This is a genomic window from Mucilaginibacter sp. dw_454, from assembly GCF_018449775.1.
Classification (GTDB): Bacteria; Bacteroidota; Bacteroidia; order Sphingobacteriales; family Sphingobacteriaceae; genus Mucilaginibacter.
In genome coordinates this window covers 864,182-921,852 of sequence record NZ_JAAVVB010000001.1, presented here as the reverse complement: position 1 = coordinate 921,852, position 57,671 = coordinate 864,182, and the positions used below count along the sequence as shown (strand labels likewise).

At 43.0% G+C, this 57,671-nt stretch carries 52 protein-coding genes, 2 tRNA genes and 1 riboswitch (2 of these 55 running past the window's edge); of the genes, 35 read left to right on the top strand and 19 right to left on the bottom strand.

What is annotated here, in order from left to right; genetic code table 11:
- The 4 genes from HB679_RS04180 to HB679_RS04165 form a co-directional block, all read right to left on the bottom strand.
- A protein-coding gene (locus HB679_RS04180) for a DUF6282 family protein (RefSeq protein WP_214070675.1) crosses the window boundary here: on the bottom strand, positions 1-313 show its 5' end (the start). It extends 623 nt beyond the left edge of the window; the window shows 313 of its 936 coding nt (coding positions 1-313); it begins with the start codon at positions 311-313; the stop codon falls past the left edge of the window.
- A 1-nt stretch (position 314) separates the two neighbouring features.
- Entirely contained in the window at positions 315-2,579 is a 2,265-nt protein-coding gene (locus HB679_RS04175; RefSeq protein ID WP_214070674.1) for a GH92 family glycosyl hydrolase, read from the bottom strand.
- A 118-nt stretch (positions 2,580-2,697) separates the two neighbouring features.
- Positions 2,698-3,849: an alpha/beta hydrolase gene (locus tag HB679_RS04170; RefSeq protein WP_214070673.1), complete on the bottom strand. Its 1,152-nt coding sequence runs from the start codon at positions 3,847-3,849 to the stop codon at positions 2,698-2,700.
- Positions 3,850-3,939: 90 nt separating this feature from the next.
- Complete coding sequence (locus HB679_RS04165) at positions 3,940-4,971, bottom strand: basic secretory protein-like protein (RefSeq protein ID WP_214070672.1); 1,032 nt, start codon at positions 4,969-4,971, stop codon at positions 3,940-3,942.
- A gap of 187 nt (positions 4,972-5,158) precedes the next feature.
- Here HB679_RS04165 and HB679_RS04160 point away from each other — a divergent pair, with 187 nt between their 5' ends.
- From HB679_RS04160 to HB679_RS04150, 3 genes are read left to right on the top strand one after another with little or no spacing between them, the layout of a single operon-like run.
- A complete protein-coding gene (locus tag HB679_RS04160; RefSeq protein ID WP_214070671.1) occupies positions 5,159-5,998 on the top strand; it encodes a polysaccharide deacetylase family protein in 840 nt (279 codons plus the stop codon).
- 16 nt (positions 5,999-6,014) lie between these two features.
- Entirely contained in the window at positions 6,015-7,334 is a 1,320-nt protein-coding gene (locus tag HB679_RS04155; RefSeq protein ID WP_214070670.1) for an alkaline phosphatase family protein, read from the top strand.
- Entirely contained in the window at positions 7,318-9,090 is a 1,773-nt protein-coding gene (locus tag HB679_RS04150) for a cytochrome c peroxidase (RefSeq protein WP_214070669.1), read from the top strand. Before HB679_RS04155 ends, HB679_RS04150 begins: the two co-directional genes overlap by 17 nt.
- Here the strand turns inward: HB679_RS04150 and arr are convergent.
- The 4 genes from arr to HB679_RS04130 all read right to left on the bottom strand — a co-directional run bounded on the left by arr (position 9,087) and on the right by HB679_RS04130 (position 12,870).
- Positions 9,087-9,515 carry an NAD(+)--rifampin ADP-ribosyltransferase gene (gene arr / locus HB679_RS04145; protein WP_214070668.1) on the bottom strand — a complete coding sequence of 143 codons (429 nt, stop codon included), beginning with the start codon at positions 9,513-9,515 and terminating at the stop codon, positions 9,087-9,089. The genes HB679_RS04150 and arr overlap by 4 nt on opposite strands.
- A gap of 179 nt (positions 9,516-9,694) precedes the next feature.
- On the bottom strand, positions 9,695-10,147 hold the full coding sequence (locus tag HB679_RS04140; protein WP_214070667.1) for a VOC family protein: 453 nt from the start codon (positions 10,145-10,147) through the stop codon (positions 9,695-9,697).
- A 161-nt stretch (positions 10,148-10,308) separates the two neighbouring features.
- Positions 10,309-12,495 (bottom strand): TonB-dependent receptor, encoded by a 2,187-nt coding sequence (locus HB679_RS04135; RefSeq protein WP_214070666.1) that lies wholly within the window; start codon positions 12,493-12,495, stop codon positions 10,309-10,311.
- 57 nt (positions 12,496-12,552) lie between these two features.
- Positions 12,553-12,870, bottom strand: a complete 318-nt coding sequence (locus tag HB679_RS04130; RefSeq protein WP_214070665.1) for a DUF6660 family protein — start codon at positions 12,868-12,870, stop codon at positions 12,553-12,555.
- A gap of 335 nt (positions 12,871-13,205) precedes the next feature.
- Between HB679_RS04130 and HB679_RS04125 the strand changes: the two genes are divergently transcribed.
- Positions 13,206-13,979: an AraC family transcriptional regulator gene (locus tag HB679_RS04125; protein WP_214070664.1), complete on the top strand. Its 774-nt coding sequence runs from the start codon at positions 13,206-13,208 to the stop codon at positions 13,977-13,979.
- A gap of 43 nt (positions 13,980-14,022) precedes the next feature.
- Positions 14,023-15,570 carry a serine hydrolase gene (locus tag HB679_RS04120; RefSeq protein ID WP_214070663.1) on the top strand — a complete coding sequence of 516 codons (1,548 nt, stop codon included), beginning with the start codon at positions 14,023-14,025 and terminating at the stop codon, positions 15,568-15,570.
- A 340-nt stretch (positions 15,571-15,910) separates the two neighbouring features.
- Here HB679_RS04120 and HB679_RS04115 read toward each other — a convergent pair.
- Together HB679_RS04115 and hscB are read right to left on the bottom strand one after the other, a co-directional pair.
- A tRNA-Leu gene (locus HB679_RS04115) sits at positions 15,911-15,990 on the bottom strand.
- 28 nt (positions 15,991-16,018) lie between these two features.
- Positions 16,019-16,546, bottom strand: coding sequence for a Fe-S protein assembly co-chaperone HscB (hscB, locus tag HB679_RS04110; RefSeq protein WP_214070662.1), 528 nt, complete (start codon positions 16,544-16,546; stop codon positions 16,019-16,021).
- Positions 16,547-16,569: 23 nt separating this feature from the next.
- Here hscB and kdsA point away from each other — a divergent pair, with 23 nt between their 5' ends.
- The 3 genes from kdsA (at position 16,570) to HB679_RS04095 (ending at position 18,646) form a co-directional block, all read left to right on the top strand.
- On the top strand, positions 16,570-17,391 hold the full coding sequence (kdsA, locus tag HB679_RS04105; protein WP_346345130.1) for a 3-deoxy-8-phosphooctulonate synthase: 822 nt from the start codon (positions 16,570-16,572) through the stop codon (positions 17,389-17,391).
- A gap of 130 nt (positions 17,392-17,521) precedes the next feature.
- Entirely contained in the window at positions 17,522-18,451 is a 930-nt protein-coding gene (locus HB679_RS04100) for a KpsF/GutQ family sugar-phosphate isomerase (RefSeq protein WP_214070660.1), read from the top strand.
- A gap of 113 nt (positions 18,452-18,564) precedes the next feature.
- Positions 18,565-18,646: transfer RNA gene (locus HB679_RS04095), tRNA-Leu, on the top strand.
- A 55-nt stretch (positions 18,647-18,701) separates the two neighbouring features.
- Here the strand turns inward: HB679_RS04095 and HB679_RS04090 are convergent.
- Entirely contained in the window at positions 18,702-20,144 is a 1,443-nt protein-coding gene (locus tag HB679_RS04090; RefSeq protein ID WP_214070659.1) for a sialate O-acetylesterase, read from the bottom strand.
- Between the two features lie 163 nt (positions 20,145-20,307).
- On the opposite strand from HB679_RS04090, the gene HB679_RS04085 reads away from it, so the two are divergent.
- Positions 20,308-20,472 (top strand): hypothetical protein, encoded by a 165-nt coding sequence (locus HB679_RS04085; RefSeq protein WP_214070658.1) that lies wholly within the window; start codon positions 20,308-20,310, stop codon positions 20,470-20,472.
- Positions 20,473-20,475: 3 nt separating this feature from the next.
- The gene (locus tag HB679_RS04080) at positions 20,476-20,955 is read left to right on the top strand and encodes a hypothetical protein (protein ID WP_214070657.1); all 480 of its coding nucleotides are present in this window, start codon (positions 20,476-20,478) and stop codon (positions 20,953-20,955) included.
- A 110-nt stretch (positions 20,956-21,065) separates the two neighbouring features.
- On the opposite strand, the gene efp is transcribed toward HB679_RS04080, so the two are convergent.
- Both efp and HB679_RS04070 read right to left on the bottom strand, forming a co-directional pair.
- Complete coding sequence (gene efp, locus HB679_RS04075) at positions 21,066-21,626, bottom strand: elongation factor P (RefSeq protein ID WP_214070656.1); 561 nt, start codon at positions 21,624-21,626, stop codon at positions 21,066-21,068.
- 68 nt (positions 21,627-21,694) lie between these two features.
- Positions 21,695-22,111, bottom strand: a complete 417-nt coding sequence (locus tag HB679_RS04070) for a nuclear transport factor 2 family protein (protein WP_214070655.1) — start codon at positions 22,109-22,111, stop codon at positions 21,695-21,697.
- Between the two features lie 193 nt (positions 22,112-22,304).
- On the opposite strand from HB679_RS04070, the gene HB679_RS04065 reads away from it, so the two are divergent.
- The gene (locus tag HB679_RS04065) at positions 22,305-23,606 is read left to right on the top strand and encodes an esterase-like activity of phytase family protein (protein ID WP_214070654.1); all 1,302 of its coding nucleotides are present in this window, start codon (positions 22,305-22,307) and stop codon (positions 23,604-23,606) included.
- 66 nt (positions 23,607-23,672) lie between these two features.
- Here HB679_RS04065 and HB679_RS04060 read toward each other — a convergent pair whose 3' ends face one another.
- On the bottom strand, positions 23,673-24,011 hold the full coding sequence (locus HB679_RS04060) for a cupin domain-containing protein (protein ID WP_214070653.1): 339 nt from the start codon (positions 24,009-24,011) through the stop codon (positions 23,673-23,675).
- 111 nt (positions 24,012-24,122) lie between these two features.
- On the opposite strand from HB679_RS04060, the gene HB679_RS04055 reads away from it, so the two are divergent.
- The 9 genes from HB679_RS04055 to HB679_RS04015 all read left to right on the top strand — a co-directional run bounded on the left by HB679_RS04055 (position 24,123) and on the right by HB679_RS04015 (position 35,287).
- Entirely contained in the window at positions 24,123-25,109 is a 987-nt protein-coding gene (locus HB679_RS04055) for an aldo/keto reductase (protein ID WP_214070652.1), read from the top strand.
- Positions 25,110-25,234: 125 nt separating this feature from the next.
- A complete protein-coding gene (locus tag HB679_RS04050) occupies positions 25,235-27,067 on the top strand; it encodes an ABC transporter ATP-binding protein (RefSeq protein WP_214070651.1) in 1,833 nt (610 codons plus the stop codon).
- An 81-nt stretch (positions 27,068-27,148) separates the two neighbouring features.
- A complete protein-coding gene (locus HB679_RS04045) occupies positions 27,149-28,036 on the top strand; it encodes a TIM barrel protein (protein WP_214071246.1) in 888 nt (295 codons plus the stop codon).
- A 106-nt stretch (positions 28,037-28,142) separates the two neighbouring features.
- On the top strand, positions 28,143-29,417 hold the full coding sequence (locus HB679_RS04040; protein WP_214070650.1) for an MFS transporter: 1,275 nt from the start codon (positions 28,143-28,145) through the stop codon (positions 29,415-29,417).
- 140 nt (positions 29,418-29,557) lie between these two features.
- Positions 29,558-30,892, top strand: coding sequence for an MFS transporter (locus HB679_RS04035; RefSeq protein WP_214070649.1), 1,335 nt, complete (start codon positions 29,558-29,560; stop codon positions 30,890-30,892).
- Positions 30,893-31,011: 119 nt separating this feature from the next.
- Entirely contained in the window at positions 31,012-32,361 is a 1,350-nt protein-coding gene (locus tag HB679_RS04030; RefSeq protein WP_214070648.1) for a S41 family peptidase, read from the top strand.
- A 228-nt stretch (positions 32,362-32,589) separates the two neighbouring features.
- Positions 32,590-33,891, top strand: coding sequence for an MFS transporter (locus HB679_RS04025; RefSeq protein WP_214070647.1), 1,302 nt, complete (start codon positions 32,590-32,592; stop codon positions 33,889-33,891).
- A 12-nt stretch (positions 33,892-33,903) separates the two neighbouring features.
- Positions 33,904-34,632, top strand: a complete 729-nt coding sequence (locus HB679_RS04020) for a (Fe-S)-binding protein (RefSeq protein ID WP_214070646.1) — start codon at positions 33,904-33,906, stop codon at positions 34,630-34,632.
- 79 nt (positions 34,633-34,711) lie between these two features.
- The gene (locus HB679_RS04015) at positions 34,712-35,287 is read left to right on the top strand and encodes a DUF4468 domain-containing protein (protein WP_214070645.1); all 576 of its coding nucleotides are present in this window, start codon (positions 34,712-34,714) and stop codon (positions 35,285-35,287) included.
- A gap of 245 nt (positions 35,288-35,532) precedes the next feature.
- Here the strand turns inward: HB679_RS04015 and HB679_RS04010 are convergent, their stop codons facing one another.
- Positions 35,533-37,770, bottom strand: a complete 2,238-nt coding sequence (locus HB679_RS04010; RefSeq protein WP_214070644.1) for a sugar-binding domain-containing protein — start codon at positions 37,768-37,770, stop codon at positions 35,533-35,535.
- A 128-nt stretch (positions 37,771-37,898) separates the two neighbouring features.
- Between HB679_RS04010 and HB679_RS04005 the strand changes: the two genes are divergently transcribed.
- The 7 genes from HB679_RS04005 (at position 37,899) to HB679_RS03975 (ending at position 46,349) form a co-directional block, all read left to right on the top strand.
- Positions 37,899-38,126: a hypothetical protein gene (locus HB679_RS04005; RefSeq protein ID WP_214070643.1), complete on the top strand. Its 228-nt coding sequence runs from the start codon at positions 37,899-37,901 to the stop codon at positions 38,124-38,126.
- A 117-nt stretch (positions 38,127-38,243) separates the two neighbouring features.
- Positions 38,244-40,169, top strand: coding sequence for a threonine--tRNA ligase (gene thrS / locus HB679_RS04000; protein WP_214070642.1), 1,926 nt, complete (start codon positions 38,244-38,246; stop codon positions 40,167-40,169).
- Position 40,170: 1 nt separating this feature from the next.
- Positions 40,171-40,737 carry a translation initiation factor IF-3 gene (gene infC / locus HB679_RS03995; protein WP_214070641.1) on the top strand — a complete coding sequence of 189 codons (567 nt, stop codon included), beginning with the start codon at positions 40,171-40,173 and terminating at the stop codon, positions 40,735-40,737.
- A gap of 105 nt (positions 40,738-40,842) precedes the next feature.
- Entirely contained in the window at positions 40,843-41,043 is a 201-nt protein-coding gene (gene rpmI / locus HB679_RS03990) for a 50S ribosomal protein L35 (RefSeq protein ID WP_214070640.1), read from the top strand.
- Positions 41,044-41,114: 71 nt separating this feature from the next.
- A complete protein-coding gene (gene rplT / locus HB679_RS03985; protein ID WP_214070639.1) occupies positions 41,115-41,459 on the top strand; it encodes a 50S ribosomal protein L20 in 345 nt (114 codons plus the stop codon).
- Between the two features lie 537 nt (positions 41,460-41,996).
- Positions 41,997-45,035: an amidohydrolase family protein gene (locus HB679_RS03980; RefSeq protein WP_214070638.1), complete on the top strand. Its 3,039-nt coding sequence runs from the start codon at positions 41,997-41,999 to the stop codon at positions 45,033-45,035.
- 12 nt (positions 45,036-45,047) lie between these two features.
- Complete coding sequence (locus tag HB679_RS03975) at positions 45,048-46,349, top strand: amidohydrolase family protein (RefSeq protein WP_214070637.1); 1,302 nt, start codon at positions 45,048-45,050, stop codon at positions 46,347-46,349.
- A gap of 72 nt (positions 46,350-46,421) precedes the next feature.
- Here HB679_RS03975 and HB679_RS03970 read toward each other — a convergent pair whose 3' ends face one another.
- Positions 46,422-47,192: an SRPBCC family protein gene (locus HB679_RS03970; RefSeq protein WP_214070636.1), complete on the bottom strand. Its 771-nt coding sequence runs from the start codon at positions 47,190-47,192 to the stop codon at positions 46,422-46,424.
- A 104-nt stretch (positions 47,193-47,296) separates the two neighbouring features.
- Positions 47,297-47,502, top strand: a riboswitch (cobalamin riboswitch).
- A gap of 106 nt (positions 47,503-47,608) precedes the next feature.
- Here HB679_RS03970 and HB679_RS03965 point away from each other — a divergent pair.
- The 4 genes from HB679_RS03965 to HB679_RS03950 all read left to right on the top strand — a co-directional run bounded on the left by HB679_RS03965 (position 47,609) and on the right by HB679_RS03950 (position 52,092).
- Positions 47,609-49,630 carry a TonB-dependent receptor gene (locus HB679_RS03965; RefSeq protein WP_214070635.1) on the top strand — a complete coding sequence of 674 codons (2,022 nt, stop codon included), beginning with the start codon at positions 47,609-47,611 and terminating at the stop codon, positions 49,628-49,630.
- A gap of 14 nt (positions 49,631-49,644) precedes the next feature.
- A complete protein-coding gene (locus HB679_RS03960; RefSeq protein ID WP_214070634.1) occupies positions 49,645-50,721 on the top strand; it encodes a YncE family protein in 1,077 nt (358 codons plus the stop codon).
- Between the two features lie 37 nt (positions 50,722-50,758).
- Positions 50,759-51,340, top strand: a complete 582-nt coding sequence (locus tag HB679_RS03955) for a DUF6580 family putative transport protein (RefSeq protein WP_214070633.1) — start codon at positions 50,759-50,761, stop codon at positions 51,338-51,340.
- Positions 51,341-51,405: 65 nt separating this feature from the next.
- Entirely contained in the window at positions 51,406-52,092 is a 687-nt protein-coding gene (locus HB679_RS03950; protein ID WP_214070632.1) for an NAD-dependent deacylase, read from the top strand.
- Between the two features lie 661 nt (positions 52,093-52,753).
- Here HB679_RS03950 and HB679_RS03945 read toward each other — a convergent pair.
- The 3 genes from HB679_RS03945 to HB679_RS03935 form a co-directional block, all read right to left on the bottom strand.
- Positions 52,754-53,974: a PQQ-dependent sugar dehydrogenase gene (locus HB679_RS03945; protein ID WP_214070631.1), complete on the bottom strand. Its 1,221-nt coding sequence runs from the start codon at positions 53,972-53,974 to the stop codon at positions 52,754-52,756.
- Positions 53,975-55,222: a PQQ-dependent sugar dehydrogenase gene (locus tag HB679_RS03940; protein ID WP_214070630.1), complete on the bottom strand. Its 1,248-nt coding sequence runs from the start codon at positions 55,220-55,222 to the stop codon at positions 53,975-53,977.
- Positions 55,223-55,440: 218 nt separating this feature from the next.
- Positions 55,441-55,689 (bottom strand): hypothetical protein, encoded by a 249-nt coding sequence (locus tag HB679_RS03935; RefSeq protein ID WP_214070629.1) that lies wholly within the window; start codon positions 55,687-55,689, stop codon positions 55,441-55,443.
- Positions 55,690-55,844: 155 nt separating this feature from the next.
- Between HB679_RS03935 and HB679_RS03930 the strand changes: the two genes are divergently transcribed.
- The 4 genes from HB679_RS03930 to HB679_RS03915 all read left to right on the top strand — a co-directional run.
- On the top strand, positions 55,845-56,327 hold the full coding sequence (locus HB679_RS03930) for a GAF domain-containing protein (RefSeq protein WP_214070628.1): 483 nt from the start codon (positions 55,845-55,847) through the stop codon (positions 56,325-56,327).
- Positions 56,320-56,970 carry an alpha/beta hydrolase gene (locus tag HB679_RS03925; RefSeq protein WP_214070627.1) on the top strand — a complete coding sequence of 217 codons (651 nt, stop codon included), beginning with the start codon at positions 56,320-56,322 and terminating at the stop codon, positions 56,968-56,970. The genes HB679_RS03930 and HB679_RS03925 overlap by 8 nt, the downstream gene beginning before the upstream one ends.
- On the top strand, positions 56,967-57,569 hold the full coding sequence (locus tag HB679_RS03920; RefSeq protein WP_214070626.1) for a DNA-3-methyladenine glycosylase: 603 nt from the start codon (positions 56,967-56,969) through the stop codon (positions 57,567-57,569). Before HB679_RS03925 ends, HB679_RS03920 begins: the two co-directional genes overlap by 4 nt.
- Before the next feature lie 90 nt (positions 57,570-57,659).
- Positions 57,660-57,671: the start of a histone deacetylase gene (locus HB679_RS03915; RefSeq protein WP_214070625.1), read on the top strand. The gene runs 891 nt beyond the window's last position; only the first 12 of its 903 coding nucleotides appear in the window; its start codon is at positions 57,660-57,662; its stop codon lies off the right edge, out of view.

Genomic DNA, 57,671 nt, shown 5'->3' with positions numbered 1-57,671 from the left:
CACCAACAGACCGGTTAAGTGCTATACCACCAAATACCTCTATACCGCCAACCTCTTTCATTGCCGTTTCGGCTCTGTCGGCAGTCATGGTGTAATGATTTTTGAGGACTATGCCGCGCATGCCTTCTTTTTTTGCCAATCGCACCAAATCTAAATCACTGATCGATCTTGCCGAAACATCGGGGCCGGCATGGCAATGAAAATCGATAGTACCTGCCAAAGGATTAGTATCTATAGACCGCTTGCTTTGTGCCCAGCTTATTTGGGTAATTAACAAACATCCGGCAAATATTAATCCCTTTATTTTAAGCATTTTATTTCGTTAAGGAGAATGGTTTGTCGTCTTTACCAGTGCCCCTGGTTTTGTTAGGCTTATCGCTCATTTCCAGTTTTAACTCGCCACCATTTGTTAACTCATCATAAGTGATGTAATTTTTGGTGAAGTCTTTACCATTTAAAGTAGCCGACTGTATATAAACATGATCCTTGTCATTAGCCGCAGCGTCTATAACAAATTTCTTTCCGTTCTCCAGATTCAACGTGATCTTTTTAAACATCGGGCTGCCTAAGGCATACTGATTGGTACCCGGGGTTACGCTGTACATACCTATAGCACTTAACACGTACCATGACGATGTTTGGCCTTGATCTTCATCACCGGGATAACCGTTTTCTGTAGCGTTGTATAACCTGTACATCGCGTCACGGGCGTGGTACTGGCCCTTCCATGGTTCGCCGGCGTAATCATATAAATAGATCATGTGTTGAATAGGCTGGTTACCCTGCGCGTACTGACCCATGTTAGCTACTACCATTTCGGTCATCTCGTGGATCATGCCGTGATAGGTGCCGGTGTTTACCGTAGTTGGCTCGCTGAAAACAGAGTCAAGCTTAGCGTTAAAATTATGATTACCGCCCATCATGTTAATTAAATCCTGTGTATCCTGGAAAACCGACCAGGTGTAATGCCATGAGTTGCCTTCAGTAAAAGGGCCGCCCCATTCAAACGGATCGAATTTGGGTTTCCACTGGCCATCGCTGTCTTTGCCTTCCATAAAGTGGGTAGCCGGGTTGTAAACATTCCGGTAGTTACGCATCTGGCGAGAGAAAATATCCATGTAAGGTTTATTATCCGTCATTTTGGCCAGTTGATAAGCACACCAATCATCATAAGCATATTCTAAAGTTTTAGCTGTTGCTTCGCGATATTTTGGATAAGGAACATAACCTAATTCATAATACTCTTTCCAGCCTTCGCGGCCGTTTGCCGGCCCCCAAGGGCCTTTGTTGGTAGCTTCATGATAATAAGCTTCTAATGCCACTTTAGGATCGAATGTATGAAGACCTTTTGCCCAGGCATCGGCCAATAAAGAAATACCGTGGTTACCCACCATGCTGCCGGCCTCGCTAGGGAATGACCATGAAGGCAACCAGCCACATTGCTTGTAAGCGTCTAACAGCGCCTGCATATAACGGCCCTGCTGTTCAGGTTGCACCAAGGTATTCAGCGGAAACTGCGCCCTGAAAGTATCCCAAAAACCAGTATCGGTAAACATATAACCGGGATGTACCGTACCATCATACGGGCTAAAGTAAACCGGTTTGCCCGCAGCGTCAAGCTCATAAAACTTACGAGAAAATAAGCTTGCACGGAAAAAGCAAGAATAGAATGTTTCTCTATCGGCCTGAGTACCGCCTTCAACAGTAATTTTACCTAGGGATTTATTCCAAACCGCTGCGGCGTTAGCTTTGGTTTGTTCTAAGGTTTTATCGGCACCTAACTCGCGTTTCAGGTTTAGTTGGGCTTGTTCAAGACTGATGTATGACGATGCTGTTTTAACCTGCACTTTGACACCATTTTTAAACTGAACATAAGCGCCTTTTCCTAAACCTTCAGCCTCTGTCGAATCGGCATGAGTAGTATTGGTTTTGTTATCCCAGGTTCCGTAAGCTTTAATCGGCTGATCAAACTGCATCACGAAATAACTTTTCCAGCCTTTTTTAAAACCTTCGCCGTTATTTACCCAACCAGTTATCGTATTTGCTTTCGCATCAATTTTAACACCACTTAGCCGGGTATAACCATCTAAAACTAAAAAGCTTTTCTGGCCGCCTGGATAACTGAATCTTAAATGCGCACCACGCTCGGTTGGTGCTATTTCCGTGGCGATCTTATTGTCAAACTGCACTTTATAGTAGTTTGGCTTCGCGATCTCATTAGCGTGGCTGAATTTAGCTTCGCGTTTATTTTCATCAACCACTAATTCGCTCATCGGCATTACAGAAAACACGGCGTAATCTCTCGTCCATGAGCTACACTGGTGTGCCTGCTGGAAACCACGGATATGATCTTTTAAATATTGATATTTCCAGCCATCACCATTCTTTCCGGTTTGCGGTGTCCAGGTATGCATACCGAAAGGCAGGGCAGTGGTAGGGTAAGTGTTACCGTGTGTTTGTCTGAAATCAGAATTGGTGCCCTGTAAGGTATTTACGTAATGTACCAGATCAGGCTGTTGCTGTGCAAACGCTGCGTTAATTAACAGGAATGGGGTAAAAAGTAAATGTTTAAATTTCATTGTATAATTGGTTCAATGTTCTGGTTATAGGGGGTGTTAATACGCCTCAATTATAGGAAATAAAAGAAACTTTCGGTTTAGTATAGCGCTATTGTAATAACTTACTTACGTAGCAAACTTAGCTGCCTGATACCTGCCCGTTTTTCACGACGAGTTTGCCACTAAAAATTAAGCCCTTATCTAACCGGGCTGAAATCGATTGTTTGATGATATCCGCATTGCGCGACACTCTTTTATTGAATACCTGTTTGCCATTTACAGAAACAGACACCTTTTTATCAAGATTTACCAGATCATCATTTAAATAAATATACAATACCTCGTCCTGATCGTCAATAATATTGATATCATTACCAGACACAGCTACCCGTACTTTCTGACCTTGTTTTGCTTTCGCGATATCGGTACCCAACCAATAAAATTGATCTCGTAAAATATCATCCTGGATCCAGATAACATCTTTAGGTAAAGGGTTTCTTTTGAAAGAGGCCAGCCATGGCACAGCAATGGTGTCTTTACGATTCATCCAATGCGGTAAATCAGGGTAAACATGTAGGCGGTGTGTAAAGCTGCCAGGATAGACCTTCTGTAGACTGTCCAGTCGGGCGCCCCATTGGGCTACTAATTCATTACGATGATAAGCGGCATCCTTTCCACCAACAAAAGCATCGAACGGAATGTTTTTCAAGTTCAAAATCTGCGCGTCGCCGGGATGGCCAGCCATCATCGCTGCTGCACCCCAATAATCCGCCAGGCGGGGGGCTAACTGAAAAACACCATCGCCACCGGCAGAGTAACCCATTACATAAATCTTATCCGGATTCACATCGTCCATTACAATCTCGCTTTTTATCAGTTCGGAAAACAATTCGTCAATAGGATAATCATGCCACATGTTCCAGGCATCAACAGGTGCACGAGGCACAAAATAAACACCTTCTTTCAGTTTATATAACCGCTTCTGATTCTCCCATTGTTGGTCGTTCTCTTTAGTGGTTGTGCCGCCACCGCCATGCAGCGAAATGTACAGACTACGGCCATCGGCAGGTTTGTCGCCAAAGATCTGCGTAGTAAACTTCATGGTGAAGTTTTTATACTGGATCTGTTTGGCAGCCCATTCCGCATCGGCCTTTGTTTTTTGTTGAGCCATTTGGGTTTGTAGTTCGGTAGCGGCAAATTGTGCTGCTTCTTTCTTGCTCAGATTAGTTTGGGCTGATGTGGCTAATCCGCTTAATAAGATAATGGCGATGAGGGTAGTAGTTTTAATCATCAGGAATATTTTAATAGCTAAATTATAGAATAAATAACAAAGCCCAATACAGCGTACCGGGCTTTGTTATTATATGTAATGTTTCAAATCTTAAAGACTCTTGCTGCTATAAACCAGGTTAAGGTCTGGATTAGCCGAATAATCAGCCCAAAGCTGATCAAGTGTTTTACCTGACAGTGTAGCCCAGGTATCGGCGGTATAGGTATGATTTCTTAATTCTTTATCAATCTGAATGATCATACCCGGTTTAACTTTCTGGTCAATCCATTCAAAGAAACGGGCGGTAATGCGGTAGCTTTGCTCGTAACCTTTGTCTTTTGCTTTAAAAGCCGGCAGGTACCATTTTGAACCTACATTATCAACGCCGTATTTATAACGGATATAATCGGCAATACCCTCTGTTAGCCAAACCGGGCCTGAACCATAGCCATAACCTTGTACTATGTGCATACCTTCGTGCGTAACGATATCAACATCATACGGAAACTTGTCCATGTATTTAGTAGCAAATAAAATACGGTTACCGCTGGTTTCGGCTACACCTTTATAAGCGGTGTCAGTAACAAAGATTACATCGTGCGTTGCTTTGTCATTAAACAGGCCAACCAATTTCGGGTAAACTTCAAAGTAGGTACTGATTAGGTTTTTCTGGATGGTAGGGTTAAATTTTTCATTTAAATTGACGAACACCAAAGAATAGCCGTCTTTTTTTATCGTATCAACAGATACCCAGTTTTTTTGCAATGCATCTTGCAATGACTGTTGGAAATTTTGCAGATTCTGTTTCTTTTTCAACCATTTGCCGTTTGCTACAATTTCGCCGGGTACAGCTTTTAATGTAAAGTCTTTTGCGGTATCTATGATGCGCATAGTTACTTCGCGCTTAGTGCGGTAACCATCGGCATTAGCAAAGCCTGGATATACGGCTCTGAAAGCAACACCTAACTTCGTGGTATCTATTTTAGTTTTTGCAGCGTCATTAACGGTCAAAGTAAATGGATGGGGTTGACCGCGTCTGCGTTGAGGATTTTGCCCTTTCGTGGCCGGCGCCGGCGTAGTTTGAGCAACAGCTGCTGTCGAAAGCAATACAAAAAAAGTAAGGTTGGTAATTTGTTTAATCATGTCAAAAATGAGTTGTTTGGCATAAATATAGATTAAGTTAAAATATCGTCATGTAAAAATAAAGCTACAGTTAAGTGTTGTATAGACAATTTTGTGTTCACAGTACACCATTTATCAAAATCGCGTCTAGTTTTATGTCGATCTATTCGCCGTACATGGCAATAAATTTTAGTTTTGTAATAGCAGTATGGTAAAAAGCAGCAAAGGCATCGGTTTATTTTTATGGTGGATGGTGTGCGTGTTGGCAACGTTGACCACCCGGGCACAGGAAGTGCATTGGCCTAAAAACCGTAAAGCTGCTATTGTGCTAACCTATGACGATGCGCTACGATCGCAACTTAAAAACGCGATACCCCAACTAGAGCATGCCGGTTTAAAAGCTACTTTTTTTTTAACAAGTGATATAGATAGTACAACTATTCCAAGTTGGCGCAAGTTGGCAAAGGAAGGTTATGAACTAGGTAACCATACTTTATATCATCCCTGCCTGGCTATCGAAGATAATCCTGCCAAATCTGAAAAATATACAGCTTATCATATGATCCGTGAGATTGAAGTGATGGACCGGTGGTTATTTGCGATAGATGGGAAAACAACCCGCACTTTTGCCTACCCGTGTGCAGAAACTTTTGCCGGTGGAAGGGATTATGTAGACTCTTTACGCAAATTTCATGTTGTAAAATACGCACGAATTGGTGGCGACAGCAGCAACGTAATAACTGACTTTAAAAATATGGATACCCTGCGTGTGCCATCCTATGGCCTGGACGGTGGCGAAACAGGAGAGAAGTTAATCGCTTTCGTAAAGAATGTTGAGAAAACTGGCGGACTTGGCGTGATTATGATCCATGGTGTTGGCGGCGACTACATTACTATATCTACCGAAGCACATCAACAACTAATGGATTATTTACATCAGCATAAAAAAGAAATTTGGGTGGCTACTTTTCAACAGGCGTTAGACGAAGTTTACCGACAGGTAAAACGGCCGAAAATAAACATAGCTTCAACAGCACAAACACATTGACACATCTATATCTATAATGAAAGTTAAACTTAATAAACGAATTTCTGTCCTCGCGGCATTTTGCATGTTAGGAGTAATACCAGCAAAGGCACAATTAAGCAAAGTAAAACATGTAGTGGTTATTTATATGGAGAACCACAGCTTTGATAATTTGTGGGGGCAATTCCCTGGCGCAGACGGGTTAGACAAAGCAAAAAAAGAGAATATTATACAGGTTGATGCAAATGGCAAGCCCTTTGAAACATTGCCGCCGGTACCAAAAAGCAGTGCTTTCCCTACTAACTTGCCAAATGACGTTTTTAACATCAACCAATATGTATCTGCCGATGAAGTAAGTCCTGATATTACGCACCGTTTTTACCAGGAACAGCTACAGATAGACGGTGGCAAGATGGATAAATTTGCCCAGTATAACTTTACCAAAGGCCTTTCAATGGGCTATTATAAAACAAGCGAAATACCTTTATACGACCTGGCGAAAAAGTATACGCTTTGCGACAATTTTTACCATAGCGCCTTCGGCGGATCTTTTCTAAATCATATCTGGTTGGTTGCTGCTGCATCGCCGGTGTACCCAAATGCACCTGCTGTGATGAAAGCACAGTTGGATGCTTCTGGCAAACTAGTAAAAGATGGCACGATTACTCCTGATGATTACGCGGTTAACACCATCAATTCGGTCAATCTTCATCCCCAAAAAGCTGATCCTGCCGGCTTATTGCCCATTCAAACCGGCCCTAACATTGGTGATCGGTTAACAGACAAAGGCGTATCATGGGCATGGTATTCAGAAGGATGGAACGATATTGAAGCGGGCAAACCTTATCGTGGGTTTACTTATCACCACCAACCTATTGTTTATTTTCAACGTTATACACCAGGATCTAAGGATAGGGCAGAACATTTAAAAGACGAGACTGAATTTTTAGAAGCAGCACAGAAAGGCACTTTGCCTGCAGTGTCTTTCGTAAAACCTTCGGGTTTGGAGAATGAGCATCCGGGACAATCGTCAATCAATGCCGGCGAAAATCACGCAGTTAAGTTGATCAATGCGGTGTTGAATGGCCCCAATGGCAAAGATGCCGTAATTATTTTAACATATGACGAAAATGGTGGTTTTTGGGATCACGTCGCTCCGCCGGTTATTGATAAATGGGGTCCGGGCTCTCGTGTTCCTGCGCTGGTAATATCACCTTTTGCAAAAAAGGGTTATGTTGACCATACGCAATACGAAACCGTAAGTATCCTGGCTTTTATAGAGAAGCGTTGGGGCATAGCGCCGTTAACTGACCGCGATAAAAAAGCTGATCCGTTTAGCCATGCGTTTAACTTTTAAAGTAACCGCCGTTGGTTTATTGTTGACGATAGCGGTTTCGCTGCTTTCTTTAAGAAAGCCTGACGATAAACCCACGCAACAAATTCAACAGCAATTGATACGGCAATCCGATAGTCTTTTAAAAGCTATCGGATTGTTACGTTCTACACCATTTGATATTGCGCACAAACGTTTACTCCAGGAGCGCTTTAAGCAGCTTCGCCTGAGTTATAAGCGTGTGGAGTGGGCAGTCGAATATTTCGACCCGCTGACTACGCGACTAATTAACGGGCCGCCGGTGCCTGAGGCCGAGTTAAACGGACTAATCATTCAGCCCGATGGTTTACAGGTGATTGAGCAGGATATCTATCCACATATTGACATTAGCAAAAAGCGGCAAATACTTGGTTTGCTATCGCGATTAACTGCTAACACAAAGACTTTTCAGGACAATTTCAAACATGCCGATTTGCAGGATTGGCAGATACTGGATGCCGCTAAACAGCAGGTTTTTAGAGTAGAGCAGCTGGGGTTGAATGATTTTGACGACCCCTTGCTGCGAAATTGCTTTGCCGAGTCAGCAGTTAGTTTACGGAGCGTTCAGGAGGTCGTTCATCATTACGACTCTTCGATTGATTTTAGTGCGTCTATCAGATACTTAATCCAAGTGGCTGGTTTTGATCATTTTGATCGCGCCGCATTTATTACCCGTTATGCAAATCCTTTAACCCGCCAAATTGCTCAATTGCATAACAGGCTTAATTTATCAGAGTTACGGTACAATCGTTTACTTAGTCAAAATGCGGCGACATTGTTTGATGCAAATGCCTATAATCGTAATGCATTTATCGAATCGCCTGCAGATTCTGCAACCACCCAAAAGATCGCATTAGGGAAAAAACTATTCTTCGATCCTATACTTTCAGGCAATGGGGCGCGAAGCTGCGCAACCTGCCATCAACCCAATAAAGCATTTACCGACGGATTACCCAAAAACCTGGATATCACCGGCAGAAAATTGGTGGCCCGTAATACACCTACGCTTATCAACGCCGCGTTACAGCCTGCCCAGTTTTATGATCTGCGTGCGTCTTCGCTAGAAGACCAGGCCAATGATGTAATTGATAACAAAGACGAAATGCACGGCGATATGCGGGTAGCCATCGGCAAGCTTTGGCGCAATGATGAATATCGCAAACTGTTTGATCAAGCTTACCACATCGACAAACGCACAGCAATAGATACATTCGAGGTAATGAACGCCCTGGCCAGCTATGTACGCAGCCTAACGGCGTTAAATAGCCGTTTTGACGAATATATGCGCGGCAATTCAAAAGCGCTGACACTGGCAGAGATTAATGGTTTTAATCTGTTTATGGGCAAAGCCAAATGCAGTACCTGCCATTACATGCCGCTTTTTAACGGAGCGTTGCCACCGCGCTACATGCAAATAGAAGCCGAAGTGATCGGCGTACCAAAAAGCAAAAGCAGCAAACAGGTTGACCCTGATCCCGGAACCCACGGTATCCAGCCGCTGGATTTTAATAAGCATGCTTTCAAAGTAACCACGGTTCGCAATGCCGCGCGGACAGCGCCTTACATGCATAACGGTATCTATAAAAGCTTAGCGGAGGTAGTCGACTTTTACAACAAAGGCGGCGGGGCGGGGATGGGGATTAAACTACCAAATCAAACCTTGCCGACAGATCAACTGCATTTGACGATTAAAGAGAAGGGTGAGTTGGTGGCTTTTATTAAAAGTTTGGATAGTAATTAATCCTCAATGGCCTCAATACCCAATTGTCTAATTCGAGCAACATTATCCCTCATTGCCTGAAGCCGTTCAGGATCGTGCCCTTGCCAGTCTATAACTTCACCAATAATTAAAAGTGGTTCTTTGGTGCGGTATGACTTAGTAATGTTTCCGGGATATTTTTTATCCGTCAAGTTAGGATCATCCTCAAAGGCACCTGTTGGTTTAACAATATAAATTCTGCCGGGCTCTTCGCCCAAAGCAAGCTCGGCTCCCCAGGTTGCGGCATCCAGCGTAGCTGTCAGGTAAACGTATTTCGCTACATTCTGTTTGCCGAAGTTTGAGTTAAAACCTGGGCTAATTAAGTCGCCGATTTTTAATTGCGCCTTTGTACCGTGGAAAAATTGTTGTTCGTTAAGGTTAATGTTGGTTTCGTTTTGTTCGTTCATGGCTTGTTTTTTATTGGTTTTAAAGTCAAAAATATAATATGTAATAATCTAAAAATAAGGTTTTTAACTATATTTTTAAAAACGTACTATAACCAAAATATCGACGTTATCCTTACAACGAACAAGAAACTCCGTACACCATTATATAATCTTTGGAAAAAGCTATGTACTGCTTTTACTCATTTGTTGCCAATTTCTTCTGCCAGCCCGATAAGAAGTCCTTCGGTTCCCCGAATATAGCATAGCCGGTACGAGTTCTGATATTGAACTATTTCTCCAACGAGTTGGGCACCATGCTTGATTAGCCTGGATACCATTTCGTCAATGTCTTTAACAGCGAACATTGGACGTAAATAACCCAGGGCGTTAACAGGCGCGGCCCGATGGTCTGATATAGTAGCAGGTTTGATAAATTTCGAAAGTTCAAGCCGACTGTGACCATCAGGAGTAACCATCATGGCAATCTCTACACACTGAGCACCAAGTCCGGTAACACGACCGGCCCATTCTCCTTCAACGGTCATCCGACCTTCAAGCTTCAAGCCTATCTCTGAGAAAAACGAAATAGCGTCATCAAGTGATTCTACAACGATGCCGACATTATCCATTCTTAGCAAATTGTTTTTTGTCATTTTTTTAGTTTTTAATAAATACATCCAAAGCATTTCTATTTATACAGTTGAATTGTCATAAAGTTGTTCAGACGCCATTATCAAAAATAAAAAAGCCCCGATAGAAATGTCGGGGCTTTGTGTTTATGATTCCCTATTTTTAATTTAATAACGACTCACTATTATAATTTAAACTTAATACCACCGTTCACCACGAAGCCATCCAGCGGCGCATAAATGTCTTTGAAGTCTGGGTTAGTAATACTGCCTGTATAAATAGCCCCAAACTTAGTTTGCCTTGTATCTGTTAAGTTCTCAAAATTAACAAACAGCGAAAATCGTTCCCATATTTTTTCGGCCATTAGCCCCGCCGTCCAATACCCCCTCCCGGTCGTACCGTCATTTAATAGCTGCGGGCTGAAATAGTAAGCTTCCGCGCCGATCTTGAATTTATCCTCGACCTCATAAATCAGCACATTATTCAACCTGTTCTTAGAAACCAGGGGATAAGTAGAAATGGTGTTGTCGGTATGCTGCATCACGTCAGCCAGTGTATAGCCCAGGAATAGCTTAAAGTTTCCATAAGTTAATTTAACATTGGTTTCCATTCCCTTTGTATTCAGATCGCCCTGCGGTTGAAGATATTGCAGGTCGCCATTAGCCAATGGGGTCAATATAATGGGGTTATTAATCCGGGTATAAAAGAATAGCTGATTGATGCTAAAACTAATCTGGTCATTAAATAAGCCAGTCCGGTAAGTAATATCATAATTTGCGCCATAAGAACGTTCGGCTTTTGTGTTTACGACATCTATCGGCAGAACGTTTCTGAACTCGACGCGTTCTGCATCTTCGGTAAATACAGTAGGGGCTTTATAACCTAAACCACCACCCAAACGGGTAGAGAAATGCGAATTGATCTTATACAAGCCTGAAATGCGTGGCAATATGAAAACGCCATATTCATTATGATAATCGCCCCTTAACCCGGATTCCAGAATAAATTTATCGGTAACGTTCCAGGTATTTTGGACAAATGCGCCAATCGTATTGTAATTGTAGCTGCGTAAAGGAAAACTGCTGTTTTGATCTTCGTTAAAATTATCAGTTAAGTAGTTCAAACCCGCCACCCAATCTATTTTTTCACCATTATAAGCATAATTGGCTTCGCTATAAGTAGAAATTTGTACACCTGAAAAGCGATAGCCCGGCAAATTGATGCTGCGGTCAAAATAGCTGACGCTATTTTTAATAGTCAGTTTTTCTTTATCGTCTAATTTATGGTTAAGTTCTACCTGTGAACTATAACGCCCGGTTTTGTTTAACTCATAGTAAGAATGCTGGGCATCGCCATCACCTTTGAGGTATTGCATATCGCCACCAATGCGGTTTTCAACCGTAGCATTGATACCCGTAATTAAAGTGGTATTCTTATCAAGGTAAAAAAACAGTTTGGGGTTTAAAGTGTAGCGGTTGTAACGCGGTATGGCAGAAAGGCCGATGTCCGCTGGGTCATAAGGCGTCCCATGATTATAGGCCGCATAAACAGTTGTACCAGTCTTGTCAAACTTCTGTGAATAGAAACCACTGGCATCTAGTCCCAATGCGGAGTTACCATTTAACAGAAAGTCCAGGTGTCGTTCGTTAGTAGGTGTTTTAGATACAAGGTTAACTAAACCGGCAATAGCGCCACCGCCAGATAAGGTAGAAGATGAACCTTTAATTACCTCCACTTGTTTTAAATCCAACGGTGCTATCTGCAATAATCCCAAGCCGCCCGAAAAACCAGAATATAGCGGAAAACCATCGCGGATGATCTGCGTATATTTACCATCTAACCCTTGTATGCGAATACTGGAGTTGCCACTCGTAGCAGATGTTTGCTGGGTTTGAATACCTGTACTTTCGGCCAGCATCATGCGTATATCGCCGGGTTTCATATTCCCTTTTTCATCCAGTTCATCACCGGATATTACTTCAACACGGGTGGGGATGTTGGCAATCGTCCGGCTGCTTCGAGTGGCTCCAATCACCACAGTTTCCAGTTCCTGGCCGTCACCTTTGCCCGCTGAGTGCAATAAGATCAGCGTAGGCCCGGTTTGTGTTAACGGAAAAGTCAAGGTATCCAGCCGGGTTTCATAACCTACGTAACTAAACCGGATGACCTGCTTGCCGTTAGGGATTTTGATAAGCGTGATTAATCCGGCGGTATCAGATGAAGCACCGATAGAGGTGCTTTGAATAGATGCAGTTGCGCCAATCAAAGTTTCGTTTGTTTTGGCGTCCTTAATCATCGCCTTGTATATATTTTGAGAATAGGCTATAGCAGTATAAAGCAGTGCTGTGATAAGCACGGTTATTTTTTTCATTATAGTATATAATTAAGTTAAAACAGAAAAATTCAGCCATTGGGCTATAAAATCGTATTAACTTATCTTAGGAGGAAGCCAAATAGAAAGACTTATTTTTTCGATGTAAGGTTGCTGATAGGCAAGATGATAAGTTTTATGGTTTTTAGCAACAATCGGAAAGTTGATTGTTAGCAGTTTGCAAACGATAAAACCAACGCATGAACCACAGGTAAAAAATGGCGAACAACCGGGACATTCTTTTTCTTTAGTGGGAGACTTATCTGCTTGTTCCTTTTTTGTAGCTGTTTTTCGCTGGCAATCATTATCCGCGCAACATGGCTTTGTTGAAAGCAGAATGACATAAACAGATAATATCAGGCAGAGTAATTTCACGGGGTAAAGTTATTAATCATTATTACAAAAATGGATGAAGAGGAATTTTCGTTACCAGGAAAGTTAAAAATAGTATTCAAAAACCCCCGCTCAATTGCTTGAAGCTGAGCTGGATCTTTAAGTGTTCCTAAGTAGGAATAGACTTAACCGATGTCGAACTTTTTAGCTCTTCGCGAGATAACACAGGTCGATACCTACTTTAAGATCAATATCATATAGTCGAAGACACGTAGTTCTCTGAATGCTTGTCTAGGACTTAAAAACTATTTCTGTTTTATCGATCAAGAACCCAAATTGCCTTTGTAACTAATTTTCGCAGGCCCTATCTAATCGTTATGCGACAATTGAAAACAGGCGAGTTTTTTGGTGACACAGATCAGGTTTTAAGGCTGGATGGCCTGATACTTACCGATACGGTCTATACCCATCCTTACGTGGACTGGCATTACCATGAACATGCTTATTTCACCTTTATTTTGCAGGGCGCTGTATTGGAAGGCAATCAGAAAGGGCTGGTATATTGTTCGCCGGGTACTTTATTATATCATCATCACCAGGAGCCGCATTATAATCAAAAGCCCGATGGTTTTACCCGCGGTTTTCACATTGAGATAGAAGAAAAATGGTTCCAGCGGTTTGACCTGCGCAGCATGGAAGGCAGCTTAAAGATCGATCATACGCAAAGTAAGCTCATATTCTACCGGCTTTTCAGCGAACTGAAACTGAATGATCATGACAGCAGCTTGTCCATCGACGATCTTTTATTACGGATACTAGCCGGTGACCTCCCCAAGATTGGATGGGTGCCGCGTTTAAAAGAGATCCTTCATGAGGAGCGTCTTCTATCATTGGATCAGTTGTCGCAGGAGTTAGGTCTGCACCCGGTCCATATATCGCGGATGTCCGCTAAATACCTCGGTTGCACGCTGGGCGAATATCTTAGGAAGATCAAGGTGGAACAGGCATTGGCGCTGCTACCTGACACCAGGTTATCACTGACCAGGATCGCAATACACTGCGGCTTTGCCGACCAGAGCCATTTTATTCGCTGCTTTAAGTCGGTCGTTGGTACCACTCCCTCGGTGTACCGGAAGCTACTGATAAGTTAATCCTGTTCTATTTTATAGGATTTTGCTTGTTTACTTTTACCCTATGAAAAGAATTTACACGATCATTTTATTAATAATAACTTTCCGGTCCTTCGGGCAGACCAGGGATACCATTACGTTGAGCAAGACGGACATCACCGATACCACTGCTTTTGACATGCGGGTCAGGATGCAAAGACCATTAACTACTTATTTACAGCCGTTGGCGCCCACGATGGATATAAACGGTTTAGCCAGAAAGGGCAACTTTCAGTTCGCCTTTTATGCCGACGGCAAGTTAGTCTATACCGAAAACTTAAATGCGGGCGCCGGGACGCCGGAGCAAAAAAAGACGCAAACAAACTTTCGCGTTCCCCTGGTTTCCAATACAGATGAAGATTCCTGGGGAAGGTTCCTTTGGATGCGGTTCACGTTAAGGGGCGGAGAGGCAGCGCTGACCGAAGGTACACATGACCTCAGGATCGAGATAAGGCCCTATCTCCGTTTGGATTCGGTAATTACCGGTCCTATAATAGCAACAGGGCAAACCAAACTGAATATCATTAAGCCAAACGTTACAGATGCGCAGACTGCCATACAGCCGGTCGTTGCGGGCAGCAGTTGGCCGCTTTCCAATGCAAAATATGATCGGGAGCTCATCAAAAAAATGAACCGGGCTATCCTTCACCACGACCTGAAAAAGATCACCAGCGTCGTGGTGATCAAAAATGGAAAACTTTTACTGGAAGAATATTTTAACGGCGCGGATCGCAGAACTTTACACAATACCCGCTCCGCAAGCAAATCCTATACCTCGGCATTGATGGGCATAGCCATCAGAGACCATTATATTAAAAACGAGCGCCAAAAGCTGAAAGACTTTTACAACCTGCGATCTTATGCTCATTATTCCGCCAAAAAGGATAGTGTGAAGATCAGCGACCTGCTGAGCATGAGTTCGGCTTTTAAAGGTTCCGATGACAACCAGGACTCACCGGGTAACGAAGAAAACATGTACCCTGCGGCTAACTGGGTCAGGTTCGCTTTGGATCTGCCGATGGACAGTGCGAAAACCAATGGCAAACAATGGGACTATTTTACCGCCGGTGTTGTAGTGTTGGGGGATATCCTGAACAACTGCGTTCCCGGAGGACTGGAAAAGTTTGCTGACAAGAAACTTTTTAAGCCGCTTGGCATCAGCAAATATCAGTGGCAATATACCCCGCAAAAAGTGGTCAACACGGCAGGAGGCCTGGCCTTATCGTCACTAGATAATGCAAAATTTGGCCAGCTCTACAAAAACGGCGGGCTATGGAACGGAAAACAATTGATCCCAGCTGCATGGGTCGCTCGGTTATTGAGCAAACAATTACCATTACCCGGCAGACCGAATGAGTTTTATGGGTATCTTTTTTGGAATAAAACCTATGCGGCAGGCAACAAAAATTACGAGACCTGGTATTGTGCCGGCAACGGCGGCAGCAAGGTTTATATCTTCAAAGACCAGCCGCTCGTTATCGTGATCACCGCAACCGCCTACAATATGCCCTATGCTCATCCCCAGGTCGACCAAATGATGACCAGTTATTTAATTCCTGCGTTTACGAATTAGCCTGATAACGAGTCTATGATTTTACATCTCACTCCTACAATCTCCGTTTATGTAAAAGGCTAAAAAACAATAGCGCGGCTGGATATTAAAAACTAAGGGTGATGAAAAAACTTATGCTTATAGCATGCAGTGTTATGTGGCATTGGGCGGGTAACTATGGGATACACCCATCAACATTTTAAATAGGTTAAAGAAATAGGCATGCGTGAATTTAACTAACCCGATTGTTGCTGCTTATTGGATAGCTCCTGTTTCGCATCTCTTATTGATGCGGCATGATTGCATCAATAACAAAAAAACCGTATATCCAACATACATTGGACATACGGTTTTTTACCCGTACCCAGCGCCGGAGTCGAACCGGCACGGTTTCCCACAGGTGTTTGAGACCAGCGCGTCTACCAATTCCGCCAGCTGGGCATGCTTTGCTGTTGGTGTATTTCAACCCTCAGAAGCGGGATGCAAATGTATTTAAACTCTCTTTAATTCGCAACAGATATTTTTGTCTGTAGTAAATATTTGCAATATCGTTCAGGCGACTTTCTTTGGCAATGTCGTCCAGTTGCTCGTAGTCGGCCGTTAGTTGGTTTAGCTCTTCATTCATATCGCCCTCAACGGCAAGAACTTCTGCGGTTATACTGCCTAATTCTTCGGCACTGTCAACTTCCATCAGGCGTTCGTTTACATCCATCATTTCCATTAAAAAATCTGCTGGCAATTGCGGTTTTGCACCTTCTGATACTAAACCACGCAGCTTTAAAATGTATTCAAGGCGCCTGGCCGGGTCAGAAAGCGTCTGGTAGGCTTTGTTATTCAGGGTAGATAATTCCAGTATTTCTTGTTGTTTAGCCTCGTCCTCGTTAGCGTAAAAATCAGGGTGATATTGCTTGCTTAGCTCGTAAAACTTCTTTTTTAAGTGGGCGGCATCCGGGTTAAACGATTGCGGGATGGCGTAAAAGTCAAAGTAATTGATCATGGCGCAAATTTAGCGGTAAGAAAATGCAATTAGTGCTTAAACATAAAATTTCTCATCTTTGTTGCATGACATTATTTGATAGCATTAAGCAAAAGCCATTTTTTATATTGGGGCCATGTGTAATGGAAAACCAGGAACTTTTGTACCAGGTAGCCGAAAAGGTGGCCGAGATAGGGCAGAAGTATCCCATACAAGTAATTTTTAAATCATCGTTCGATAAAGCTAACCGTACGTCTATACACTCATACCGCGGACCGGGTATTGAAAAAGGTATGGAGATGCTGCAAAACGTAAAAGAGAAATTTAACCTGCCGGTTACTACCGATATCCACGAGCCTTACCAGGCCGCTATCGCTGCACAGGTAGTTGATATTTTGCAGATCCCGGCGTTTCTATGCCGCCAAACTGATTTGCTGGTAGCCGCTGCCGAAACCGGTAAAATAGTAAACGTTAAAAAAGCACAGTTTCTTTCTGGCCAGGATATGTTTTACCCGGCACAAAAAGTGGTTGAGGCAGGCAATGAGCAGGTAATATTAACCGAACGTGGCAACATGTACGGCTACAATAATTTAGCTGTCGATTTCAGAAATATCTACGATATGAAGAAATTTGGCTATCCAATTTGTATGGATTGTACGCATTCCGTACAACGGCCCGGCGGTGCAAACGGCAAAACCGGTGGCGACCGCACTTTTGTACCTATGATGGCCCTGGCCGCTAAAGCATTTGGCGCAGATGGTTATTTCATGGAAGCACACCCAGATCCGGATAACGCACTAAGCGACGGCCCTAACATGGTGAAGCTGCACGAACTCGAAGAAGTAATTAAACCGCTATTAGGATAGTGAATGGGTTATACGTGGGACGTTTTACGTTTTACGCGTTAAAGTTATACGTGAGACGTTGTACGTTTTACGTAGGAATATGGAGAGATAAAAAAACGTATTACGTCAAACGTATTACGTATAACGTAAAATGAAGGATATTGCCAAAAGAGTTTTCGAGGTTGAGATTGAATCATTGCAACACGTTGCAGGACTGATTGACGATACGTTTACCGGCGCTGTCGAAGCCATTTTAGCTCATACCGGTAAGGTGATTGTTATCGGTGTGGGTAAGTCGGGGTTGATAGGCAAGAAGATTGCCGCAACCTTGTCAAGTACAGGCACCCCGGCCTTGTTCCTGCATCCGGGTGATGCCTTCCATGGCGACCTGGGAATTATCAGCAGCGATGATGCAGTTATCCTGATTTCTTATTCTGGCGAAACTGATGAAGTTTTAAAAGTTATCCCATTTTTAAAATGGAATAACAACCTGATTATCAGCTTAACTGGTAGTGCCACCTCAACTGTTTCCAAAAATAGCGATCATCATTTAAATATCAATATTACCCGCGAGGCTTGCCCGCTGGCCCTTGCACCAACGTCGTCGACTACGGCTGCTTTAGTTATGGGCGATGCCCTGGCAATTGCGCTGATGGAGTCCCGGAATTTCCAGGAAGAAGATTTTGCACGCTTTCATCCCGGAGGTAGTTTGGGCCGCAAATTATTGACACGGGTTAAAGATTTAATGCGTACCGATAATCTTCCGTTGATTAGCAAAGAGGCTTCTTTTACTGATGTATTGCTCAGTATGTCTGAAGGTAAACTGGGGATGGTGATAGTTGGTGATAGAAACTATATAGACGGCATTATTACCGATGGGGACTTGCGTCGTGCCCTGCTAAAAAATCAGGATATTTCTAAGCTGTCTGTCGCCGATATGATGACTACAAACCCTATCATTGTTGATGAAACTGAATTTATCAGCCAGGTAGAAGCACTGATGATGGAGAAGAAGATCACCAACGTATTGGTAGGTAAAAGCCGGCAAATAGTTGGGGTGTACCAGATCTACAATCAATAAGCAGTTTATAAAAAACCTAATTGCTGTATAATAAGGCGTTTATAAAAAAGTTTCGTTAACAATTTCGTAATCTGTTAAATTGGGCTATCTTTGCAGCTCTAAAAAATCCTAATGCGGAAGTGGCGTAATTGGTAGCCGCACCAGACTTAGGATCTGGCGCTTCACGGCGTGGGGGTTCGAGTCCCTTCTTCCGCACACAACTAAACCCGGTCAATTTGGCTGGGTTTTTTGTTTAATATCCTTCGCCAAACTACCAGCTATCGGTACGAAAGGGTTCGGCGGGTAAACCGGCTGCATTTTGCAGGTTAGTTATCGGGGCATTGGTGAACGCGTATCTAACAGATAGTACCGGCCCCGATACATTTGGGGGTATGGTCAATACAATCGTGTTACCATTTATTGTAGCGGGGGCGTTATAGAAAATCTCATCAGCACCGGCCACAAAAAAAAACTGGTTAAGCGGACTATTATTAATAGTACTTAAACCATCTGCCGTACCTTTAACATAAGTAATGATAAGCTGATCTCCGCTTTGTGAATAGGAGAGATATTTGGGGCCGTAGCAAGCCACATCTAAGTTGTAGGTATTTTTTAGCGCAAGCAGGGCCAGTCTTTCGCCTACTTGCTTTTTGTCGCGGGGGTGATGATTAGCAGGGTCGCCAACATCCATGGTTACTGCCATGCCCGTCCCGGACATTGAGAGCACATTGGCTTGCGCTTCTCTGAATTTGGCCAGATAATTGCCCGTTAAATTACCGCCAGGTGGCTCAGTATTAAAAAAGTCCTCGGCAAAGGGCGCCAGTTGTACAAGGTAGAAGGGGAGTGTCTCTTGCGCAAAATTGTCTCGCCAACGTTGAATTAATGCCTTATTTAGGACTGTATATTCGCTTACAGGCTGTATATGTTGGTCGTTCTCTCCCTGGTACCAGATAAAACCTTTGATGGCTAATTTAAGCAGCGGACTTATCATCCCATTATAACATTGGCCGTTGTTCAGCCAATCACTGCATGATGAACCATCCACAGCCAAAACTATAATCCCCACAGGTACATTTAGCGAAGTATGTAACTTGCGGGCAAAGAAATAGGCAACAGCACTTAAATTACCCGCGGTTGCCGGCGAACATACTTGCCACGGGTTAATATCACTGAAAGTATCGAGCGGGTCTTCTTTCAAGTCCTGCTGTATAGTTTGAAAACGAATGAGCGGATATTGAGCGGCCTGTATTTCCTGGGCGTAATTGGTCACGCCTAAAAAAGGATCAACAGGCGCAATCTCCATCACCATGTTAGATTGCCCGGCGCATAGCCAAACGTCGCCTACCAATATATTAGTTAATGTAATTGAATTTCCGGTATCGGTATGGCAATTAATAGTTTGCGGACTGGCATTTGCAACCGTTGCAGGGATATTAACGCTCCAGTTGCCGTTTTGATCAGCAACGGCCATAAAGCTGCCGGGGTTCCAGCTTACCCTGATATCTACTTTGGTATCGGTGGTTGCTTTTCCCCAAATTGCTATGGGCTTGTCGCGCTGTACCACCATGTTATTCTGAAACTCGTTGCTTATACTAAATTTTTCGACGGTAATTTTAGAAGCCTGGTTGGAGGAACCAGAATTAATTGCATCTTTTTTACACCCGTCTACCATTAATGATAAACAGCCCAAAATGAGCAGCCATTTTACTTTCATGAATAGGTACAGGTATAATTGGTTATATCAAATATATAAATATTTGATATAACAATAAGCTCTCTTTGAAAGACTTATTAGGGTATAATCCCTCTGCCTAATAGCAATCGTAACTTTGTTATATGTTAGTTTTTTTATAAATTTGATAGGACTATTTTATTACATGGACAAACAACAACAGGCATTTGACAAAGCTGAACTGGACCTTTTGAAGGAAGGGTTGAAGAGAAGTTATAAAGAACGCTTCGAGATGGCTACCCAACTGTACAAAATTCAACAGACCATGAATAAAGCCACCATAGTTCACAAACCCTTTATCAGCAAATAATTTGTGGATGTTTTTGATGAAGAAATATTAAACTTCTGGAAAGCCCTTCAGGACAATAATGTACAGTATATTTTGGTTGGCGGCTATGCCATAAACTTACATGGTTATCAACGATTTACCGGCGATTTAGATATTTGGATTAATGATAACCTCGCAAACAGGCAACAGCTTCGTAAAGCATTTATAGCTTGCGATATGGGCGATTTCCCGATGTTGGAGTATATGCAATTTATACCCGGATGGACAGACTTTCATTTAAATAATAATATGCGATTAGATATATTAATTGATATGAAAGGTTTAGAAGGCTATACTTTTGATGAATGCCTGCAAATGGCTTCCATTGCTGATATCGAAAATGTAAGTATCCCTTTTCTCCATATCAATCAGTTAATTGAAAACAAAAAAAAGGTCAATCGACCTAAAGATCAGATTGACGTAGTAGCGCTTGAACAGATACGTAAATTAAGGGATGATACATAGTAGTCATTACATAGTATATGCTTTAAGACTTGTTGGATTCGAGTCTCACATAGCTCACAAAAAAAGCCGATAACTATAAATTATCGGCTTTTTTATAATTCAATTGTTGACTATTTCGCCCGCTCAACGTATTCTCCTGTGCGTGTATCTACCTTTATTCTATCACCCTGGTTTACAAAAAGTGGTACCCGTATCTCAATTCCATTTTCTGTTGTCGCAACCTTCAAAGCGCCGGATGAAGTATCACCTTTAACCGCCGGCTCGGCATAAGTAATTTCCAGTTCTACGAAGTTAGGTGTCTGGGCCATAATTGGTTCTTCACTTTCAAAAGAAACAATCACGTCCATTCCTTCCTTCAGAAATTTTACCGCAGGCCCAAATAGGGCTTTCGGAATATTATGCTGATCGAAGGTAGCATTATCCATAATGACCATAAAATCGCCATCCTCGTACAAATATTGAAAATCACTCGTTTCTACGCGGCAAATCTCTACTTGCTCGTCGGTTGCCAAACGGGCCTCGACAATTTTGCCGGTTTTAATATTACGAAACTTATCCAGGTAGAACGCGCCACCTTTTCCCGGTGTACGATGCAGCACTTCGGTAACGGTTACCAGTTCACCGTTGAAGCGTAATATGTTGCCGACTTTAATTTCGGATGCTTTTGCCATGAAAATATTTTATAAAATTTGAGTCCAAAGATAGATTAACTTATGATAAACCATAGTCAAAATATAAATCATCTCATCTGCTCAACCCATTGCTTTCGCCAAACCGGCGCTTCAAAGGCATCGGCAAAATACTGTGTCTCATGCACAACTTTGCCGTTACGAAACTCCATAATACTTACCGTATAAGCAGATTTTTGCTGGTAATTAATAGTATATTCCGTAACCCAAAGATCACCACTTCCGGCAATACGCTTTACATTGAAGCCTGACGGTTTGCCCGGATGATGGCTTCGCAGGGCTTGTAAGTTGGCTCGCCCTAAAATTCGCTCGCCCGACTGCGGATAATCACAAATAGCGTCGTCAGCGTAAATATCATGTTCTGCATCTATACCACCCGCTGCGGATGCCTGCCAGTGTGCATTAAGTACTTCAAGTATTTTTGCCTCTTTTATTGATGGATCCGGTTGTATGGTTTCTTTATTCATGTTTTTTTGTTTAGTGTGTTTTTGATAATCAGAAATTGCTTATGTGTATTTGCGCAAAATGTCAAATATAATTCCAGGAAACTTGTCTTTAAGTTATTACAAACTTCATTTATTTAATCAATTCATGTTTCCTAATTAATAATAGGTTTACACCCCCAGTGTTTTTTTGTGAAAAATAATAACGCTATCTAACATGAAAAAACAACTCCTATGCATTATTGCATTAGTGGCAGCTATTACAGCCTGTAAAAAAAATCACAACGATGCCCCGGTAACAACACCGGTAAGTTATCCTGCTATAGCAGAAGCTACTAACCCGGCAGTTTTCTTTACGGCACCTAATGGTACAAAAGCCTATAATGGAGGTTTTGGTTCTGCCATAGCTGCAGACCCTAATGATCCAAATGTATTTTACCTGATGACCGATCGCGGGCCAAACGTAGTTGGGCAACAAAGCGCAACCGCTATTGTTATCGGTAAACCCGACTTTACACCGTCAATAGGTAAATTCAGATTAAAGGATGGCGTATTGACTTTAGAGTCAACCATTCAATTTAAAAATGCTGCCGGTGTTAATTTAACAGGCTTACCAAATCCTATCGGGGTTGGAAATACCGGCGAAGTTCCATACGATTTGAGTGGTAATTTGCTACCTTATAGTGCAGATGGAATAGACTCTGAAGGTTTAACCAGAATGCCTGATGGTACTTTTTGGGTTAGCGATGAGTACGGACCGCATATTATACATTTTGACGCTACCGGCCGCACTATCGAACGTATCAATCCATTTGGAACCGGTACAGGCGGCCGCAAAATACCTTTGGTATTTGCAACCCGCAAACCAAATCGTGGCATGGAAGGATTAACTGTCACCCCGGATGGAAAAACCCTGGTAGGTATGATGCAGTCGCCAATGCTTAACCCCTCAAAAACTGCTGTCGCCAATTCATTGGTGTTACGTATTCTTACTTTCGATATTGCTACCGGTGCAACTAAACAATATGCTTATTTGATGGATAACATAACGCTTACCGGTGTTAGTGATATTGTAGCAGTTAATGCCACTACATTTTTAACAGTTGAACGTGATGCGCTTTTTGCAGGCGATCCGGTTGCTCCGGCTACGTTTAAAAAAGTATTTAAAATTGATATCAGCAATGCTACAGATATTTCTGACCCTACAAACGGCGTTAATGGTAAACTGTATAGCGGCAAAACAGTAGAACAATTAAATGACTTATCGGGCTTGCAAGCAGCCGGAGTTACCCCGGTTACAAAAACAGTGGTGCTCGATCTGTTAAAGGACCTGCCAACACCTTATACCCATGATAAGTGCGAAGGCCTGGCGCTATTGCCTGGAAATATCCTTGCCATCTCGAATGACGATGATTTTGGTGTAGCTGACAATGGTGCGAGCGGTTTTGCTCCAAAAATTCTACCATCAACTAAAAAAGTTGATGACAATACAATTTACTTTGTGAAGATTAAACTGTAACCCTATAAAACTTTTGCATAAAAAAGCCGGTAACTTTTTAGTTGCCGGCTTTTTTATTTAGAGGATTTACAACATTTTAATTAACTCCTGGTTGCCATTTAGCAGATAGAAGGCTATGAAGGTCATCGGTTCTGTATCAGAATGATTATCAAACTTAATAATGGTTTTACCTGCGGGTTCGTAAAATGCGCCACCTGTGGGTATAAAAATTTCTTCTTCGCCTTCAATTTGAAAATCGACAGAACCTGAAGCAATATAGCCCGTCACCGGGCAGGGATGAAAATGAACCCCGGTTTTTTGGCCCGGCTCAAATTTGATCTCTTTAATTTCGACGGTAGTAATCTGCTTAGAACCCAGTTCTGCAGTTAACAGTGGTTTGCGGATTATTTTTGATGGATTGCTCATATTGATAGGACAAATTTCTGTTAAAAACGTTACATTATAGAACTTTTTTTAATAAAAACAGGCGGTAACTTGCGCTGTTAATATCAAACAGTAAAAGCATCATCAGAGATTATGAAAAAAAGACAATTAGGAAAAAGCGGGTTAGAAGTATCTGCCCTGGGATTGGGATGCATGGGCCTTAATTATGCCTACGGCCAGCCAATGGATAAGAAAGACGCTATTGCACTTTTACGTGCTGCGGTAGAAAAGGGTGTTACCTTTTTTGACACGGCCGAAGTATACGGCCCTTATACCAATGAGGAAATTGTGGGCGAGGCATTGGCCCCGTTACGCGACCAGGTTGTGATTGCTACCAAATTTGGATTCAATATTCAGGATGGCAAAATGAGTGGAGTAAACAGTCGGCCCGCGCATATTCGCGAGGCGGTAGAAGGTTCGTTGAAACGATTAAATATAGAAACCATTGATCTGCTTTATCAGCACCGTGTTGATCCGAATGTGCCTATTGAAGATGTTGCCGGCACCGTAAAGGATTTGATCTCGGAAGGAAAAGTAAAGCATTTTGGCTTATCAGAAGCCGGTGCGCAAACTATTCGCAAGGCCCATGCTGTTCAACCTGTAACTGCTTTGCAAAGCGAGTATTCTTTATGGACACGCAATGTCGAAGAAAACATCATTCCAACGTTAGAAGAACTGGGCATTGGCCTGGTGCCTTTTAGTCCATTAGGTAGGGGCTTTCTGACAGGAAAGATGAATGCAGGCGCAAAATTTGACAGTCACGATTTCCGGGCTAATAACCCTAGATTTGAGCCGGAAGCGTTAAAAGCAAATCAAGCACTGATAGCACTCCTGGATAAATTTGCTGCAGAAAAAGGCACCACTACCGCGCAAATTGCGTTGGGTTGGTTATTAGCGCAAAAACCATGGATCGTACCCATCCCCGGCACCACTAAATTAAACCGTTTGGAAGAAAACATCGGATCGACAAAAGTTGAATTAACTGCGGACGAACTGGCGCAGATCAACGAATCGACTTCTAAGATCCAGATTACTGGCGACCGCTATACCGAGGCGCAAAGGAAAATGGTGGATTTGTAAATTACTTTCATAGACCGGAGTAGTTAGCTCATGAGTTAATGACTCCGGTCTATATTAATGTCATAAAGTAAATTGTTTGCCTACAGGTAGTTCAATCTTGATAACTTAGTCGTTTTTAACAACGGATGCCAAGAGACAATAACCCAGCTACAACCAAAATTACTTTAAAAGAACGATTGCGCGCCTTGCGTAATCTGCCGGCGTTTTTCAAGCTGGTTTGGCAGTCTGGTCCTGCTATGATGGCCGCCAATATCGCCCTGCGTTTTATTAAAGCGGCTATACCGTTTTTGTTGCTGTTAGTTGGCAAATTAATTATTGATCAGGTAGTACATCTTAACCGGACGCATGAATCATTGGCCGAGGCACATTTATGGAAGCTGGTAGGCCTGGAGTTTGTGTTGGCGATATTATCTGATGCGTTGACAAGGGTAATTTCGCTGATAGATAGCTTACTGGGCGATCTGTTTGCCAATCATACCTCTGTCAGGATCATGGAGCACGCTGCCATATTGGATCTTGACCAATTTGAGGACGCCATATTTTACGATAAACTGGAAAGAGCAAGGCAGCAAACTATCGGACGAACCATATTGCTCTCGCAGGTAATGAGTCAGGTGCAGGATTTTATTACCATAGGATTTTTAGCAGCCGGACTAATCGTATTTAATCCCTGGCTGATTGTTTTGCTGGTGATAGCTATACTGCCTGCATTTTTAGGCGAATCATACTTTAACGACAGAAGCTACGCACTAACCCGCGGTCAAACCCCACAACGCCGCGAACTGGATTATCTGCGTTACATAGGCGCCAGCGACGAGACGGCTAAAGAAATTAAAATGTTTAACCTATCAGGATTTATCATTGACCGGTTTAAGGTACTGTCTGATAAATTCTTTGTAGATAATAAACGCATAGCGGTTAAGCGTTCGGTCTGGGGTACTGGTTTTGCATTGTTGGGTAGTCTGGGCTATTATGGCGCCTACGTATTCATCATTAAGCGTACGGTTGACGGCGCACTAACTATAGGCGAGCTAACTTTTCTGGCAGGATCATTTCGTCAATTGCGGGCTTTGTTGGAAGGGATCTTGAACCGCTTCACTTCAGTATCGCAGGGAGCCATATTTTTGAGCGACTTTTTTGAGTTTTTTGACATCCAACCTAAAATTCATAATAATACAAAGCCAAGGCCTTTCCCTGATGTGATACAGCAGGGATTTACTTTTGAGAATGTAGGTTTCCGTTACCTGCATAGCGAACGATGGGCCAATCGCAATTTAAACTTCACCCTGCATCCCGGCGAAAAACTGGCTTTAGTAGGAGAGAATGGCGCCGGCAAAAGTACACTGGTTAAACTACTGGCCCGTTTGTATGACCCAACCGAAGGGCGCATTTTATTAGATGGTTACGATCTGCGCGAGTATGATCTGACTGAGGTACGTAAGCACATCGGCATTATTTTCCAGGATTTTTTGCGCTACCAAATGACGTTCTCGCAAAATATAGCTGCCGGTAACATCGAAGAAAAAGCTAACCAGGAACTAATTAAAATTGCGGCCCAACAAAGCCTGGCCGACCAATTGGCGCAGAAACTGCCGGGCGGCTACGACCAAATGTTAGGCAAGCGCTTTGCCGATGGTGTGGAACTATCGGGCGGCGAATGGCAAAAAGTAGCCATAGCCCGCGCTTATATGCGCAGTGCTCAACTGGTTATTCTGGATGAACCAACATCGGCACTGGATGCGCGCGCAGAGTTCCAGGTGTTTGAACGTTTTACAGAATTAACCGAAGGTAAAATGGCCGTGCTTATTTCGCACCGTTTCTCTACGGTACGCATGGCCGATAGAATTATCGTGCTTGACAAGGGTGAGATCGTTGAGGTTGGTAGTCACGATGACCTGTTGCTGAAAGAAGGTAGGTATGCCGAGTTGTTCCAATTGCAAGCAATGGGATACCAGTAACTGTATCCTGGGTATTTTGAAAAATCGTGAACTTGATCTATCTTGTCCGGTGAACCAATTTATTACCTAATAAACTATCTTATGTTAAATAGACGTTCTTTTGTAAAGGCATCGGCTGTAATTTCGGCAGCAGGGGTGTTGTCAAACTACAAAGCCTTCGCTTACGACAAAAAGTATATCGGCCTGCAACTCTACACCGTGCGCGATGCCATGGCTGCTGATCCTTTAGCCGCGCTGGCTAAAGTGGCAAAGGTTGGTTATAACTCGGTAGAAGGTGCGACTTACACCGGCGACGAAAAATTTTATGGTATGGAGCCGAAAGCTTTCAGCAAAGTTTTAAAACAAAACGGACTGGTGATGCTGAGCAGCCATTATCGCCTGGGCGAGGAGCAAGACAAAGGCAAGGACACAGTAGGAACAATTCTGCATGATTGGCAGAAAGCCGTTGATGACGCGGCCGAAGTGGGCCTGAAATATATGGTTTGCGCCTGGCTGGCAGACAGCGAGCGCGGTAACCTGGATCATTTCAAAAAACTGGCAGACTATTTAAACAAAGCCGGCGAAACCTGTAAAAAATCGGGCATCCAACTGAGTTATCATAACCACGATTTTGAGTTTAAGCAGGAGGACGGCAAATACCCTTACGAAACTATATTGGCCAATAGTGATAAGGACCTCGTAAAAATGGAAATGGACCTGTACTGGATTACCAAAGCCAATCAAGACCCAATTGCCCTGATCAATGAAAACCCGGGCAGGTTCCCGCTGTTTCATGTGAAGGATATGGATAAGACACCGGCGCGTAACTTTACAGAGGTAGGCAACGGTATTATCGACTTTAAAAACATATTTAAACATGCTGACAAAGCCGGCTTGAAGTATTTCTTCGTAGAGCAAGACCAAACACCCGGCGATCCGTTTAACAGCATTACGCAGAGTTATAATTATATTAAAAAGAACCTGGTTTAGGTTTGACGTTGTACGTGATACGTAGTACGTTTTGTAAATTACTGCCAATCCTGTATTTTAACATTTTGCATTCATAACGTACTACGTATAATGTCAAACGTACAACATGACAAAGTCATTAGGTAAACATTTCACGCAGGTTTTTAGCGGCTCGGTCGGTAATTTGATCGAGTGGTATGACTGGTATGTTTATTCGATCTTTTCGCTTTATTTTGCCGATACGTTTTTCCCGAAACAAGATCAAACTGCGCAGCTTTTTAATACCGCAGGCATATTTGCTATCGGCTTTTTAATGCGGCCTATAGGCGGTTGGCTCATGGGCGCTTATGCAGATAGAAAAGGCCGTAAAGCGGCGCTAACTTTATCAATTATTTTGATGAGCGGCGGCTCGCTCATTATCACTTGTGTGCCCGGGTATTCAACTATCGGCATAGCCGCTCCTTTGATATTAGTGCTGGCCCGCATGCTGCAAGGTTTAAGCGTAGGCGGCGAGTACGGCACCGCGGCAACCTACCTGAGCGAGATCGCTCCAAAAAACCGAAGGGGATTATATTCGAGTTTTCAATATGTTACTACTATTGTCGGCCAGTTAATTGCTTTGGGCATTTTATTGTTATTACAACGATGCCTGTTAACACCGGCACAACTAGCTACCTGGGGCTGGCGCATTCCATTTGGTATCGGCGCTTTGCTGGCTTTGTCGGCTGTTTACCTGCGCCGCAACATGACAGAGAGCGAGGCTTTCAGCACAGAGAAAATCGCAACGCAAAAACGCGGCAGCTTAAAAGAGTTGTATAAATACCGTAAGGAGTCGCTCATTATTGTGGGGTTTACCGTCGGGCTAACTATTACTTATTATACGCTCACTACTTATGTACAAAAGTTTTTGGTTAATACCTCGGGCTTTAGTAAAAGCGACTCGACGCTAATCATAGCCATTGCCCTGTTTATCTTCATGTTGGCACAGCCGTTAGCCGGTATGTTAGGCGATATCATGAATCGTAAACGCTTCATGATCATCGCGGTATCCTTAAGTGTTTTATCCGTGCCGGCAATGGTATTATTAGGGCAGACGCATAGTTTTTTCTGGGCGACAACCATTATCACAGTCGCGCTCGTTATCCTGAGTTTAAATACCTCCATATCGGCCATTGTAAAGGCCGAATTATTCCCGGTAAATATTAGGTCATTAGGCGTGGCTTTTCCCTACGCCATTACCGTGGCTATATTTGGCGGCACGGCTGAGTCGGTTGCGCTAGGTTTCAAAAAAGCCGGCTACCCTGATGGGTTTTACTGGTACCTGGCAGTTTGTGTGGGTATATCGTTGATTACGGTAATTTTTATGCCTGATATGAGCAAGCGTTCTAAGCTGGATGAATAGCCCCTCCTAAATCCTCCCCGGAAGGGAGGACTTCAATAATTAGTTTTAGACGGCTTATAAAGTCTCCCCAACCGGGGGAGATTTAGAGCGGGCCTACTCTTTTGTACTTGCCAAAAATTATATACTTTTAGGCAATCACAATGGAAGAAAAAAACAACAAAAAAACGATCTGGGCGTGGTGCATGTTCGATTGGGCCAACCAGTCGTACAACATGGTTATCACCTCGACAATTTTCCCCGCTTACTATGTAGGTATTACAACTAACACCAAATACGGTAAAAACATGGTTAGCTTTTTTGGGCACAAGTTTGTCAATACCGTATTGCAAAACTACATTTTAGCGGCATCATACCTGCTTATTGTGCTTTTGCTACCGATATTGACTTCGATAGCAGATTATCGCGGAGCAAAAAAACTATACCTGCAAATGTTTACCTGGCTGGGCGCATTAGCTTGCGCCGGCTTGTTCTTTTTAAAAGAAGGCGGGCCGATAGAGTGGGGTATGATCTGCTTTGGTTTAGCTACCATAGGTTATTGCGGCGGCTTTGTTTTCTACAACTCGTACCTGCCCCAAATTGCCACGCTCGATCAGCAGGATAACGTGAGCGCCAAAGGTTTCATTTACGGCTTTGCCGGCAGTATTGTGGTACAACTGGTTTGTTTGATAGGGGTGCTGTTCCATAGTACATTCGGGATAACTGAAGATATGGGTGCGCGCATCTCGTTTGTCATTGTGTTTGTGTGGTGGCTGGGCTTTGCTATTATCCCTTTCAAGATCTTGCCAAAGGGGCAGCCCAATGCAGGCTCTCACCAGTTCAATGTGTTTACCGGCGGGTTTAAAGAGCTGGCCAAAGTGCTCGGTAAGATCAAAAACATGCCTCTGGTAAAACGCTTTTTGCCTGCGTTTTTCTTTTACTCGGTAGGTGTGCAAACCATTATGCTGGTAGCCGCCGAATTTGCCGCGAAAGAATTACACATGAAGGACGACGATTTAATTACCATTATCCTGATCATTCAAGTAGTAGCTATCATAGGTGCCTGGCTTACCTCGCTGGCGTCAAACAAATTTGGTAACACCAGGGCATTGATTGTGCTGGTGATATTCTGGACCTTGACCTGTTTAAGTGTATACTACATAGCCAACCAAAATCAGTTTTACGTAGCTGCATTTGCCGTGGGTATAGTTATGGGCGGTGTGCAGTCTTTATCGCGCTCAACTTACGCTAAATTGCTGCCGGAAAACATCCCTGACACCGCATCTTATTTCAGCTTTTATGATGCTACCGAAAAGCTTTCTATTGTGGTGGGCCTTGCCGTTTTTGCTTTGGTAGAGGATTATACGCATGAAATGCGCGACTCAGCTTTAGCCTTAGACGTTTTCTTTGTAGTTGGCTTAGTATTATTGATTGTACTATTTGTAGCCGAAAAGAAAGCTAAGAATGCACGGTTAGCACCGCAGGCTGATTTGGTTTAATGATATACTTTATAGCGATGGGTTTAAAACCCATCGCTACATTTAAGGCCGTTACTGATAAGTAGCGGCTTTTTTTATATTTTTACGGGGCATTTAACCTTGCTCATAACCTAAACCCAATGAAAACGTCCTTTATTATCACATCAATTTGCTTACTGCTCATTTTTATTAATTGCAAACCCAATGCCTTACCGGGTATCGATGATAAAATCTCTGCCGACTCGCTTAAAGCTGATTTTAAAGAAATAACCTCGAACATAGAAACTAAAGTACCCACTCCGTTTTATCTATGTCCTAAAAGCACTTACGACTCCATCAAGCAAACCGTAGAAGCGTCACTAAACAAGCCGATGACCGTCATCGAGTTTTATCAAAAAGTGTCGCCCATGTTTATGTTATTAAAAGATGGGCATTTTCAATTTTTTCTGAGTAAAAAGCTGGTCGAAAACCTGGAGCAAAAAAATCCCGAACTCTATTTCCCCTTCACTGTTTTTATTGATCATGACAGGATTTTTGTCGATAGCTGTTTAAGATCCGATGCGACAATTAAAAAAGGAACTGAAATTCTTGCCATCAATACCGTGTCGTCAAAAGATATTTTAAATAAACTGCGCTACGGTGTCGCCCTGAAAAGCAATGAAGAGAATTATTTTGAAAGACGAAATGAGGACCGCTTTTACCGGAGTTTACTACAGGGGATGGGGTTCCGCAATAATTTCAGTGTAAAATTTGCCGGTAAAACCGTAGACACAAAAGGAGTTTCGGCTAAAGTAGTTGCCACACTTGATGATGACGGACATGATTTCAGCTATAAAATTGCTGAAGGAAAAGATGGTATTGCTTACCTGGGGATAAAAGACTTGCTGACCGAGAACCGGAAAAAGCTTGACTCTGGCCTGAAGATATTTTTTAAAGCCGTTAAACAGCAGCACGTTAACAAGCTGATTATTGATATCAGGAACAATTATGGTGGGAGCACAAAACTGGCAAGGGATGTTTTCGACTATATTACCGACAAAAAATACCTGATGGATACCGGCGAGGAATCGCTTCAAAATTCAAAGAAAATTTTCGAAATCGACACTGTGCCCAGCATCCCGAAGCCGATGGCCGATAAGTTTATGGGGAAAACTATCCTGTTAACCAATGTCCTTTGCTATTCAAGCGCCCACATGATGGCCAACACTTTTCAATATTATAAAATGGGCACCGTAATAGGCCAAATAAGTACCGAACCATTGTTTATTTCGGGCGAGATTCAGGAAGGAATTACTTCAAATACCCAAAGCCGGGCTTACTTTCCTACCACCAATTTTTACCTGCCGGGATATCAAAAAGATAAGGTGACGTACTTTGTGCCCGATTACCAGGTTTACCCTACCATTAAGGAGCGGGTTACCGGTAAAGATGCCGCTGTGGATCTTGCTATTAAAATGCTTGGTTCCAATCACCAGGCTAAAACCAGGTAGCGATAGGTTTGAATCGCGCCCATTCGAAGATTTAAAAGCAGTTTGTCATCCTGAACGTAGTGAAGGATCTTATAAAAGTGATAGGCAAAAACCTGGCAAACTGCTAAATTCTAGACGTATAAGATTCTTCGCTGTCGCTCAGAATGACAAATTAATTTTTAGAAACACTCATGGTTTGAACCCACCGCTATATTTAATACTTTAGCTTACTATTTCACTCATCACTCATTGGAAAAGAACGATAAAAAAACCATTCGCGCCTGGGCCATGTTCGACTGGGCCAACTCGGCTTATAACCTGGTTATTACCTCGACAATATTCCCTGCTTATTACGTGGCCATTACCGCCAATAAAGCAACAGGTGATAGGGTAATGTTTTTCGGAAAAAGCTTTGTCAATACGGCGCTGTCAGATTATGCGCTGGCAGCAGCATATTTGATAGTGGCTATTTTGTTGCCGATACTGACCTCTATAGCCGATTACCAGGGCAATAAAAAGATCTTTATGAAATGCTTTACCTGGCTGGGTGCATTATCATGCGGGTGCCTGTTCTTTTTTAAACTGAGCAGTCTGGAGTTTGGTATCATCTGTTTCGCGCTGGCGGCTATTGGCTATACCGGAGGCTTTGTTTTTTATAACTCTTATCTGCCGGAAATAGCTACGGTGGATATGCAGGATAAAGTAAGTGCCAAGGGTTTTACTTATGGTTATGTCGGTAGCGTGATACTGCAGATCATCTGTTTTGTATTTGTATTGTTCCCTAAGGTATTTGGTTTAACCGCCAGCAGTTCGGCGCAGTTATCATTCTTATTAGTGGGCGTATGGTGGATAGGCTTTGCTTATATCCCGTTTACGGTATTACCTAAAGGCAGCCCCAACGCACAAGGGCATCATCATAACATTATTAAAGGTGGCTTTATAGAACTGGGCAAGGTTTGGCAACAGGTTAAAAATATGCCTTTATTAAAACGTTATTTACCGGCTTTCTTTTTTTATTCGATGGGGGTACAAACCATTATGTTAGTAGCGGCTAGTTTTGGTGCCAAGATCCTGCATCTGCCTACAGCAAACTTGATTACTGTTGTATTGATCATTCAATTGGTGGCTATTGTAGGCGCTAATTTAATGTCGCGGTTATCTGAAAGCTACGGGAATGTATTGGTGTTGGCTGTAGTAGTTTTTGTGTGGATATTAGCCTGCGTGGGCGCTTATTTTACTACCAATGCTTTTCAGTTTTATATTTTGGCGGGGGTAGTAGGTATGATTATGGGCGGCATACAGTCTTTATCCCGTTCAACTTATTCTAAATATTTACCGCAGGATATCCCGGATACGGCATCATTTTTTAGTTTTTACGACGTTACCGAAAAGTTGGCCATTGTGGGCGGTATGTTCAGCTTTGGTTTTATTGAAGAACTGACCGGCAACATGCGCAACAGTGCCCTGATGTTGTGTATTTTCTTTATCATCGGGCTGGTTTTACTGATTGCTTTGTACAAAGAGGAGCGGAAAATTCAAAAAAAAGTGTGAGATTAGCAGCGCATGAAGACTGAGCTTTTTATTCCTTGTTTTATAGATCAACTTTTCCCTGAAACAGCCTTTAATACAGTTAAGTTATTAGAAAAAGCGGGCTGTGTAGTTGATTATAACCCGGAGCAAACCTGTTGCGGTCAGCCGGCTTTTAATGCAGGTTTTTGGGATGATGCTAAAGCAGTGGGGCGTAAGTTTCTGGATGGTTTTTCTGACGATAGTGTTATCGTCTCACCATCAGCATCATGCACAGGCATGGTGAAAAATTACTATAATGATCTGTTTACCAATACCGTAGTGCATAACAAATGCCGTACGGTGCAGGGCAACATTTATGAGCTGTCAGACTTCCTGGTAAACATCCTGCAATTTGATTATTTCGGCGCCGAGTTAGAGGGCCGTGCCGTTTATCATGACAGCTGTGCTGCGTTACGCGAATGCCATATCAAAGCCGAACCCCGTCAGCTATTATCTAAAGTATTAGGACTGGAGTTAGTTGATCTGCCTCAAGGCGATGTTTGCTGCGGTTTTGGCGGTACGTTTTCGGTTAAATTTGATGCTATTTCGAGCGCCATGGCGCAGCAAAAGGTAGATAATGCGATAGCTGTAGGTGCAGAATATATCATTTCGACAGATGCGTCATGCCTGCTACAGTTGCAAGGTTATATCGACAAAAATGAACTGCCCATTAAATGTATGCACCTGGCCGATGTGCTGGCGCATGGCTGGGGCAACATATAACATTCTTTATTAATTTTCGTTATTTTAACACGCTGTCTGTAAAGCGTATAAGTATTATTACAAACCTAATTGATCAGTTATGAGAAAATTATTTTTACTAGTATTTGTTTTGATAAGCCAGGTTACATTTGCTCAAAAAACGGTTAAGCCGGCTCCAAGTGTTCCGATGGTAAATAATGAGATTGTTTATGAAGAAGATTATACTGTTTCGGGCCACTCGCAAGCCCAGTTTTTCCATAATGCAGAAGCCTGGTTTGTAAAACGTTATAACAGTAGCGAAGAAATTGAAAGTAAAGACGCTGCAACGGGAAAAGTACTTGGAAACGGGATAGAAACCCTGATTTTTAAAGGCCCCATGGGAATGGACGTGCCTTGCAAAATAAAAATGAAGATTGAGATAGTAAGTAAAGACAGCGGCTATAAAGTAAAGATTTACAACATAGTATACGGTTACCAGGCAGAACCAACCGATGAGCGGACATTCTTCTCTGCCGAGGATCTTTCAAAGTACGTTACCACTGGCAAAAATCCTAAAAACGAGCAAGGCATTAATATAGTGCCGTTAACTAAGAAACGCTCTATCAAAGCGCTTGAGGGCTTAACGCCGTTTGTTAATAACATACTGGCGTCTATCAACCAAACCATGAAAGAATAGGATAGCATTTGATAACAATTTTATTGTTGCACCAAGCTTCTAATGCTGATCTAGGTGAAACAAAAAAATACTTAAAAGTCATTTTTACTGTTTCATTCTGTTTCACTTAACTTTCTCAATAATCTAATTATTAAATACTTATATCAAGTATCTGTTTCACGTGTTTCATTTATTGCACACGCACATGAAACAAAACAGGCGGATAACTCATCGTTACCCGCCTGTTGCTTTTAGTATTATTCAGACTATAGCTTGCTATTGCTTAAGATCGCAATACCAGCGTCGATATACTGCCCGCCTTGTGTTTGTTTACAGTGAACTGCTATCACATTTTTGCCATTAGCTTTGATAGCCGCTTTGCCTGCTGCATTGATTGGCACCACGGTATAAGCAGAGCTATATCCGCTAATATCAGCGGCTTTAATACCATTGATGTATACTTCGCAATCCTCGTCGTGATGGATGTAAAGCACCAGCTTATCGCGTTCGGCTACCGATAGGTTGCCCACGTTAAAGTCCTGGCGAATCCAGATGTTGTCAGTGTTCCAGATAGTCTTGATGTTACCGCCTGGCGTACCACGGGTACCAAAGCCTGCTTGTCCTGATTTCCATGAAGCGCCACTGAATGAGGTCTTATACCAATCACCTGTAGGCTCGTCAGTAGTATACTTCCAAACCCTTGATTCTCTTTGTGATGATGGCAATACATCCCTGATATACAGGTTGTCATGAATGGCTTTATAGTTTGATGCATAGATCTTGTCGGCATCGCCTTTAACCACCTCACGGTCGTAGGTAATTAAGCCATTCAACTCCACCTCAACATCGGTGATCTCAGTATAAACCGCCGCGCTCAGGCCATTATTTGTTTTGTATAAGGTAAGATCGTTAGCGAACTTGTCGTATAGGTCAAGGTAGTCTTTCTTGTTGTTAATCATGATGTAGGTATCGCCAACCTTCCAGGTATGCCCCGGGATGATATAGCCTATACCGCCGTACTCGCCACAAGCCAAAGCCTGTGTCTTACTAAACGGAACGCCCGGCGGCGGGTAGCTGTGGATATCCAGCAGATCTCCCACACCATGATGGTCGCCACCGCTGGCTTGGTTAATCAGGCGTGACGGATCAAGCTTACGCACCATGCTCACCAAACCTGCGGTATTGTGCTGAGCCTGACCTTCATTAAAGATCACCCAGTTAATGATAGATGGTGAGTTCCAGTGGGTTTTGATCAGGCGGGTTAACTCTGATCTGAACTCTGCGGTATCAACAGGTGGCACATGCTCCGTGTACGAGTTAGGCGACGGCATATCCTGCCAAACCATCAGGCCAAGCTTGTCTGCCCAATAATACCAGCGGTAAGGTTCATATTTGATATGCTTGCGCACCATGTTAAAGCCGAACTTCTTGATCATCTCCAAATCAGACTTTAAGGCTGCGTCGGTAGGGGCAGTGTAGCCGCCATCAGGCCAGAAGCCCTGATCAAGGGGACCTAGTTCAAATAAGAACTTGTTATTTAGATATAGCTTCTTGAAACCACCGTCTTGCTCTACAGAGATCTTGCGCATACCAAAGTAGCTGGTCAGCTTGTCGGTAGCTACGCCACCTTTATTTAGGGTGATGTCCAAATCATACAAGAACGGGCTATCCGGCGACCATAGTTTTGGATGAGCCACCACAATGCTGGTCTCCACATTTGGCTTGATAGACACGGTCTTAACTACATTGTTACCATCTCTCACTTTAACTGATACCATCGCACCGGCTGCGTTGCCCGTAGCATTTACCGTAAGCTTAACAGCCGATTTATCCAAATCAGGAACGATCTTAATATCGCTAATGCTGGTTGTAGCAACCGGCTCTAACCAAACCGTTTGCCAGATACCGGTAACCGAGGTATACATAATACCTTGCGGGTTCAGGGTTTGCTTGCCGCGTGGCTGGCCACCCAGATCGGTAGGATCATAAACCCGTACAGTCAGCTCCTGCGGACCTGATTTGGTTAACGCGCTGGTAACGTTGTATGAGAATGGGTCATAGCCACCTTTGTGAATACCCAGGCTCTTGCCGTTTACGTATACTTCAGACTCCCAATCAATAGCGCCAAAATGCAGGATCACTTGTTTACCTTTCCAGGCAGCGGGCACCGTAAATGTGCGACGGTACCAAAGGCGATCATGATGTTCTCTTACACCCGATAAGGCTGACTCAACAGGGAATGGTACCAGAATGGTTTTATCCAGGTTGCCCTTAGGTAATGTTTCCCCTGTAGCACCGGGCTGGTATTGCCATAGGCCGTTCAGGTTCAACCATTCTTTACGCACCATTTGCGGGCGTGGGTATTCGGGTAGAACATGGTTAGGGTCGACATCCTTGGCGAATTTACTCATCAGCGGTGCCTGCTTCGGCGACCAGCTCTGAGCTTGCGTAGCTAACGATGATCCTGCGCAAGCAAGCAGGATAAACAGTTTTCTTATATTCATATTAAATAGATTGATTAGCAATTAGGTTTGCGCGGCTAAAGTATAAATTATAGCAATGGGTTTCAAACCCATCGCTATGAAAAGTCACAACCATTATTGTTTGGCAGATGTTTTGCTAAATCATGATTATGCAAAATTATAATGCAAGTGGCCATGATGCTGGTGTTGTCGCTTACGAGATAGCAACAGACAGCATTAGCGTTAAGTTCAGAGATGGATCGGTATATCTATATACTAATAAAAGCGCCGGACCTGCCGCTATTGCCGAGATGAAAATGCTTGCTAAAAGAGGCGAGGGGTTGACCACTTACATCAACCAACATGTAAGAGATCATTATCAAGAAAAGCTCAAATAAGCTCTATTCACTGTACTAAGTGCCAAAATAATCGTATTTTCGCTCCACAAAAATAATCGGTCACGCACGTAGGTGACCGTCAAACGTAATTTTATAAACTTTAAATCATAGTTGTAGATGATTAACATTACACTACCCGATGGGTCCGTTCGTCAGTATGACAAAGGGATCACTGCCATGCAGATTGCCTTGTCAATCTCCGAAGGTTTAGCCCGTAACGTATTAGCCGCCGAAGTTGACGGCCAGGTATGGGACTCAAGCCGCCCGATTGAAAAAGATTCAAGCGTTAAATTGTTAACCTGGAATGATACTCAAGGTAAATCAACCTTTTGGCACTCATCGGCCCACTTAATGGCTGAGGCGTTGGAAGCGCTGTATCCCGGAACAAAATTTGGTATCGGCCCGGCTATCGAGACCGGCTTTTACTATGACGTTGATTTTGGCGATCGTGAATTTTCATCAGACGAATTCAAACAAATTGAAGATAAGATCATCGAGCTGGCAAAAACCAAAGAAGAGTTTGTACGCAAACCGGTATCTAAGGCCGATGCGTTGGCTTACTTTACCGAAAAAGGTGATGAGTACAAGCTAGACTTACTGAAAGATTTGCCTGACGGTGCCATTACTTTTTATACACAAGGTAACTTTACAGATCTTTGCCGAGGTCCGCATATACCCAATACAGGTTTCATTAAAGCTGTTAAGCTGATGAGTGTTGCCGGTGCTTACTGGCGTGGCGACGAAAGCCGTAAACAGTTAACCCGCATTTACGGTGTTACTTTCCCAAAAGCAAGTGAACTAACTGATTACCTGCATTTGCTGGAAGAAGCTAAAAAGCGTGATCACCGCAAATTGGGTAAAGAATTGGAGCTATTTGCCTTCTCAGAAAAGGTAGGCATGGGCTTACCATTATGGTTGCCTAAAGGTGCTGCATTACGCGAGCGTTTAGCTAACTTCTTACAGAAAGCACAAACTAAAGCAGGTTATGAGCAGGTGGTTACGCCGCACATCGGCCACAAAAATTTGTACGTAACTTCTGGTCACTACGAAAAATATGGTGCCGATTCTTTCCAGCCCATCAAAACTCCGCAGGAAGGAGAGGAGTTCTTCTTAAAACCAATGAACTGCCCGCATCACTGCGAGATCTATAAAACAAAACCACGTTCATATAAAGACCTGCCGGTACGTTATGCCGAGTTTGGTACCGTTTACCGTTACGAACAAAGCGGCGAGCTGCATGGCTTAACCCGTGTACGTGGCTTTACTCAGGATGATGCGCATTTATTCTGCCGCCCGGATCAGGTGAAAGAAGAGTTCATGAAAGTGATTGACCTGGTGTTGTATGTGTTCAAAGCTTTAGGTTTTGAAGATTACACTGCACAGGTATCTCTACGCGATCCTGAAAATAAAGCTAAATACATAGGTACAGACGAAAACTGGGCTTTAGCCGAAGCTTCTATCATTGAAGCTGCTGAGGAAAAAGGACTAAAAACCGTTGTTGAATATGGCGAAGCGGCTTTTTATGGCCCTAAGCTTGATTTCATGGTTAAAGATGCCCTGGGTCGTAAATGGCAGTTGGGTACTATCCAGGTTGATTATAACCTGCCTGAGCGTTTTGAGTTAGAGTATACCGGCAGCGATAACATGAAACATCGCCCGGTAATGATTCACCGTGCACCATTTGGTTCGTTAGAGCGCTTTATCGCAGTATTAATTGAGCATTGTGCAGGTAACTTCCCGTTATGGTTGTCGCCGGAGCAATTTATTATTTTGCCTATCTCAGAGAAATATGAAGATTATGCAAAAAAACTTTCAGAAGAGTTAAAGAATTCCGATATTTGCGGGCTGATTGACTTTAGAGATGAAAAAATAGGTCGCAAGATTCGTGACGCTGAAGTTAAAAAGACCCCTTACATGCTGATTGTGGGCGAAAAAGAAGCTGAAGAAAACAAGGTTTCTGTACGTAAACATGGTGTGGGCGATTTGGGAAGCATGAGTATTGAAGAATTTAAAAATCAAATAATTAAAGAAATAACCGTATAACTTGGCATTAAACAGACCGGTAAACAGAGGACCAAGGCTTCCTTTTAAGAAAAAAGAAGCTGAACACAACATCAATCAATTCATCAGAGCTGCAGAAGTTCGTTTAGTAGGCGACAATGTAGAAACAGGGGTTTACGCCCTTAAAGATGCTTTAGCAATAGCAGAAGAGCAGGAGTTGGATCTGGTTGAAATATCTCCAAACGCTGTACCTCCCGTTTGTAAAGTAACAGACTATAATAAGTTTATTTACGAGCAGAAGAAAAAGCTTAAAGAGATCAAGAGCAATGCCAAGCAAACAGTTATCAAGGAGATTCGTTTCGGACCGAATACTGATGATCATGACTTTGAGTTTAAATTAAAGCATGCTACCAAGTTTTTAGAAAGCGGCGAAAAGGTGAGAGCCTACGTACACTTTAAGGGCCGTGCAATTGTATACAAAGAACAAGGCGAAATATTATTGCTGCGTTTTGCACAAGCACTGGAAGAAGTAGGTAAGGTAGAGCAATTACCAAAACTAGAGGGAAAACGGATGTTTTTAACCGTTGCACCAAAAGCAGCTAAAAAGTAGCTTTTTGTTGTACGTATTACGTTATAAGTTGTACGTCGAAAGATTGAATAAAAATAAAACGTATAACGTCTAACGTAAAACGTCTAACACAAATAAATAATAGATATGCCAAAAATGAAAACCAATTCCAGTGCTAAAAAGCGCTTTAAGCTTACTGGAACCGGTAAAATTGCAAGAAAAAACGCATACAAAAGCCACATCTTAACCAAGATGTCTACAAAACGTAAGCGTAACCTAACTCACACCAGTTTAGTTTCTGATGCTGATATGGGTAACGTTAAACGTATGCTTTGTATCGGAAAGTAATTAATTAATTTTTAACCAGGTATTAGAGTAATTAAAGACCGCAAGGCACTCACTACCAAAAAGACAAACACATGCCACGTTCAGTTAACGCCGTAGCGTCGAGAAGACGCAGAAAAAGGATCATGAACCTCGCCAAAGGTTATTGGGGTTCTAGAAGCAAGGTTTACACCGTTGCTAAAAACACAGTAGAAAAAGGTTTACAATACGCTTACCGAGATCGTAAAACCAAGAAAAGAGAATTTAGAGCTTTATGGATCCAACGTATTAACGCTGGTGCCCGTCAGCATGGAATTTCTTACTCACAATTAATGGGTAAGTTAACCGCTAAAAACATTGGTTTAAATCGTAAAGTTTTAGCTGATTTAGCTATGAACCATCCAGATGCTTTCAAAGCAGTGGTTGATGCGGTAAAATAAATCGTATTTTAATAGTATATAAAAAGACCTGCAGTAATGCGGGTCTTTTTTGTTTATGGCTGCCCCAAACCAGTCCAACTCTAACCACCACTTCATTGCGAGCGTAGCGTAGCGATCTCTACGCGATAGGCGATAAATCGTTTAGAGATCGTCACGCTCGTTCCTCGCTCACGATGACGCGGCGGAGTTATTGGGGTTAAACCAGTCCTACGCTAACCACCACGTCATCGCGAGCGTAGCGTGGCGATCTCTGCGACGATGATATCCGCTTGTTAAGAGATCGTCACGCTCGTTCCTCGCTTACGATGACGTGGCGGAGTTATTGGGGTTAAACCAGTCCTACGCTAACCACCACGTGATCGCGAGCGTAGCGTGGCGATCTCTGCGACGATGATATCCGCTTGTTAAGAGATCGTCACGCTCGTTCCTCGCTCACGATGACGTGGTGTTTTCCTTATCTAACATTTCTGTTACGGTTTTATAAACCCGCCTTTTACAATTATATTCGGTAAAACTAACTGACTCATATTAGATCACATGAAGAAATTTTTACTCTGTGGTTTTGCGGCGCTGCTATGCAATTTTGCGCGGGCGCAACAAACCTTCCCGGTAAATGGTGTGCAGGATATCCGGCCCGGATTATACGCCTTTACCAACGCGACGATCGTCGTAAACTCACAACAAACAATCCCGAATGGCACTTTGCTGATCAAAGACCGTGTAATTGAATCGGTAGGTGCGGGAACCGCTATCCCAAAAGGTTATGTAGTTGTCGATCTGAAAGGCAAATACATTTATCCGAGTTTGATTGATGCCTACACTAGCTACGGATTGCCTGATGCACCGAGACAGGCATTTACTTTTAATCGCACTATTACGCCGGTATCAACCAAGCCAGGCGCTTATGGCTGGAATGAAGCCATTCGCCCGGAAATGAATGTAAAATCTATTTTTCATGCCGATGGTGAAAAAGCCGAAGCATTTAAGAAGAATGGATTCGGTGCTGTTCAATCTTTAATTCACGATGGTATTGCACGTGGCACATCTGTAGTAGCTACTTTAGGTGACGAACGAGATAACCTGGTGATGTTAAATGACGAGGCGGCCGCTAACTACTCGTTCTCTAAAGGAACAGCCGTAACCAATTATCCATCATCGTTAATGGGCAGTATCGCACTTGTAAGGCAAACTTACCTGGATGCGCAATGGTATGGTTCGCAAAAAGAAGAGTATAATATTTCATTAGCTGAGTTTAATCGCGAACAAAACCTACCGCAGATATTTGAAAGCACCGACCCGTTGATGACCTTGCGTGCCGATAAAATTGCCAAAGAGTTTGGTAAAAAATATATCTATAAAACAGACGGCGAAGAATACCGCCGCCTGGATGCCATGAAAGCTACCGGCAGCAGCTTTATTATCCCGCTTACTTTCCCGGAGGCTTTTGATGTTGAAGATCCGCTACAAGCGAGAAAGATATCATACGAACAATTAAAAGACTGGGAATTAGCACCTAACAACCCAGCTATTATGGAGAAGACAGGCATCCGCTTTGCGCTAACCTCTTATGGTTTAACTAATCCGCGCGATTTCTGGACAAACCTGCGTACTGCGATGGATCATGGTTTAAGTGAAACACAAGCTTTAAAATCGTTAACAGAAATTCCGGCGGAGATGCTGGGGGTTAGTGATAAAGTAGGATCATTAGCTAAAGGTAAAATGGCCAACTTCCTGATTACTTCCGACGATCTGTTCAAGAAGGAAAATGTTATTTACGAGAACTGGGTAGAGGGCAGGCAATATATAGTTAACCGCGTAAGCGCCATTAACCTGGCGGGAACTTATAAATTAAGCGGCAATGGACTGGCTGGTGTAACGCTTCGTATTACCGGAAATCCCGGCTCGTATGAGTTAGGTGTTCAACGCAGCGGAACTGACAGTACCCGTGCGCGTGGCACATTCATTCGCACCGGTGATATGGTTAATTTATATTTCGATTTGAAAAATAACCCTGCTGGTACTATTCGTCTGAATGGTTATATTTCATCTACCTCGCCGGTTACGTTAACCGGTGGCGCCATCCTGCCTGATGGCACGTCGACTAATTGGTCGGCTACCTATTCAGATCCGGTACCGGCATCTGAAAAGAAAGAGCCTACAAAGCCTAATTTAACAGCAGGCCCGGTGGTATATCCTTTCGCCGCTTTCGGCAACGCCGAGATACCCAAAGCCGAAACCGTTCTGTTTAAAAACGCCACGGTCTGGACAAACGAAAAGGACGGCATCCTGAAAAATGCCGACGTATTAATAGAAAACGGCAAGATCAAGGCCGTAGGTAAAAACCTGCCGGCAGGCAATGCTAAAGTTATCGACGCTACCGGCAAACATATCACCGCAGGTATTGTGGATGAGCACTCGCACATTGCTGCAACCGGTGGTATCAACGAAGGTACACAAGCTGTTACTTCCGAGGTTAGGATCGGTGACGTTTTGGATTCAGAAGATATTAACCTTTATCGCCAGCTGGCGGGCGGGGTTACTACTTCGCATATTCTGCACGGTTCTGCAAATCCGATAGGCGGACAGACTATGCTGATCAAACATCGCTGGGGTGTATTACCTGAAGAAATGAAACTGGAAGGCGCTCCGGGCTTTATCAAATTTGCCTTAGGCGAGAACGTTAAGCAAAGTAATTTCAGCTTGCCGGGCGGACCGAATACCCGTTTCCCGCAAAGCCGTATGGGTGTAGAGCAAGTTTATGTTGATGCCTTTACGCGTGCTAAAGAATATGAAGCAGCCCGCGCGGTGAAAGGAAATCATGTGCGCCGCGATCTGGAACTGGATGCTTTGGTGGAGATTTTACACGACACACGTCACATCACTTGCCACTCTTACGTGCAATCAGAGATCAACATGCTGATCCATGTGGCTGATTCAATGGGCTTCAAGGTTAATACCTTTACCCACATCCTGGAAGGCTACAAAGTAGCCGATAAAATGAAAGCACATGGTATAGCAGGTTCAACCTTCTCTGACTGGTGGGCATACAAAAGCGAGGTTAGTGAGGCTATTCCATACAACGGAAAGATCATGCATGACATGGGTATTACTACCGCCTTTAATTCTGACGATGAAGAAATGGCGCGTCGCCTTAATCAGGAAGCCGGTAAAGCGGTTACTTATGGCCACATGAGCGAAGAAGAAGCCTTGAAACTGGTTACACTTAATCCTGCAAAAATGCTGCACGTTGATAACAAGATTGGCAGTTTAAAAGCAGGTAAAGATGCTGACCTGGTTGTTTGGTCGACCGATCCATTGTCAATCTATGCTGTTGCCGAAAAAACCTATGTTGATGGTGTACCTTACTGGGATTATGACAAAGACGCCGCGAAACAAAAAGAACTGAAAGCTGATGAGGGCCGCATCATCGAAAAAATGATAGAGGCTAAAAACAAAGGTGCAGCGGTACAACCAGTGGGTGGCGGTCGCCGCCGCCCGGTTTATGATTGCGACACCATTGAAGACGGCGCTTACGTAGTTGCCGATGATTATAACGGAATGGCTAAATCAAAATAAGGACGAGACAACATGAAAAAGATATTAATTTTTGGAGGATTGTTGCTTGGCACCGTCCTTACTTATGGGCAGGCGACGATATCGCCGGCCAAACCACAATCTAAGCCTATTATTATTACCGGCGCTACTATCCATGTAGGCAACGGGCAAGTAATCAACAATGGGTATATTGCTTTTGATAAAGGTAAGATCACTGCTGTTGGAGAGGGATCTCCTTCAAACACCAGTGGAGCCGATGTGATTAACGCAACCGGCAAACAGGTTTATCCCGGCTTTATTTGCCCGGTGACAACATTGGGTTTAATTGAAATTGAAGAAGGAGCAAAGGGTACGGTAGATAACGAGGAAACAGGAGAACTTAACCCCAATGTACGCTCGCTTATTGCCTATAATACCGATTCTAAAGTTATCCCAACGGTTCGTTCAAATGGTATTTTATTAGCTCAGCCTACACCGGAAGGTGGCACGTTGTCTGGCCAATCATCAGTAGTACAACTGGATGCCTGGAACTGGGAAGACGCGGCTTACAAAACCGATATCGCTGTACACTTAAACTGGCCGATAGTAAGGGCCGGACGCAGAAGAGCAGCCATTGTGCTGCCGGGGGCTGAATCGCCTGACGAAGCCCGGTTAAAACAATTGGACGAGGTGAACAACTTATTCACCGCTGCCAAAGCGTATGCTGAAGCAAAACCAGAAACAATCAATCTGAAATTTGAAGCATTGAAAGGATTATTCACCGGCAGCAAAAAACTGTTTATCAACGCTGATGGTGCTAAAGAGATCATTGAAGCAGTATCATTTGCTAATAAACTGGGTATCAAAGCCGTAATCGTAGGCGGTAAAGAATCTTACCTGGTGACTAATCTGCTAAAACAAAACAATGTCCCGGTTATCATCCGCGAAACACAGACTTTGCCGGCGAGGGATGAAGACGATGTATATCTGCCATACAAATTACCCAAAATATTGCAGGATGCAGGTGTTGAGTATGGTTTAACCGGTATTGGTTTCTGGCGCCAGCGCAATTTGCCGTTTGAGGCCGGCCAGGCAGTAGGATATGGATTGACCAAAGAACAAGCATTAAGCATGATCACCATAAACAACGCCAAAATATTAGGTATCGACAAAACCACCGGGACATTAGAAAAAGGTAAAGACGCCAATCTTTTCATATCAGAGGGCGATGCTTTGGATATGCTGACATTGAACGTTGAATCTGCGTTTATTCAGGGTAGAAATATTAACCTCGATAACCTCCACAAGCAGCTTTATAAGAAGTTTAGTGATAAGTACGGTTTGAAAATCGAGTAAGAAATATCATCTAAAAGACAAAAGCCTCATCCGATATCGGGTGAGGCTTTTTACTAACATTAAAAATTCAAACTAGTGCTTGGCAGCCACGTGCTTTTTTGCGGCTGATTTGTGCGGATGACCGTTTTTAGCTACGGGCTTCAATGAATTTTCCAAATCCATATATTGCTTGAAGTTGCGAACATCATTATCCACTATATTCTTAAAGAATGGATTTAATAAGTTGGCAACGCTTGCACCAAGGCCGCCTGCAGGCGGTTGATAAGTGATTAGCACATCAACCACAGTGCCTTTACCATCCTGCGCATCGCGGAAAAATACTTTACCGGCATTATCTATTACAGAATCAGGTAGCGAGCTCCAGCCAATCACTTCGCCGGGTTTGTCTGCTACAATTTCTGCGTCCCAGCTGATGGTGCCAACTCCGGTGGGCAATTTCATTACCCAGTGGGAGCGGGTATCGTCAATTAGTTCAACACTCTCCAGGTGATTCATGAATAATGGCAGATTATCCAATTGTCGCCAAAAATTATAAACGGCCTCACGTGGTTTGTTAATAGTAAACGCCGAGCGGATATTAACATTAACCGGCTCTTGCGTGTTTTTGCCTATTCTTGAATAAATAGCACAATGTCCGCTAACACCGCGGTTTAATAAATAGCCACCCGCACCTAATTTTAATATACTGGTTAAAGGACTTGAGAATAAACCACCCAAGCCTGAAAAAGTAAGTTTTACACCCGTAGCTATAGAAATATAACGTTCGGGCCAGTTTAAGTTTATGTCTATCGGTTCAGTCTCCTCTGTGTACTTTTTAACCGGATATAATGTATTCCCTGTCATAATTTAACGTTTATGTTATCGCTAATTAACAGTATAGCCGTCAGGTGGTTTTCTTTTTAGTGAATTAAATATCGTTATCGTTTTGTTGTTAGCATTTGTTATTCTACTTTTGCAACGCTTTAGGTTTCTGGTTGACAGTCAATATCAACCAAGAATTAAAAGGGAATACAGCGTAAATCTGTAACTGTCCCGCAGCTGTAAGCTCCAATACCAGCGTCCATTCTATAGGTCACTATCCGCAATTAACCGGGTGGGAAGACCGGACAAAGGGGAGTAAGTCAGAAGACCTGCCAGAGCACCATATATTATTCACAGCTTTCGGGGATTGAAGCTTGGATTTGAGATACTCACCTGTATAACCGGCGTGTTTTCATTTCTATATGATCCTTGATATGCGCTGTAGCTAAAGCTCTGGTATGAAGAAACATTTACCACTTATTTTTAACTATCAATGGCGCAAGCCGGGGTGTTTTGCGGTATTGTTATGTCTTTCTTTACCAATTTCCGTTTCTGCGCAGAGCGATACCACCAAAAAGATCAAAGAGGTACAGGTAAATACTACTACTTTGCCAGCTGTTCCCTTGGCTGTTCCTTCGCAAACCATATCAGCAAGCGATTTCAGTCATTACAGTGCATTTAACGTTGCCGACGCTATACGTAACCTTTCAGGTGTTAGCATTAAAGATTATGGTGGTATAGGCGGCTTGAAAACCATATCTGTGCGTGGCCTTGGCGCTAATCATACCGCAGTATTATTCGATGGCGTACAGATCAACGATGCCGAAAACGGGCAAATAGACCTGGGTAAATTAAACCTCACCAATATTCAGGAGATCACTTTATACAACGGGCAGCCGCCAACCATTCTTCAAACAGCCAGAGCTTATGCATCGTCAAGTGTGCTTTCTATCAAAACTATCAAGCCCTATTTAACCGCTGCTGAACCTTATGCCATAACAGCTGGCATAAAAGCAGGAAGTTTCGGTTTGGTTGAACCCTATTTACAATGGCAGCAACGGTTAAGCAACACGTGGTCTTTCATCATCAACAGTTATTTAACCGATGCTAACGGACGATATAATTATGCGCATAATGACAATGGTGTAAAGGACGGCGGTACACGTAACAATACCCAAATAAATGCGCAGCAAACAGATGGCGCGCTTTATTGGTCGAAAGATAGCGCCGGGTTCAATTTACATATCAACTACTATAATTCTGACCGGGGATTGCCGGGCGCGGTTATAGACAATGCGCCACCAACATTTGGCCAACAGCTTTGGAACCGCGATCTGTTTATCCAGGCTGGCTATGAGCAAAAATGGGCAGATGGATTTAGTTTGCTTCTTAATGCAAAGTTCACCAATAGTAAACTACATTATTTAGATCCGCACTTTATCACCGCAACAAACGTACTCGACCAGCATTTTACGCAGCGCGAGTATTATCAATCGACAGCGTTGGCTTATTCTATTCTAAATAATTGGGAGATTTCGCTAGCGGCAGATGTAGCAGTGAATAATATGGATGCCGATATACCCAACTTCTCTTTTCCTACGCGCTTAACGCTATTGAATGTGCTGGCATCAAACCTGGTTTTGGGGCGTTTAACTTTACAAGGAAGTTTACTTTATACCAACACCTTTGAAAGTGTAAAAACCCGGACGGCTTATCCCGATCAGCATTTGCTCTCACCAACGTTAATGGCAACTATAAAGCCGCTGGATGATCAGAACTTTCAGTTACGCACCTATTATAAATCGAGTTTCCGTAATCCGACATTTAACGATTTGTATTATGGATTTTCGCCCAATAAAGACCTTAAGCCCGAATATGCGCAACAATATGATGCAGGCGGATCGTATCGAAAGGGCTTAGATGGTTTGTTTGATTTTATAACCGTTACCGCCGATGCCTATTTTAACCATGTATCTAATAAAATAGTGTTCATCCCTACACTCTATAACGGATCGACCCAAAACTTTGGTAAAGTAGATATCAAAGGACTAGATGCCGGCATTAAAACAGCGCTGAAAGCAGGGAATGGCTACCGCTTTGATATCAGTGCCAACTACTCTTATCAGCAGGCTTTGAATGTGACGGGGCCGGTTACCGACGAAAATTATCTTAATCAATTGCCCTACATCCCAAAAAACACGGTTTCTTTTAACGCAGGCATTAGCAAAGGTTCAATAGGGGTATACTATAACCAGGTAGCCATTTCATCAAGATATTATAACAATAATAACGACGCTGCCGATTATATGCCAGCCTATTCGGTTAGCGATGCTTCGGTTGTTTACAAGACATCGCTTTCACATTTCCCGGTTACCGCATCGGCAGAAGTCAATAATCTTTTTAATAAAAACTATGTGGTAGTACAAAGCTACCCTATGCCGGGCCGCTCTTACAGACTTTCATTTCAAATTTCAATTTAACATAACAACAAATCATGAAACAATTTAAACTACATTCTTTCCTTGTCGCGTTAGCAAGCATAACATTGCTGGCCTCTTGCCACAAGGATAAAGTAACACCTGCTCCAAGCAAGCCGACAGCTGAAAGAGCAGGTATTTATGTATTAAACCAGGGTGGTATAGGGCATAATAACAGTACATTGACCTATTATGATTACACAAGTAAGAGCCTGGTACCTGATCAATTCGCTGCCGCTAACGCCCCAGGCACACTAGGAGACACCGGAAATGATCTGGGCATATATGGTTCAAAAATGTATATCGTGGTTAATAACTCAGATGCTATTTATATTACCACTGCAAAAACAGCTAAGCAATTGTCAAAAATCACGCTCCACCAGCCGCGCAGTGTGGTATTTGACAAAAATCATGCGTTTGTGACTTCTTACGATGGTACGGTATCAGTTATCGATACCACTTCAATGACAATAACCAAAACAATTACGGTAGGTGCAGACCCTGAACAAATGGCAATTGCCAATGGCAAATTGTATGTAGCCAACTCAGGTGGTCTTTTATACCCAGATCCACCGACAAACACTTTATCAGTAATCGATTTAGCTACACTTACTGAAATAAAGAAAATCACTGTACAGATCAATCCGATTGCGGTAACCGCTGATGCTTATAACAATGTATATGTATTATCCTTAGGCGATTTTGATACCAAGCCGGCGGGTTTAACCATTGTTGACGCTACTACCGACGCGGTTAAATCAGAACCAACTGTTAGCCTGGGTTACAATATACCTATTTATACACAAGGCGATTTTGTATATTACCCTACAACTACCGATAACAAAACTTATCAGATTGCGGTATACAACGCCAAAACACAATCTTCAGCTTCTGTTAATTTTATTACTGATGGAACGTCCATAACTACACCTTTTTCCATATCGGGTGATCCGCTTACCGGTGAAATATTTATTGGCGATGCTAAAGATTATGCTTCAAACGGCACTTTAACTGCGTTTGACAAAACAGGTAAGAAAGAATACGCCATTGCTACAGGCATTAGCCCCGGCAAAATTGTATTGCTTAACAAATAATAGTTTAGTAATTTTGGCTAAATAAGTATTTACCGATATGTCATTACAAAAAACAAATACCAGAAACGCAGTGCTGATCTTAATGATCATTGCGGCTACAGCCATGCGTTTGGTTACTTATAAGTTTCCGGGTGTGTTGAGCAACTTTACACCCGTGGGTGCTATCGCGATATTTGGTGGTGTCTATTTCACCGATAAATGGAAAGCTTATGCAGTGGTGTTGCTTTCGTTGTTTTGTAGCGATGTGATCATCAATTATTTTTACACGTCAAAGTTAACTTTTTTGAGTGGCGATACGTTTTGGAACTGTGTATGCTTCGCTATAGTGATATCTATTGGTACTTTAATCAAAAAGATAAACCTGGGTACCGGCATTGTTGTGCTTTTCGCACCTGTGTTAATTCATTGGTTGATTATGGATATGCCATGGATAAATGATGCCGGCGGCTTATTTCCTAAAACCATCGGCGGCTACATGGCTGCATTGGTAGCCGCTATTCCATTTGAAAAGAACATGTTGTTGGGCGATTTACTTTTCGGCGCAATACTGTTTGGTGGTTTTGAATTGGCTAAGCGTAAATACACTGTATTACGCACCCAACGCGAGCTTGCTCTTTAAACTAAACAAACAAATATTAAAAAGCGGCCCCGTTATCAGGCCGCTTTTTTTATGGATTGACATTTATGAAAAAGATTGTAGTATTAACCGGCGCCGGTATTAGCGCAGAGAGTGGTTTACAGACCTTCAGAGACAGCGATGGACTTTGGGAGGGTTATGACGTGCGCGAAGTTGCAACGCCCGAAGCGTGGCAGCAAAACCCGCAACTGGTGCAAGACTTTTATAACATGCGCCGTAAAGATGTGCTTGCCGCTAAACCGAATGCCGCGCACTTTGCTTTGGCAGAACTGGAAAAGAATTATGAAGTTACCATCATTACTCAAAACATCGATGATTTGCACGAAAGGGCAGGCTCTACTAATGTGATGCATCTGCACGGAGTAATTACCCGCTCACAATCTAACGTCGATTCAACATTAACTTACCCAATGGATGGCTGGGAGATCAAAATGGGAGAGGTGTGCGAGTTAGGTTCACAATTGCGCGCACATGTGGTATGGTTTGGCGAAGATGTGCCGATGATCGTCCCGGCAGCAAGGGAATGTCAGCAAGCGGATATTTTTATATTGGTAGGCTCATCGCTGGTCGTTTACCCGGCAGCAGGATTGGTTAATTATGTGCATTATGATGTGCCGAAATACATTGTAGACCCGAGCATTCCGGACATTAGCCGGATAAAAAATGTAATCAAAATAGAGGAGAGGGCCACTACTGGGGTACCGGAGCTGGTGAAGCAATTGATGACTGGTTAAACGAAAACACCAAATGCGTGAAACTTAGACTTATAAATCCTATAGTGTACTCCGCGCCGTCATCCTGAGCGCAGCATGAGGATCTCTAAACGAGCGGACGGGAACGCGTTCCGGAGATCGTCACGCTCGTTCCTCGCTCACGATGCCGTGGTGGGAAAGTAAATCACAAGGTTCTTGTGTACACCTATTTCCGCGCCGTCATCCTGAGCGCAGCGTGAGGATCTCTAAACGAGCGGACGGGAACGCGTTCCGGAGATCGTCGCGCTCGTTCCTCGCTCACGATGCCGTGGTGGGAAAGTAAATCACAAGGTTCTTGTGTGCACCTATTTCCGCGCCGTCATCCTGAGCGCAGCGTGAGGATCTCTAAACGAGCGGACGGGAGCGCGTTCCGGAGATCGTCACGCTCGTTCCTCGCTCACGATGACGTGGTGGGAAAGTAAATCACAAGGTTCTTGTGTGCACCTATTTCCGCGCCGTCATCCTGAGCGCAGCATGAGGATCTCTAAACGAGCGGACGGGAGCGCGTTCCGGAGATCGTCGCGCTCGTTCCTCGCTCACGATGCCGTGGTGGGAAAGTAAATCACAAGGTTCTTGTGTGCACCTATTTGCACAGACGGGGTAGACAGGGAGCGGGTAAAGAAATGACCTATCTTTTAAAGTTTTACTTCACAATTTTATAAATAGCTCCTTTAGTCTCGCTCAATAAATTACCGCCATTGGTAATCAGGTATAATTCGCCTGACGGATCTTCGCCCCAGCTGGTTATTTTAAGATTTGTTGGATAGTTCTGTAATTCGACTTTTCCGCGCTGCCAGTCGTTACCTTTTTTCTCGATGTAATAAATGGGGCCTGTCCAATCGGCAAAGAAATATTTACCTTTTTGGGCTGATAATTGAGTACCGTTATAAACATAGCCGCCAATTACACAGACGCCATTTTTATGATCGTATTCGGCAATGGGTTTAATAGTTCCTGTAAAGTCGCAACCTTCTTTTGGATTAAAGCAATGATTGCCTTCAACCATGCGCCAACCATAATTGCCGCCCTTCTCAATGACATCCATTTCCTCCCAGGTTGCTTCACCTACATCGCAGGTAAATAGTTGTTTGTTGGCTCTGTTGAATGAGAACCGCCAGGTATTGCGTACGCCATAGGCCCAAATTTCCGGTCTTACATTGGCCTTACCAACAAAAGGATTGTCTTTTGGGATTAGGTAAGTTGAATCGCTGTTTACATCGATCCTTAATACCTTACCTAACAGAGTATTCATGTTTTGAGCATTACCTATCGGGCCATGCTTATCACCACCGCCGCCACCATCGCCCATGGCAACGTATAAATAACCGTCGGGTCCAAACTTCAGGCAGCCGCCGTTATCTCCTTGACCGGGTTCGTCGGCAGTAAATAAAATGCGACCACTTTCCGGATCAGGCAGGGTAGCATTGTTTGATAAGGTGTACTCGGCCACCACATCTTTATGGTCGGATTTTTCAGCGGTAGCAGGCGCGCTATAAAAAACGTAAATCTTATGATTGCTCTTGAACTTTGGATGCACAGCAAATCCCAACAAACCGCGCACATCTACAGGCATCAGCTTGATGAGTTTACTGCTGATATCTAATAGCGGCGCATCCGTCAACTTGCCGTTCTTGATCAGTCTTATCTTTCCGGCCTGTTCGGCTACCAGAATATCGCCATTGCCAATAAAGGTCATATCTAAAGGCGCCTGTAAACCGTCAACTATTGGTTGAGCTTTGAAAGTTAGCGTCGGTGCTAACAGTCCATCCGGATCAGCTTTCTTTAAAACGTAAGAAGGGAGTAGCAATATGCCGACTCCCCCTAACAAAACAGTTAATAAACTACCGTTTAAATATTTTCTCATTTATTGGTTTTTGACGATTTTATAAACGCTGCCGGTTGTAACACCAGGGCCACCGGGGCCGGTTTCTGAATTGGTAAGATAATACAATTCTCCGGATTGATCTTCGCCCCAGCCTGTAATTTTTCCCTGGGCAGGGAAGTTGTTAATGGTTACCTTTCCTCTCAGCCATTTTTCGCCGGCTTTCTGCAGGTACCACACCGGGCCTGTCCAGTCGCCAAAAATGTATTTACCTTTTATGGATGGAATTTGCTTGCCATTATAGACATAGCCACCGATAACCGATACACCTTCGCTGTGCGCATATTCTGTAATAGGCGGAGTGATGCCTGTAAAGTCGCAACCGGTGGCAGGGTTATGGCAATGATTGCCTTCTACAATGCGCCAGCCATAATTAGCACCTTTTTGCAGGATATCTACTTCTTCCCATAAATCCTGGCCAACTTCGCCAATAAACAATTGCTTAGAAGCCCTATCCATTGTTATACGATATGGGTTACGGAAACCGTAGGCCCAAATTTCAGGTCTTACGCCGGCTTTGCCTACAAATGGATTGTCTTTGGGTACTGAGTAAGTAGAATCGACATTAATATCAATACGTAAAACTTTACCCAACAGGGTGTTCAAGTTTTGCCCGTTGCCAATAGCGCCGTGTTGATCATGTTGGCCGCCGCCATCGCCAAAAGTAACATACAAATAACCATCAGTACCGAAAACAATACCGCTACCGTTGTGATTACCGTCTGGTTTGTTTTGGGTTAAGATAATACGCGCACTGTTTGGATCTGCCTGGTCTGAGTTAGGTAGCATCTTGTATTCTGCCACAACATCAGTATGATCGAATCGGGGTTTACCCTGTTCGTTTTTATGTGGTGCGCTATAATAAATATAGAACTTGCCATTTGTGGCAAATTTTGGACTCAGGATAACGTTTAACAACCCGCGTTCCTCATAGCCTGAATTAACCTTAATCATTTTATCTTTTACATCCAATACCACTACGTCTGTTAACTTACCATCTTTAATTAAACGGATAGCACCAGTCTGCTCGGTAACCCATGCTTTATTCGGCGCAGGGAAGGCAAGAGACGTTGGCGCTTTTATACCGTCGGTAACCTTAACGGAGTTGATGGTGATTGTAGCAGGGTCAATATTCTGGGTAAAAGAGGGAAGTGCGATAACGGTAGCACATATCAATGCTGCAGTTAAAGTACCTAAAGCCAAAGCTTTTATTTTCAAAGATGTCTTCATAAAATTAATAGTGTATTATCATTGATTGGATAGCAATTCTACAATTTAATCGGCCAATAATTATATTTAGCCACGAATATTTTTACGCAATCGTTATCGGAAACAGGACTGGGTTAACGTTGTATATAATCTCCCATAATAGTTTAGTTAACCTATATAAACAATTGAAAAATAAATAATTAATATTTAAAAAAAACAGACAACAAAATTTTATTTGGCTAGTAATTATAGCGGTGATAAGCCTCTTTGAAGTCCTTTCCCATATCAACAAAGCGTGCGGCGATGGTTTTTAGAAACTCCTCATCCAATAATTCAAACACACTGTTTATACCATCGGTCAAATCCATCTCAGGGACTTTGTATGTCTGTTCCAATATACCGCGTTCCATTTTCACAATGAACTTTTGGTTCATGCTAAAAATGGTAATTTTGAAATCCGGATGCGGCAATTCTGCTATTACTCTCATTTTAAAAGAAATTAAGTGATTTTAAAGACATTTAAACGATTTATACGGCTTTTAAATGATTTTAAAGGGATAATGATCTTATGCGGCTAAAAATAAAAAATTAAATATGAGATTTGCCTTATTTAATTTGATCCGCACGTAGTTACATTTGCTTTATGGCAGAAGATCTAATAATCATATCATCATCCGATAAGACAGAACAATACACCTCGCTGATCCCGCAAATAGAAGCACTACTACAGGGCGAGCCGGACTTAGTAGCTAACCTGGCCAATATCTGCGCCGCACTAAAAGAGCAATTTAAGTGGCTTTGGGTAGGCTTTTACCTGGTAAAGAATGGCGAACTGGTTTTAGGACCCTTTCAAGGGCCTGTTGCCTGTACGCGCATTGCTAAGGGCAAAGGTGTTTGCGGTGGTGCATGGGAGCAGGCTAAAACGTTAGTGGTACCTGATGTGGATGCTTTCCCGGGGCATATTGCCTGCAGCTCGGCCTCTCGCTCTGAGATTGTATTGCCATTATTTCACAACAATCGGGTAGTTGGCGTGTTAGATGCAGACAGTGAACATTTAGCAGGTTTTGACGAAACCGATGCTCGATATCTTGAACGGATTATCGGGTTCATTAACTTCAATGAGTAAGATATTTCTGATAGCAGGACTGGGAGCCGACACCCGTCTTTATAACAATATTGACCTGGGCGACAACGATGTAACGCCGGTAGACTGGATTGAACCTAATGAAACTGATACTTTAAATACTTACTCACAAAAGCTTATACATCAATATTTTGTAACAAATAATTCCATAGTAATTGGCGTTTCGTTAGGAGGGATGATCGCCACGGAAATAGCCAAGCAACTCAGGCTTAATAAGGTAATATTAATTTCCAGTATTAAGACAATTAGCGAAGCACCCTGGTATTTTAAGTTCTTTAATGCTGTACCACTTTACAAAATTTTAACTGGGCGAGTGTTGGGTAAAATAGGCTATATCGCAAAACCCTTTTTTGGCCACATGGATAAACACGACGCCTGGCTATTTCACGACATGGTGCAAAAATCATCGCCTAAGTTTTTGAAATGGGCCATAGGTGCGGCGCTAACATGGGATAATCAAGTCGTTCCACCTAACATGTACCATATACACGGCGATAAAGACCTGGTTTTTAATTATAAGAACATCATTAATGCAACAATCGTTAAAGGCGGAACGCACATTATGGTTTTCGATAAAGCGAAGCAGATCAACAAAATATTAAAGGACATCCTCAAAAAGAAATGAAACTGCCACTGTCTTTTTATCAGCGAAATGATGTAGTTACTATCAGTCGCGAACTACTGGGTAAGTATTTATTTACCTGTATTAATGGCGAAGTTACCGGCGGTTACATCGTTGAAACAGAAGCTTATAATGGTGTTGTAGACCGTGCTTCACATGCCTTCGAAAATCGATTAACACCCCGTACAAAGGTAATGTATATGAACGGCGGTGTGGCTTATGTTTACCTCTGTTATGGTATTCATGAGATGTTTAATGTAGTTACCTCTGTTGAGGGACATCCCCATGCCATATTAATTAGAGCTATCCATCCAACTGATGGGTTGGAGGTTATGCAGTATCGGCGAAAAATGACTGAGGTAAAGCGAACCATCACTTCAGGCCCTGGTTCTGTTGCGCAAGCTTTAGGGATATCCAGGCAGATTAACGCCATCAATCTGCAAAGTGATACTTTGTGGATTGAGGATCGGGGGATGGTGATACCTGATGAACAGATTGCGGCTGTACCCCGCGTTGGCGTGGCTTATGCCAAACAAGATGCGCTCTTACCTTATCGTTTTTACGTTAAAGGCGATCGGTTTGTTAGCAGTCCAAATAAATAACGTCATTTGAGGCCTGCTATTGCAACAAATTAACGTTCGACGCATTATTTCACGCTTATCTTGCTAAAGTAGCTTATATCGAATATTTAAATGCTTAAAATC

Coding starts and splice junctions, on each gene's coding strand:
- HB679_RS04175 (WP_214070674.1), bottom strand. CDS start 2,579: ATGAAATTTAAACATTTACTTTTTACCCCATTCCTGTTAATTAACGCA.
- HB679_RS04170 (WP_214070673.1), bottom strand. CDS start 3,849: ATGATTAAAACTACTACCCTCATCGCCATTATCTTATTAAGCGGATTA.
- HB679_RS04165 (WP_214070672.1), bottom strand. CDS start 4,971: ATGATTAAACAAATTACCAACCTTACTTTTTTTGTATTGCTTTCGACA.
- HB679_RS04160 (WP_214070671.1), top strand. CDS start 5,159: ATGGTAAAAAGCAGCAAAGGCATCGGTTTATTTTTATGGTGGATGGTG.
- HB679_RS04155 (WP_214070670.1), top strand. CDS start 6,015: ATGAAAGTTAAACTTAATAAACGAATTTCTGTCCTCGCGGCATTTTGC.
- HB679_RS04150 (WP_214070669.1), top strand. CDS start 7,318: ATGCGTTTAACTTTTAAAGTAACCGCCGTTGGTTTATTGTTGACGATA.
- arr (WP_214070668.1), bottom strand. CDS start 9,515: ATGAACGAACAAAACGAAACCAACATTAACCTTAACGAACAACAATTT.
- HB679_RS04140 (WP_214070667.1), bottom strand. CDS start 10,147: ATGACAAAAAACAATTTGCTAAGAATGGATAATGTCGGCATCGTTGTA.
- HB679_RS04135 (WP_214070666.1), bottom strand. CDS start 12,495: ATGAAAAAAATAACCGTGCTTATCACAGCACTGCTTTATACTGCTATA.
- HB679_RS04125 (WP_214070664.1), top strand. CDS start 13,206: ATGCGACAATTGAAAACAGGCGAGTTTTTTGGTGACACAGATCAGGTT.
- HB679_RS04120 (WP_214070663.1), top strand. CDS start 14,023: ATGAAAAGAATTTACACGATCATTTTATTAATAATAACTTTCCGGTCC.
- hscB (WP_214070662.1), bottom strand. CDS start 16,546: ATGATCAATTACTTTGACTTTTACGCCATCCCGCAATCGTTTAACCCG.
- kdsA (WP_346345130.1), top strand. CDS start 16,570: ATGCAATTAGTGCTTAAACATAAAATTTCTCATCTTTGTTGCATGACA.
- HB679_RS04100 (WP_214070660.1), top strand. CDS start 17,522: ATGAAGGATATTGCCAAAAGAGTTTTCGAGGTTGAGATTGAATCATTG.
- HB679_RS04090 (WP_214070659.1), bottom strand. CDS start 20,144: ATGAAAGTAAAATGGCTGCTCATTTTGGGCTGTTTATCATTAATGGTA.
- HB679_RS04085 (WP_214070658.1), top strand. CDS start 20,308: ATGGACAAACAACAACAGGCATTTGACAAAGCTGAACTGGACCTTTTG.
- efp (WP_214070656.1), bottom strand. CDS start 21,626: ATGGCAAAAGCATCCGAAATTAAAGTCGGCAACATATTACGCTTCAAC.
- HB679_RS04070 (WP_214070655.1), bottom strand. CDS start 22,111: ATGAATAAAGAAACCATACAACCGGATCCATCAATAAAAGAGGCAAAA.
- HB679_RS04065 (WP_214070654.1), top strand. CDS start 22,305: ATGAAAAAACAACTCCTATGCATTATTGCATTAGTGGCAGCTATTACA.
- HB679_RS04060 (WP_214070653.1), bottom strand. CDS start 24,011: ATGAGCAATCCATCAAAAATAATCCGCAAACCACTGTTAACTGCAGAA.
- HB679_RS04055 (WP_214070652.1), top strand. CDS start 24,123: ATGAAAAAAAGACAATTAGGAAAAAGCGGGTTAGAAGTATCTGCCCTG.
- HB679_RS04050 (WP_214070651.1), top strand. CDS start 25,235: ATGCCAAGAGACAATAACCCAGCTACAACCAAAATTACTTTAAAAGAA.
- HB679_RS04045 (WP_214071246.1), top strand. CDS start 27,149: ATGTTAAATAGACGTTCTTTTGTAAAGGCATCGGCTGTAATTTCGGCA.
- HB679_RS04040 (WP_214070650.1), top strand. CDS start 28,143: ATGACAAAGTCATTAGGTAAACATTTCACGCAGGTTTTTAGCGGCTCG.
- HB679_RS04035 (WP_214070649.1), top strand. CDS start 29,558: ATGGAAGAAAAAAACAACAAAAAAACGATCTGGGCGTGGTGCATGTTC.
- HB679_RS04030 (WP_214070648.1), top strand. CDS start 31,012: ATGAAAACGTCCTTTATTATCACATCAATTTGCTTACTGCTCATTTTT.
- HB679_RS04020 (WP_214070646.1), top strand. CDS start 33,904: ATGAAGACTGAGCTTTTTATTCCTTGTTTTATAGATCAACTTTTCCCT.
- HB679_RS04015 (WP_214070645.1), top strand. CDS start 34,712: ATGAGAAAATTATTTTTACTAGTATTTGTTTTGATAAGCCAGGTTACA.
- HB679_RS04010 (WP_214070644.1), bottom strand. CDS start 37,770: ATGAATATAAGAAAACTGTTTATCCTGCTTGCTTGCGCAGGATCATCG.
- HB679_RS04005 (WP_214070643.1), top strand. CDS start 37,899: ATGCAAAATTATAATGCAAGTGGCCATGATGCTGGTGTTGTCGCTTAC.
- thrS (WP_214070642.1), top strand. CDS start 38,244: ATGATTAACATTACACTACCCGATGGGTCCGTTCGTCAGTATGACAAA.
- rpmI (WP_214070640.1), top strand. CDS start 40,843: ATGCCAAAAATGAAAACCAATTCCAGTGCTAAAAAGCGCTTTAAGCTT.
- rplT (WP_214070639.1), top strand. CDS start 41,115: ATGCCACGTTCAGTTAACGCCGTAGCGTCGAGAAGACGCAGAAAAAGG.
- HB679_RS03980 (WP_214070638.1), top strand. CDS start 41,997: ATGAAGAAATTTTTACTCTGTGGTTTTGCGGCGCTGCTATGCAATTTT.
- HB679_RS03975 (WP_214070637.1), top strand. CDS start 45,048: ATGAAAAAGATATTAATTTTTGGAGGATTGTTGCTTGGCACCGTCCTT.
- HB679_RS03970 (WP_214070636.1), bottom strand. CDS start 47,192: ATGACAGGGAATACATTATATCCGGTTAAAAAGTACACAGAGGAGACT.
- HB679_RS03965 (WP_214070635.1), top strand. CDS start 47,609: ATGAAGAAACATTTACCACTTATTTTTAACTATCAATGGCGCAAGCCG.
- HB679_RS03960 (WP_214070634.1), top strand. CDS start 49,645: ATGAAACAATTTAAACTACATTCTTTCCTTGTCGCGTTAGCAAGCATA.
- HB679_RS03955 (WP_214070633.1), top strand. CDS start 50,759: ATGTCATTACAAAAAACAAATACCAGAAACGCAGTGCTGATCTTAATG.
- HB679_RS03950 (WP_214070632.1), top strand. CDS start 51,406: ATGAAAAAGATTGTAGTATTAACCGGCGCCGGTATTAGCGCAGAGAGT.
- HB679_RS03945 (WP_214070631.1), bottom strand. CDS start 53,974: ATGAGAAAATATTTAAACGGTAGTTTATTAACTGTTTTGTTAGGGGGA.
- HB679_RS03940 (WP_214070630.1), bottom strand. CDS start 55,222: ATGAAGACATCTTTGAAAATAAAAGCTTTGGCTTTAGGTACTTTAACT.
- HB679_RS03935 (WP_214070629.1), bottom strand. CDS start 55,689: ATGAGAGTAATAGCAGAATTGCCGCATCCGGATTTCAAAATTACCATT.
- HB679_RS03930 (WP_214070628.1), top strand. CDS start 55,845: ATGGCAGAAGATCTAATAATCATATCATCATCCGATAAGACAGAACAA.
- HB679_RS03925 (WP_214070627.1), top strand. CDS start 56,320: ATGAGTAAGATATTTCTGATAGCAGGACTGGGAGCCGACACCCGTCTT.
- HB679_RS03920 (WP_214070626.1), top strand. CDS start 56,967: ATGAAACTGCCACTGTCTTTTTATCAGCGAAATGATGTAGTTACTATC.